General features: G+C 71.8%; 48 protein-coding genes. 28 read left to right on the top strand and 20 right to left on the bottom strand.

What is annotated here, in order from left to right; all coding sequences use genetic code 11:
• Positions 1-36 precede the first annotated feature (36 nt).
• Both ACIQFU_RS23705 and ACIQFU_RS23700 read left to right on the top strand, forming a co-directional pair.
• A complete protein-coding gene (locus tag ACIQFU_RS23705; RefSeq protein ID WP_402554157.1) occupies positions 37-414 on the top strand; it encodes an STAS domain-containing protein in 378 nt (125 codons plus the stop codon).
• Between the two features lie 196 nt (positions 415-610).
• Positions 611-1,177, top strand: coding sequence for an ATP-binding protein (locus ACIQFU_RS23700; RefSeq protein ID WP_402554156.1), 567 nt, complete (start codon positions 611-613; stop codon positions 1,175-1,177).
• Between the two features lie 548 nt (positions 1,178-1,725).
• Here the strand turns inward: ACIQFU_RS23700 and ACIQFU_RS23695 are convergent.
• Positions 1,726-3,222 (bottom strand): MFS transporter, encoded by a 1,497-nt coding sequence (locus ACIQFU_RS23695; protein ID WP_402554155.1) that lies wholly within the window; start codon positions 3,220-3,222, stop codon positions 1,726-1,728.
• Between the two features lie 573 nt (positions 3,223-3,795).
• Between ACIQFU_RS23695 and ACIQFU_RS23690 the strand changes: the two genes are divergently transcribed.
• Positions 3,796-4,473, top strand: coding sequence for a response regulator transcription factor (locus tag ACIQFU_RS23690; RefSeq protein ID WP_019329973.1), 678 nt, complete (start codon positions 3,796-3,798; stop codon positions 4,471-4,473).
• Between the two features lie 48 nt (positions 4,474-4,521).
• Positions 4,522-5,799 (top strand): two-component system sensor histidine kinase DraK, encoded by a 1,278-nt coding sequence (draK, locus tag ACIQFU_RS23685; RefSeq protein WP_402554154.1) that lies wholly within the window; start codon positions 4,522-4,524, stop codon positions 5,797-5,799.
• Between the two features lie 24 nt (positions 5,800-5,823).
• Here the strand turns inward: draK and ACIQFU_RS23680 are convergent, their stop codons facing one another.
• Complete coding sequence (locus ACIQFU_RS23680; RefSeq protein WP_402554153.1) at positions 5,824-6,399, bottom strand: GtrA family protein; 576 nt, start codon at positions 6,397-6,399, stop codon at positions 5,824-5,826.
• 165 nt (positions 6,400-6,564) lie between these two features.
• Here ACIQFU_RS23680 and ACIQFU_RS23675 point away from each other — a divergent pair, with 165 nt between their 5' ends.
• The 4 genes from ACIQFU_RS23675 to ACIQFU_RS23660 all read left to right on the top strand — a co-directional run bounded on the left by ACIQFU_RS23675 (position 6,565) and on the right by ACIQFU_RS23660 (position 10,724).
• Positions 6,565-7,704 carry a 5-(carboxyamino)imidazole ribonucleotide synthase gene (locus ACIQFU_RS23675; RefSeq protein ID WP_402554152.1) on the top strand — a complete coding sequence of 380 codons (1,140 nt, stop codon included), beginning with the start codon at positions 6,565-6,567 and terminating at the stop codon, positions 7,702-7,704.
• Positions 7,701-8,243: a 5-(carboxyamino)imidazole ribonucleotide mutase gene (gene purE, locus ACIQFU_RS23670; protein ID WP_402554151.1), complete on the top strand. Its 543-nt coding sequence runs from the start codon at positions 7,701-7,703 to the stop codon at positions 8,241-8,243. The genes ACIQFU_RS23675 and purE overlap by 4 nt, the downstream gene beginning before the upstream one ends.
• A 28-nt stretch (positions 8,244-8,271) precedes the next feature.
• Entirely contained in the window at positions 8,272-9,450 is a 1,179-nt protein-coding gene (locus tag ACIQFU_RS23665) for a dipeptidase (RefSeq protein ID WP_402554150.1), read from the top strand.
• Between the two features lie 143 nt (positions 9,451-9,593).
• Positions 9,594-10,724, top strand: coding sequence for a dipeptidase (locus tag ACIQFU_RS23660; protein WP_402554149.1), 1,131 nt, complete (start codon positions 9,594-9,596; stop codon positions 10,722-10,724).
• 12 nt (positions 10,725-10,736) lie between these two features.
• Here ACIQFU_RS23660 and ACIQFU_RS23655 read toward each other — a convergent pair whose 3' ends face one another.
• Together ACIQFU_RS23655 and ACIQFU_RS23650 are read right to left on the bottom strand one after the other, a co-directional pair.
• Positions 10,737-11,129: a VOC family protein gene (locus ACIQFU_RS23655; protein WP_402554148.1), complete on the bottom strand. Its 393-nt coding sequence runs from the start codon at positions 11,127-11,129 to the stop codon at positions 10,737-10,739.
• A 32-nt stretch (positions 11,130-11,161) separates the two neighbouring features.
• A complete protein-coding gene (locus ACIQFU_RS23650) occupies positions 11,162-11,521 on the bottom strand; it encodes a VOC family protein (RefSeq protein ID WP_402554147.1) in 360 nt (119 codons plus the stop codon).
• Positions 11,522-11,634: 113 nt separating this feature from the next.
• On the opposite strand from ACIQFU_RS23650, the gene ACIQFU_RS23645 reads away from it, so the two are divergent.
• Positions 11,635-12,141 carry a CGNR zinc finger domain-containing protein gene (locus ACIQFU_RS23645; RefSeq protein ID WP_402554146.1) on the top strand — a complete coding sequence of 169 codons (507 nt, stop codon included), beginning with the start codon at positions 11,635-11,637 and terminating at the stop codon, positions 12,139-12,141.
• Between the two features lie 150 nt (positions 12,142-12,291).
• Here the strand turns inward: ACIQFU_RS23645 and ACIQFU_RS23640 are convergent, their stop codons facing one another.
• Positions 12,292-13,635 (bottom strand): UDP-glucose dehydrogenase family protein, encoded by a 1,344-nt coding sequence (locus ACIQFU_RS23640; RefSeq protein ID WP_402554145.1) that lies wholly within the window; start codon positions 13,633-13,635, stop codon positions 12,292-12,294.
• A 181-nt stretch (positions 13,636-13,816) separates the two neighbouring features.
• Between ACIQFU_RS23640 and ACIQFU_RS23635 the strand changes: the two genes are divergently transcribed.
• The gene (locus ACIQFU_RS23635) at positions 13,817-14,974 is read left to right on the top strand and encodes an acyl-CoA dehydrogenase (RefSeq protein ID WP_402554144.1); all 1,158 of its coding nucleotides are present in this window, start codon (positions 13,817-13,819) and stop codon (positions 14,972-14,974) included.
• Positions 14,975-15,114: 140 nt separating this feature from the next.
• Positions 15,115-16,155 (top strand): vWA domain-containing protein, encoded by a 1,041-nt coding sequence (locus ACIQFU_RS23630; protein ID WP_402554143.1) that lies wholly within the window; start codon positions 15,115-15,117, stop codon positions 16,153-16,155.
• Between the two features lie 57 nt (positions 16,156-16,212).
• On the opposite strand, the gene ACIQFU_RS23625 is transcribed toward ACIQFU_RS23630, so the two are convergent.
• A complete protein-coding gene (locus ACIQFU_RS23625) occupies positions 16,213-16,779 on the bottom strand; it encodes an acyl-CoA thioesterase (protein WP_402554142.1) in 567 nt (188 codons plus the stop codon).
• 119 nt (positions 16,780-16,898) lie between these two features.
• Between ACIQFU_RS23625 and ACIQFU_RS23620 the strand changes: the two genes are divergently transcribed.
• Positions 16,899-18,176, top strand: a complete 1,278-nt coding sequence (locus ACIQFU_RS23620; protein ID WP_402554141.1) for an LCP family protein — start codon at positions 16,899-16,901, stop codon at positions 18,174-18,176.
• 30 nt (positions 18,177-18,206) lie between these two features.
• Here the strand turns inward: ACIQFU_RS23620 and ACIQFU_RS23615 are convergent, their stop codons facing one another.
• Positions 18,207-19,583 carry an LCP family protein gene (locus ACIQFU_RS23615; RefSeq protein ID WP_402554140.1) on the bottom strand — a complete coding sequence of 459 codons (1,377 nt, stop codon included), beginning with the start codon at positions 19,581-19,583 and terminating at the stop codon, positions 18,207-18,209.
• 287 nt (positions 19,584-19,870) lie between these two features.
• Between ACIQFU_RS23615 and ACIQFU_RS23610 the strand changes: the two genes are divergently transcribed.
• Positions 19,871-20,926 (top strand): glycosyltransferase family 2 protein, encoded by a 1,056-nt coding sequence (locus ACIQFU_RS23610; protein ID WP_402554139.1) that lies wholly within the window; start codon positions 19,871-19,873, stop codon positions 20,924-20,926.
• A gap of 6 nt (positions 20,927-20,932) precedes the next feature.
• On the opposite strand, the gene ACIQFU_RS23605 is transcribed toward ACIQFU_RS23610, so the two are convergent.
• The 6 genes from ACIQFU_RS23605 to ACIQFU_RS23580 form a co-directional block, all read right to left on the bottom strand.
• The gene (locus ACIQFU_RS23605) at positions 20,933-22,645 is read right to left on the bottom strand and encodes an LCP family protein (RefSeq protein WP_402554138.1); all 1,713 of its coding nucleotides are present in this window, start codon (positions 22,643-22,645) and stop codon (positions 20,933-20,935) included.
• A gap of 77 nt (positions 22,646-22,722) precedes the next feature.
• On the bottom strand, positions 22,723-24,429 hold the full coding sequence (locus ACIQFU_RS23600; protein ID WP_402554137.1) for an LCP family protein: 1,707 nt from the start codon (positions 24,427-24,429) through the stop codon (positions 22,723-22,725).
• A 215-nt stretch (positions 24,430-24,644) separates the two neighbouring features.
• Complete coding sequence (locus ACIQFU_RS23595) at positions 24,645-26,330, bottom strand: LCP family protein (RefSeq protein ID WP_402554136.1); 1,686 nt, start codon at positions 26,328-26,330, stop codon at positions 24,645-24,647.
• A 208-nt stretch (positions 26,331-26,538) separates the two neighbouring features.
• Positions 26,539-28,242 carry an LCP family protein gene (locus tag ACIQFU_RS23590; RefSeq protein WP_402554135.1) on the bottom strand — a complete coding sequence of 568 codons (1,704 nt, stop codon included), beginning with the start codon at positions 28,240-28,242 and terminating at the stop codon, positions 26,539-26,541.
• 266 nt (positions 28,243-28,508) lie between these two features.
• The gene (locus ACIQFU_RS23585; RefSeq protein WP_402554134.1) at positions 28,509-29,696 is read right to left on the bottom strand and encodes an LCP family protein; all 1,188 of its coding nucleotides are present in this window, start codon (positions 29,694-29,696) and stop codon (positions 28,509-28,511) included.
• Positions 29,697-30,272: 576 nt separating this feature from the next.
• Complete coding sequence (locus ACIQFU_RS23580; RefSeq protein ID WP_402554133.1) at positions 30,273-31,037, bottom strand: TIGR03089 family protein; 765 nt, start codon at positions 31,035-31,037, stop codon at positions 30,273-30,275.
• A 139-nt stretch (positions 31,038-31,176) separates the two neighbouring features.
• Between ACIQFU_RS23580 and ACIQFU_RS23575 the strand changes: the two genes are divergently transcribed.
• On the top strand, positions 31,177-32,460 hold the full coding sequence (locus ACIQFU_RS23575) for an N-acetylmuramoyl-L-alanine amidase (RefSeq protein WP_402554132.1): 1,284 nt from the start codon (positions 31,177-31,179) through the stop codon (positions 32,458-32,460).
• Between the two features lie 104 nt (positions 32,461-32,564).
• Positions 32,565-33,650: a sugar phosphate nucleotidyltransferase gene (locus ACIQFU_RS23570; RefSeq protein WP_402554131.1), complete on the top strand. Its 1,086-nt coding sequence runs from the start codon at positions 32,565-32,567 to the stop codon at positions 33,648-33,650.
• Between the two features lie 170 nt (positions 33,651-33,820).
• Here the strand turns inward: ACIQFU_RS23570 and ACIQFU_RS23565 are convergent, their stop codons facing one another.
• The 4 genes from ACIQFU_RS23565 to ACIQFU_RS23550 form a co-directional block, all read right to left on the bottom strand.
• Positions 33,821-34,801, bottom strand: a complete 981-nt coding sequence (locus tag ACIQFU_RS23565) for a DNA-3-methyladenine glycosylase family protein (protein ID WP_402554130.1) — start codon at positions 34,799-34,801, stop codon at positions 33,821-33,823.
• Positions 34,802-34,871: 70 nt separating this feature from the next.
• Positions 34,872-36,200, bottom strand: coding sequence for a coenzyme F420-0:L-glutamate ligase (locus tag ACIQFU_RS23560; protein WP_402554129.1), 1,329 nt, complete (start codon positions 36,198-36,200; stop codon positions 34,872-34,874).
• On the bottom strand, positions 36,197-37,180 hold the full coding sequence (cofD, locus tag ACIQFU_RS23555) for a 2-phospho-L-lactate transferase (protein ID WP_402554128.1): 984 nt from the start codon (positions 37,178-37,180) through the stop codon (positions 36,197-36,199). The genes ACIQFU_RS23560 and cofD overlap by 4 nt, the downstream gene beginning before the upstream one ends.
• Before the next feature lie 44 nt (positions 37,181-37,224).
• Positions 37,225-37,749: a cysteine dioxygenase gene (locus tag ACIQFU_RS23550; RefSeq protein ID WP_402554127.1), complete on the bottom strand. Its 525-nt coding sequence runs from the start codon at positions 37,747-37,749 to the stop codon at positions 37,225-37,227.
• Between the two features lie 679 nt (positions 37,750-38,428).
• Between ACIQFU_RS23550 and ACIQFU_RS23545 the strand changes: the two genes are divergently transcribed.
• The 3 genes from ACIQFU_RS23545 to ACIQFU_RS23535 all read left to right on the top strand — a co-directional run bounded on the left by ACIQFU_RS23545 (position 38,429) and on the right by ACIQFU_RS23535 (position 44,190).
• The gene (locus ACIQFU_RS23545) at positions 38,429-38,692 is read left to right on the top strand and encodes a WhiB family transcriptional regulator (RefSeq protein WP_003975777.1); all 264 of its coding nucleotides are present in this window, start codon (positions 38,429-38,431) and stop codon (positions 38,690-38,692) included.
• A gap of 201 nt (positions 38,693-38,893) precedes the next feature.
• Entirely contained in the window at positions 38,894-42,697 is a 3,804-nt protein-coding gene (locus ACIQFU_RS23540) for a glycosyltransferase (protein ID WP_402554126.1), read from the top strand.
• On the top strand, positions 42,694-44,190 hold the full coding sequence (locus tag ACIQFU_RS23535) for a DUF5719 family protein (RefSeq protein WP_402554125.1): 1,497 nt from the start codon (positions 42,694-42,696) through the stop codon (positions 44,188-44,190). Before ACIQFU_RS23540 ends, ACIQFU_RS23535 begins: the two co-directional genes overlap by 4 nt.
• A 75-nt stretch (positions 44,191-44,265) precedes the next feature.
• Here ACIQFU_RS23535 and ACIQFU_RS23530 read toward each other — a convergent pair whose 3' ends face one another.
• The gene (locus ACIQFU_RS23530; protein WP_061444376.1) at positions 44,266-44,718 is read right to left on the bottom strand and encodes a metallopeptidase family protein; all 453 of its coding nucleotides are present in this window, start codon (positions 44,716-44,718) and stop codon (positions 44,266-44,268) included.
• 295 nt (positions 44,719-45,013) lie between these two features.
• Between ACIQFU_RS23530 and ACIQFU_RS23525 the strand changes: the two genes are divergently transcribed.
• The 9 genes from ACIQFU_RS23525 to ACIQFU_RS23485 all read left to right on the top strand — a co-directional run bounded on the left by ACIQFU_RS23525 (position 45,014) and on the right by ACIQFU_RS23485 (position 55,115).
• Entirely contained in the window at positions 45,014-45,436 is a 423-nt protein-coding gene (locus tag ACIQFU_RS23525; protein ID WP_102928736.1) for a DUF3499 domain-containing protein, read from the top strand.
• 150 nt (positions 45,437-45,586) lie between these two features.
• Positions 45,587-47,203 carry an L-lactate permease gene (locus ACIQFU_RS23520; RefSeq protein ID WP_402554124.1) on the top strand — a complete coding sequence of 539 codons (1,617 nt, stop codon included), beginning with the start codon at positions 45,587-45,589 and terminating at the stop codon, positions 47,201-47,203.
• Between the two features lie 80 nt (positions 47,204-47,283).
• Positions 47,284-48,648, top strand: a complete 1,365-nt coding sequence (locus ACIQFU_RS23515) for a phosphomannomutase/phosphoglucomutase (RefSeq protein ID WP_402554123.1) — start codon at positions 47,284-47,286, stop codon at positions 48,646-48,648.
• 218 nt (positions 48,649-48,866) lie between these two features.
• Entirely contained in the window at positions 48,867-49,037 is a 171-nt protein-coding gene (locus ACIQFU_RS23510; protein WP_381701676.1) for a Trm112 family protein, read from the top strand.
• A gap of 79 nt (positions 49,038-49,116) precedes the next feature.
• Positions 49,117-50,244, top strand: a complete 1,128-nt coding sequence (locus tag ACIQFU_RS23505) for an SIS domain-containing protein (RefSeq protein WP_402554122.1) — start codon at positions 49,117-49,119, stop codon at positions 50,242-50,244.
• 93 nt (positions 50,245-50,337) lie between these two features.
• On the top strand, positions 50,338-51,489 hold the full coding sequence (gene manA / locus ACIQFU_RS23500) for a mannose-6-phosphate isomerase, class I (RefSeq protein ID WP_402554121.1): 1,152 nt from the start codon (positions 50,338-50,340) through the stop codon (positions 51,487-51,489).
• A gap of 171 nt (positions 51,490-51,660) precedes the next feature.
• On the top strand, positions 51,661-52,641 hold the full coding sequence (locus tag ACIQFU_RS23495; protein ID WP_402554120.1) for a cation diffusion facilitator family transporter: 981 nt from the start codon (positions 51,661-51,663) through the stop codon (positions 52,639-52,641).
• A 281-nt stretch (positions 52,642-52,922) separates the two neighbouring features.
• On the top strand, positions 52,923-54,380 hold the full coding sequence (gene ahcY / locus ACIQFU_RS23490) for an adenosylhomocysteinase (protein WP_402554119.1): 1,458 nt from the start codon (positions 52,923-52,925) through the stop codon (positions 54,378-54,380).
• A gap of 120 nt (positions 54,381-54,500) precedes the next feature.
• On the top strand, positions 54,501-55,115 hold the full coding sequence (locus tag ACIQFU_RS23485) for a hypothetical protein (protein WP_402554118.1): 615 nt from the start codon (positions 54,501-54,503) through the stop codon (positions 55,113-55,115).
• Positions 55,116-55,140: 25 nt separating this feature from the next.
• On the opposite strand, the gene ACIQFU_RS23480 is transcribed toward ACIQFU_RS23485, so the two are convergent.
• The gene (locus ACIQFU_RS23480) at positions 55,141-56,070 is read right to left on the bottom strand and encodes an RDD family protein (RefSeq protein ID WP_402554117.1); all 930 of its coding nucleotides are present in this window, start codon (positions 56,068-56,070) and stop codon (positions 55,141-55,143) included.
• 126 nt (positions 56,071-56,196) lie between these two features.
• Here ACIQFU_RS23480 and ACIQFU_RS23475 point away from each other — a divergent pair, with 126 nt between their 5' ends.
• Positions 56,197-57,204 (top strand): stage II sporulation protein M, encoded by a 1,008-nt coding sequence (locus tag ACIQFU_RS23475; protein WP_402554116.1) that lies wholly within the window; start codon positions 56,197-56,199, stop codon positions 57,202-57,204.
• 200 nt (positions 57,205-57,404) lie between these two features.
• On the opposite strand, the gene ACIQFU_RS23470 is transcribed toward ACIQFU_RS23475, so the two are convergent.
• Positions 57,405-57,671 (bottom strand): hypothetical protein (locus tag ACIQFU_RS23470; RefSeq protein WP_402554115.1); only part of this gene is annotated, 267 nt, incomplete at its 5' end.

The following is a 57,671-nucleotide window of genomic DNA, read 5'->3' as shown; positions in this document are numbered from 1 at the left end:
CAGCAAGCAGTCACGACCTCGGGAGAGAGAAACGGCATGGACCGCGGGACGGTCGGCAGTGCCCAGTCGGGCCGGCTTCTGGTCGAGGTACGGGAAGAGGGCCCCAGTGCCGTCGTGACCCCGGCGGGTGAGCTGGATCACCACACCGCCGATCTGTTGCGCGAGCCGCTGGAGGAGTGCCTCGCCAAGGGATTCAACCGGCTCGTCGTGGACTGCTCACGGCTGGAGTTCTGCGACTCCACGGGGCTCAACGTCCTGCTCGGCGCGCGGTTGAAGGCCGAGGCGGCAGGGGGCGGAGTGCATCTGGTGGCCATGCAGCCGGTGGTGGCCCGCGTGTTCGAGATCACGGGGGCAGAAGCGGTCTTCACCCTCCACGACACGCTCGCGGACGCGCTGTCCGGCGAGTCCGGCTGAGCCGGACCTTGTCCGGCCGGGGGAAGGCGCGTGTGCTTCACGGGGCGGGCGTTTTCGCCCCGCGCCGGGTTTCGTGCCGAATACAGGGGTGTTCGCACGGTCCGGTCGGGCAGGAGAGACCCTGAAACGGCTGTGTACGACACTGCTGACCAAGACTTTGAAATGTGAACTGGTGAATCGGTGAGGTGAAGCGCTGATGAGCACCACCCGGCCCTACTCGCCGGGCGACCGCGGTCCGGAGCCCAGCGGCGCTTCCGGTGCGTCCGCGCCCGCGTCGGTGCCTTCTTCGGGGGCTCCCGAGGCGTCCGGGGCGGCGTCCGCGCCCACGGCCGCCTCCGCTTCGGGGGGTGGCGGTCGGCAGGCCCGCAGACTGAGCTTCGAGGACGCCAGCGGCGTCGTCCCGCTGGCCCGCGACTTCACCCGCGAGGCGCTGTACGCCTGGGGCTGGCTGCCCTCCGCGACCGCGGACCAGCGGGCCGCCGCCGAGGACGTACTGCTCGTGGTCTCCGAGCTGGTCACCAACGCCTGTCTGCACGCCGAGGGGCCGGACGAGTTGCGGATCACCTGCGAGAAGAAGGTGATCCGGCTGGAGGTCTCCGACCGCGGTACGGGGCAGCCGGCGCCGCGGACCCCGCACCGCGCGGGGCGTCCCGGCGGCCACGGGATGTTCATCGTGCAGCGGCTGTGCCTGGACTGGGGCGTCGTAAGGACGCCGGGGGTCGCGGGCAAGCGGGTGTGGGCGGAGCTGGGCGCCCCGGCGTAAGAGGCTGTCGTCCCTGGGTCTGCGCCCCGCGCCACCCCCCCCGCACCTCGAACCAGAGCAGCTTCCCGGCGCCGCGTGGGAGCACGTCGTCGCCCAGTGACCACCCGCCCCACGAGTCGGCGCACGCCTGTCCGAGCCGCAGCCCGCGCCCACCCTCCGCGTCCCCCGGCGGTTCCGCGGACGGAGAGGGCGCGGGTACCGTGCCGTGCTGGAACACATGGAGTCCTGCGCGCTCGACATCACCGCATCGCGCGACTTCATCCAGAACCTCACGCGGGAGATGTGAGAGAGGCCGGCCGGCGCGTCCACCAGTGGCGGAAATCCACCTACGGCGGCGACAGTTCGAACTGCCCGGAGACACCCGCCACCCCGACCACCGTCCTGGTCCGCGGCTCGCCCTGCCCGCCGCCACATGGGCCGGCTTCGTCTCGTACGCGGCGGATGCGCACGGAGGTCCTGTCAGGGGCCAAAGCCTGCTCGAACGCCCGGAGGGCCGCCTCATCCACCGGATGAGGCGGCCCTCCGCAGAAGACAGCTGCCCGCAGGGCTCAGCGGACGTCTCCCATGAGTTCCTTGACGCGCTTGCGGTACATCCAGATCGCGATGCCCGCGACCACCGCGAGAGTCGCCTCCGCGGCGACGATGCCCGTCTTGTTGAGGTCGACGCCGGCGATGGAGAGCAGGCCGGTCGTGGCGTCACCGGCGGTGACGGCCAGGAACCACACGCCCATCATCTGCGAGGCGTACTTCACCGGCGCCATCTTCGTCGTCACCGACAGGCCGACCGGGGAGAGCATCAGCTCACCGCAGGTCTGGACGAAGTAGATCGCCACCAGCCACATGGCAGCCGCCTTGTGGCCGCCCTCCGCGATGCCCAGCGGGGCCAGGAAGAGGAAGAAGGACGCGCCGACCAGGACCAGACCGCCGCAGAACTTGACGACCGTGCTCGGCTCCTTGCCGCGGCGGGCGAGCGCCAGCCACAGCGTGGCGAAGACCGGGGCGAGGGCCATGATGATGACCGGGTTGACCGACTGGTACCAGGAGACCGGGAAGTTCCAGCCGAAGACACTGTTGTTGGCCGAGGAGTCGGCGAACAGTGACAGGGTCGAGCCACCCTGGTCGTAGATCATCCAGAACACGGCCGCGGCGACGAAGAACCAGATGTACGCCGACATCTTGGACTGCTCCGCGCGGTCCAGGGACTTGTCGCGCTTGATGTTGGTCAGCACCAGCACCGGGATGATCACGCCGAGCAGGGTCAGCGGGACCAGGATCCAGTTCAGCGTGTAGTGGCCGGAGAAGCCGACGATCGCGTAGAAGACGACGGCCAGCGCGGCCCAGAACGCGGCCTTGCGCAGCGTCGAGGTCTTCTCCTCGACGGACAGCGGCTTCGGGACCACGCTGGAGTGCGGGGCCAGGTGGCGGCTGCCGATCAGGAACTGGAGCACGCCCAGGCCCATGCCGACCGCGGCGAGCGCGAAGCCGAGGTGCCAGTTGACGCTCTCACCGATGGTGCCGATGGTCAGCGGCGCCGCGAAGGCACCGAGGTTGATGCCCATGTAGAAGACGGTGAAGCCGCCGTCGCGGCGCGGGTCGTCGGGACCGTCGTAGAGCTGGCCGACCATCGTGGAGATGTTGGCCTTCAGCAGACCCGAACCGATGGCGACCAGACCGAGGCCCGCGTAGAACGTGCCGGAGGACGGCAGCGCCAGCGTGAGGTGGCCGAGCATGATGACGCCGCCGGCGATGGCGACGGTCTTGCGGGGCCCCCACACGCGGTCGCCGAACCAGCCGCCCGGCATCGTGAGCAGGTACACCAGCGAGAGGTACACCGAGTAGATCGCGGTCGCGGTGCCGGCGCTGAGGCCGAGGCCACCCGGGGCGACGAGGTACAGCGGGAGCAGAGCCCTCATGCCGTAGTAGGAGAACCTCTCCCACATCTCGGTCATGAAGAGTGTGGCCAGTCCGCGGGGGTGGCCGAAGAAGGTCTTCTCGGAGCCGGGGGTGCCCGGAGTGACCGAGTCCTTCGTCAGGCTGGACGCCATGGTCGATCCTTGCTGGTCGGGACGCGCTCATGAGGCGATGCGCGCCCGGTGGGGGGCGGCCGGCACCGGCGGCCTTCCCCGCCCGTCCCACGCCTGAGGGATCCGCTCCGGATTGCGAAGCGGTGGGCGGCGGCCACCGGGATCCACGCCTCTGCGCGCGTCACTGCACGCGGTGAGGCCCGGCCACAGGTCATTCCTTTCAAGGCCGGCCGTGGGGGCCGGCCCGCACACAAAAGAGACCTTCAGCGTCGAAACTGTCGCCAAAGGTCCTCTGGGTGCTACAGGCGCTGATTCACCATACGGCAGGACACCGTCCGGTATGGAAGGACTTGAGACGCGGATCACAGGTGATTGTGGAACCGCGAACGATCTTTCGAAGGTTTTCTACAGGATGGCACCCCACAGGCGCAGGTTCGGACGCGGGGTCGGCGAAGCGGGTCGCACGGCCGGCGTCCGGCGGCCGCCCGGCTTGTCCGTAAGTAGTCCACAGGCGGTTCACAGGTGGCCCGCGGGCCGGCGGCCCTCGGGTCGATCTTGCCCCGGGCGTTGCTCCGAGCGGTCTACCATCAGCTCATGACCCGTGTACTGCTCGCCGAGGACGACGCGTCCATCTCGGAGCCCCTGGCCCGCGCTCTGCGCAGGGAAGGGTACGAGGTCGAGGTGCGTGAGGACGGACCCACCGCACTCGACGCGGGGCTGCAGGGCGGCATCGACCTGGTCGTGCTGGACCTCGGCCTGCCGGACATGGACGGTCTCGAGGTCGCCCGCCGGCTGCGGTCCGAGGGCCATGCCGTGCCGATCCTGATCCTGACCGCGCGCGCCGACGAGGTGGACACCGTCGTAGGCCTGGACGCGGGCGCCGACGACTACGTCACCAAGCCCTTCCGCCTCGCCGAGCTGCTCGCCCGGGTCCGGGCCCTGCTGCGGCGCGGTGCGGTCGAGCCCCCGCAGCCGCCCGCCACCCACGGCGTGCGCATCGACGTGGAGTCGCACCGGGCCTGGATGGGCGAGGAGGAGCTCCAGCTCACCGCGAAGGAGTTCGACCTGCTGCGGGTGCTCGTGCGCGACGCCGGCCGGGTCGTCACCCGCGACCAGCTGATGCGCGAGGTCTGGGACACCACCTGGTGGTCCTCGACCAAGACCCTCGACATGCACATCTCCTGGCTGCGCAAGAAGCTGGGCGACGACGCGGCAAACCCCCGCTACATCGCCACCGTGCGCGGCGTGGGCTTCCGTTTCGAGAAGAACTGAGCCGAGAAGAACCGAGCGAGCCCCGAGGGGCCTTCCGGGTAAGAGGACATGCGCCGTCGACTGATCCAGTCCACGCTGGCCGTGGTGCTCGTCGTGATCGCCGTCTTCGGCGTCTCCCTCGTCATCGTCGAGGCCCGGACCATCAGCAGCACCGCCCAGGAGCGGGTCGACCTGGAGGCGGTGCGGCTGGCCAGCATCGTCGACAGCCGGCTGATCGGCACCGGCTCCGTCGACGAGACGTTCCTGCGGGAGCAGATCCGCGACGCCCGGTACGCCGTGATCCGCATCCCCGGCGAGCCCGTCGTCGAGGTCGGCAGCAAGCCGTCCGGTGACGTGCTGCAGGGCCGGGCCACCGGCGAGGAGGGCGAGGCGGTCCTCGTCGAGGAACCCAGCTCCTCGGTGACCCGGGAAGTCGGGCGGACCCTGCTGATCATCGGCCTGGTGGCGCTGCTCGCGGTGATCGCCGCCGTGCTGCTGGCGATCCGGCAGGCCAACCGCCTCGCCTCCCCGCTCACCGACCTCGCCGAGACCGCCGAACGCCTCGGCTCCGGCGACCCGCGCCCCCGGCACAAGCGGTACGGCGTCCCCGAGCTGGACCGGGTCGCGGACGTCCTGGACTCCTCCGCCGAGCGGATCGCCCGGATGCTCACCGCCGAGCGCCGTCTGGCCGCCGACGCCTCCCACCAGCTCCGTACGCCGCTGACCGCGCTGTCCATGCGGCTGGAGGAGATCACCCTCACCGACGAACCGGAGACGGTGAAGGAGGAGGCGACGATCGCGCTGTCGCAGGTGGAGCGGCTGACGGACGTCGTGGACCGGCTGCTGACCAACTCCCGCGACCCGCGCAGCGGCTCCGCCGTCACCTTCGAGCTGGACGACGTCATCCAGCAGCAGATCGCCGAGTGGCGCCCCGCCTACCGCAGCGAGGGGCGGGCCATCGTCAGCTCCGGCAAACGCCACCTGACGGCGGTGGGCACGCCGGGCGCCGTGGCGCAGGTGCTGGCGGCGCTGATCGAGAACTCCCTGATGCACGGCGGCGGCACGGTCGCCCTGCGCACCCGGGTGACCGGCAACCAGGCCGTGGTCGAGGTCACCGACGAGGGTCCCGGCGTCCCGGGCGACCTGGGGGCGCGGATCTTCGAGCGGGCGATCAGCGGACGCAACTCCACGGGCATCGGCCTCGCCGTCGCCCGTGACCTGGCCGAGGCGGACGGCGGACGGCTGGAGCTGCTCCAGGGGCGCCCGCCGGTCTTCGGGCTGTTCCTGTCCCGTACGCCGCCGCCGAAGAAGCCCTCGGGGGACGGCGGCGGCCAGACGGTGCGCTGAGAGCGCCGGAGCGGGAGGAGCCGGTCAGCGGTGGCCGGCGGGGGCGCCGTCCGGGTGGGGGAGCGCGGCCGGGTGCTCGTGCTCCAGGAAGGTCTCGGCCCGCGTCGCGGCCGGTTCGCGGGCGGGAATGGCCCGGAAGACCCAGCTGCGGTACGACCAGAAGCGGAACAGCGTGCCGAGTCCGATGCCGAGGAACTTGAAGATGTTGCTCTGCAGCGGGCTGTCCCAGCCGAACCCGTACGTCGCCGTGTAGAGCACGCCGTTCTCGATCACCAGCCCGATCGCGCTGAACAGCAGGAACAGCGTCATCTCACGCGTCCGGCCGCTCTTGTCGCGGTCGCGGTAGGTGAAGTACCGGAAGCCCACGTAGTTGAAGGCGATCGCGACGACCGTGGCGATGATGCTGGCCCGCACCACCTGGAGGTCGGTCGTGTGCCGCACGAAGTTGAAGACGAGGAGGTTGACCAGCACCCCCGCGCCGCCCACGGCGCCGAACTTCACGACCTCGCGCACGAGCCGGTCGATCCGCCGGCGCATCCCGTCGCGCGGCGCGTCGGGCGCGGAGGGAGCCGTCTGAGCACCCGAGGAACCATGTCCCATGGTCGTGCAGGCCCCCGTCCATCGGTTGGCGTCAATCCGTTCATGCTAACCACCCGGACGCGCGATCTTCCTGCGGACGGACCCGCGAGGGCCGGAACGGGCGTCGGGACCGGCGGGAAACGGCCGGTAAACAGGTGGGCTCCGCGCGGCCGATACGCTAGGGGTGTGACGTTCCCGGTAGTCGGCATGGTCGGCGGTGGCCAGCTCGCTCGTATGACACACGAGGCGGGCATCCCGTTGGGCATCAGGTTCAAGCTTCTCAGTGACACTCCCCAGGACTCTGCGGCGCAGGTCGTGAACGAAGTCGTCGTCGGCGACTATCGCGATCTGGACACGCTTCGCGAGTTCGCGCGCGGCTGTGACGTGATCACCTTCGATCACGAACACGTGCCGACCGAGCACCTCAAGGCCCTGGAGGCGGACGGCATCCCCGTGCGCCCCGGCCCCGAGGCGCTCGTGCACGCCCAGGACAAGGGCGTGATGCGCGCGAAGCTCGACGCGATCGGCGTGCCCTGCCCGCGGCACCGGATCGTGAGCGATCCGGCCGACGTGGCCGCCTTCGCGGCGGAGGGCGACGGATTCCCCGTCGTCCTCAAGACGGTCCGCGGCGGGTACGACGGCAAGGGCGTGTGGGTGGTGGACTCCGTGGAGGAGGCCGCCGAGCCCTTCCGCGCGGGAGTGCCCGTGCTGGCGGAGGAGAAGGTCGACTTCGTCCGCGAGCTGGCCGCCAACGTGGTCCGCTCCCCGCACGGCCAGGCGGTCGCCTACCCCGTCGTCGAGTCCCGGCAGGTCGGCGGCGTCTGCGACACGGTGATCGCCCCGGCGCCCGGCCTCGACGAGGCGCTGGCCCTGCGCGCCGAGGAGATGGCGCTCGGCATCGCCAAGGAACTGGGCGTCGTCGGCCACCTCGCCGTCGAGCTGTTCCAGACCCGCGACGGCCGCGTCCTCGTCAACGAACTCGCGATGCGCCCGCACAACTCCGGCCACTGGACGATGGACGGCGCGATCACCTCGCAGTTCGCCAACCACGTCCGCGCGGTCCTCGACCTCCCCCTCGGCGACCCGCGCCCGCGCGCCGAGTGGACCGTGATGGTCAACGTCCTGGGCGGCGACTACCCGGACATGTACTCCGCGTACCTGCACTGCATGGCCCGCGACCCCCAGCTCAAGATCCACATGTACGGCAAGGACGTGAAGCCCGGCCGCAAGGTGGGCCACGTCAACACCTACGGCGACGACCTGGACGACGTGCTGGAGCGCGCCCGTCACGCTGCCGGCTACCTGAGAGGGACGATCACCGAATGAGCCAGGCCAGCCCGGCGAGCCCGGTCGTAGGCATCGTCATGGGGTCGGACTCCGACTGGCCCGTCATGGAGGCCGCCGCCAAGGCCCTCGACGAGTTCGAGATCCCCTACGAGGTCGACGTCGTCTCCGCGCACCGCATGCCGCACGAGATGATCGCGTACGGCGAGCAGGCCGGCGGACGCGGCCTGAAGGCGATCGTCGCCGGGGCCGGGGGAGCCGCCCACCTGCCCGGCATGCTCGCCTCCGTCACCCCGCTGCCGGTGATCGGCGTACCGGTGCCGCTGAAGTACCTGGACGGCATGGACAGCCTCCTGTCCATCGTGCAGATGCCGGCCGGCGTCCCCGTCGCCACCGTCTCCGTCGGCGGCGCCCGCAACGCCGGTCTGCTGGCCGCCCGCATCCTCGCCGCCCACGACGAGGAACTGCTCGGCCGGATGCGCGAGTTCCAGCAGGACCTGAACGACCAGGCCACCGAGAAGGGCAAGCGACTGCGCAACAAGGTCGCGAGCTCGACGGCCGGCTTCGGCTTCGGAAAGTGACCGACGGAAAGTGACGGAAGGGACGCGGATGACATCGCTGGACCAGGCCCGGGAGCTGCTGCGCGAGTTCCCCGTCGTCGACGGGCACAACGACCTGCCCTGGGCGCTGCGCGAGCAGGTCCGCTACGACCTCGACGCCCGTGACATCGCCGCCGACCAGTCCGCCCACCTGCACACCGACCTGGCCCGGCTGCGGGCCGGCGGTGTCGGCGCGCAGTACTGGTCGGTGTACGTCCGCTCCGACCTGCCGGGCGCGGTGACGGCCACGCTGGAGCAGATCGACTGCGTACGGCAGCTGATCGACCGCCACCCCGGCGAGCTGCGGGCCGCGCTGACCGCCGCCGACATGGAGGCGGCCCGCGCCGAGGGCCGTATCGCCTCCCTGATGGGCGCCGAGGGCGGCCACTCCATCGACGACTCGCTGGCGACCCTGCGCGGCCTGTACGCGCTCGGCGTGCGCTACATGACGCTCACCCACAACGACAACGTCGCATGGGCCGACTCAGCGACCGACGAGCCCGGCGTCGGGGGCCTGTCGGCCTTCGGCCGCGAGGTCGTGCGCGAGATGAACCGCGAGGGCATGCTGGTCGACCTCTCGCACGTCGCGGCGACGACGATGCGCGACGCGCTGGACACCTCCACCGCGCCGGTGATCTTCTCGCACTCGTCCTCCCGCGCGGTGTGCGACCACCCGCGCAACATCCCGGACGACGTCCTGGAGCGGCTGCCGGCCAACGGCGGCGTGGCGATGGTGACGTTCGTGCCGAAGTTCGTGCTCCAGGCCGCCGTGGACTGGACGGCCGAGGCCGACGAGAACATGCGCGCGCACGGCTTCCACCACCTCGACTCCAGCCCCGAGGCGATGAAGGTCCACGCCGCCTTCGAGGAGCGCGTCCCGCGCCCCGTCGCCACCGTCTCCACGGTCGCCGACCACCTCGACCACATGCGCGAGGCCGCCGGCGTCGACCACCTCGGCATCGGCGGCGACTACGACGGCACGCCCTTCACCCCGGACGGCCTCGGCGACGTCTCCGGCTACCCCAACCTGATCGCCGAGCTGCTCGACCGCGGCTGGTCCCGGGCCGACCTGTCCAAGCTCACCTGGAAGAACGCGGTCCGCGTCCTCGACGCCGCCGAGGACGTGGCCCGGGGGATCCGGGCGACGCGCGGGCCGTCCAACGCGACCATCGAGCAGCTGGACGGCTGAGCCGTCGAGCAGCGGGGCGGCCCGGCCGCCCCGTGTTCCGAGGGGTGGGGCGCCGGTACCCCCGAACGCCCCACCCACCAGGAAGCCCTTACCGCTCCGTGCGACGGTGGCCGTATCTCACGACGACCGTACGGAGCACCGCCATGGCTGACCTCCAGGACGACCTGCACACCGGTACCGAGGCCGGTGGGCTCGACGACCTGCCCGTGCCGCTCGCCGCGGAGGCCTTTCCGCCGGAGCCCTACGCGCCCGTGTCCGACCCCGACGACGAGCCGCTGACCCGGGCACGCGCCGTGCTGGCCGCCCATCCCGTCGCCGACGGCTGCAACGGGCTGCCCTGGGCACTCAGGCACCTGCCCTGGTACGACCTGGAGCTGGGCGAGAGCGCCGTCGACACCGACGTGCCGCGGCTGCGCGAGGGTCACGTGGGGGCTCTGCTGTGGTCACTGCACCTGCCCGAGTCCGTCGACGGGGACCGCGCGGTCGGCGCCACGCTGGAGCAGCTGGACCTGGTCAAGACGGTCGTGCGGGCCCACCCGGAGGGCCTGCGCCTCGCCTACGACGCGGGGCAGGCCATCGACGCCCGCAACTGCGGCCGGGTCGCCGTGCTGCCCGGTCCGGCGGGCGCCGTCGCGATCGGCGACCGTCTCGGCATCCTGCGCTCCCTGCACGCCCTGGGGCTGCGCGCGCTGACGCTGTCCGGGGTGAGCTGGGCGGGCGAGGCTGGGCTGACCCGGTTCGGCGAGGAGGTCGTCCGCGAGATGAACCGCCTAGGTGTGGTCGTCGACCTCTCCGGTGCCTCGGCCGAGACCGTCCGCCGTACCTTCGCGGTGTCCAAGGCGCCGGCGCTGTGCACCCGCTCCGCCGCCCGCGCGCTGCGCCCGCACCCCGCCAACCTCCCCGACGACCTGCTGGTGGAGCTGGGCGCGTCCGGCGGCCTGTGCATGGTGCCGCTGACCGCCGAGCAGACCGGCCCGACCGTCCGGGACGTCGCCGACCACCTCGACCACGTCCGCACGGTGGCCGGAGCGCGGAGCGTCGGCCTGTCCGGCACCTACGACACCGGCGCCGCCCACCCCCTGGAGCTGGGCGACCCCTCCTGCTACCCGCGGCTCGTCGCCGAACTGCTCCGCCGCGGCTGGGACGAGGCGGACGTGGCCCTGCTGACCTGGGGGAACGTCCAGCGCGTGCTGCGCGCCGCCGCCTTCACCGCGAAGGCGGCCCAGCTGCGCCGCGAGCCGTCCACGGCGACGATCGCCGACCTGGACGGATAGTCCGCGCGAGCGTCACGTGTGCTCGATCCGGCAGAGGCAGAAGGGATGCCCCGCCGGATCGGCGTACACCATGAAGTCCTTCTTCTCCCGGTCCTCCAGATCCAGCGGCCGGGCACCCAGCGCGAGCACCCGCTCGTGCGCCGCGTCCATCTCCGCCCAGGTCGCCCTGCCCTCGAAGTCGAGGTGGAACTGCTGGGCGTTGCGGTCGGAGCGCGGCCACTCGGGCGGGGTCAGGTCCGGTGCCCGCTGGAAGGACAGGCGCGGGCCGCCGGGCACCTGGAGGACCACCCAGTCCGGGTCCGCCTCGTCGGGCGTGCCGCCGCCGACCGCCGCGTAGAAGCGGGCCAGTTCACGGGGCTCGGGACAGTCGACGACGACGGAGCGGAAACGTGCCGCGAGTGTCATGCGGGTACCTCCCGGGAGCTGCGGATCCGCGCTCAGCAGGCGCAGAGGCAGAACGGGTGCCCGGCCGGGTCGGCGTAAACCCGGAAGGTGCGGGTGCGGTCCTTGGCGTCCAGCGGCCTCGCGCCCAGCTCCAGCACCGCCTTCTCGGCCGCGTCCAGGTCCGTGACGGTGAGGTCGAGGTGGAACTGCTGCGAGTCGTCGGGCGCCGGCCACTTCGGCGGTACGAACCCGGGGGCGGCCTGGAACGCCAGCGCCCGTCCGTCCGGCAGCCTCAGGTCGACCCAGTCGTCCTCGCCCTCGACGGTGCCGCCGAGCACGCCGGCGTAGAAGCGGGCGAGTGCGCGGGGCTCGGGACAGTCCAGGACGACGGGGCCCAGTTCGGCGACAGCCATGACTTCCTCCTTGAAGCACGCGGTCTTGAAGTACGCGGTCCGTGTTACCTGCAAGGTGCGGGTAACCGGTAACGGTTACTGCATGCTGCCCCATTGGCGGTAACGTCGCAAGCATGAGTGAGAGATCGCCCGCACCGGGCGGCCTGGACCTGGTCGAGACCCTGGTGAACACGCTGGACCTCGAGACGGGCGCCGACTCGCTGGACACGGAGGAGGGCCGGGCGCGGCTCGCTCTGGCGGAGGACGACGTCCCCGCGGCCCGTGAGCTGCGCGAGTCCCTGCGCGCGGTCCTGCTCGCTCACGCGGGTCACCCGCCGCACCGCACGGTGACCCCGCTGGGCGAGCTGCTGGCCGCCGCCCCGCTGGTCGTGGCCGTCGACCCGGCCGACGGCTCCGCCGCCCTCGCCCCGACCGGAGGGGAGTCCCTGACCGCCCGCGTCGCCGCCGCCGTCGCCGAGGCGCTGGTCGCCGGCACCTGGAGCCGGCTCAAGGCCTGCGAGGCCGCCGACTGCCACTGGGCGTACTACGACCGCAGCCCGGCCGGACGCGGCCGCTGGTGCTCGATGAGCGTGTGCGGGGCCCGCGCCAAGATGCGCCGGTACCGGGCCAAGGAGTCGTGAACGCGGGCCGACGCGGTGTGGACGCGGGCCAAGGACTCGTAAACACCGCCCGCTTCACCGGCCGCCCGGCCGCGCCCTGCGGCACAATGCGACGGACGCCGGTTCGGCCGACTGAGCCTCGGCCGAACCGGCGTCCGTCGCACGTCACCGTCAGGCGGTGGGGCGGCCCATCGCCCGGTACGTCCAGCCGGCCTTCCGCCACAGCGCCGGGTCCAGGGCGTTGCGCCCGTCCAGGATCACCCGGGCCGCCGCCGCCTCGCCCAGCACCTCCGGGTCCAGCTCGCGGAACTCCCGCCACTCGGTGAGATGCAGCACGACGTCCGCGCCCCGCACCGCCTCCAGCGCCGAGTCGGCGTACCCGAGGGTCGGGAAGAGCCGCCGGGCGTTGTCCATGCCCTTGGGGTCGTACACCGTCACCTGGGCGCCCTGGAGGTGGACCTGCCCGGCGACGTTCAGCGCGGGGGAGTCCCGTACGTCGTCCGAGTCGGGCTTGAAGGTGGCGCCCAGCACCGCGATCCGCTTGCCCAGGAACGGGCCGCCGCCCAGCGCCTGCCGGGTCAGCTCCACCATCTGGCCGCGCTGGCGCATGTTGATCGAGTCGATCTCGCGCAGGAAGGTCAGCGCCTGGTCGGCGCCCAGCTCACCGGCGCGCGCCATGAAGGCGCGGATGTCCTTCGGCAGACAGCCGCCGCCGAAGCCGATCCCGGCCCGCAGGAACTTCCGGCCGATCCGGTCGTCGTACCCGATCGCCTCCGCCAGCTTGGCGACGTCGCCGTCGGCAGCCTCGCAGACCTCCGCCATCGCGTTGATGAACGAGATCTTGGTGGCGAGGAAGGAGTTCGCCGAGGTCTTCACCAGCTCGGCGGTCGGGAAGTCCGTGACGACGAACGGCGAGCCCTCCTCGATCGGCGTCGCGTACACCTCGCGCAGCAGCTTCTCGGCCCGCTCGCTGCGCACGCCGACCACGAGCCGGTCGGGGTGCAGCGTGTCCTCGACGGCGAAGCCCTCGCGAAGGAACTCCGGGTTCCAGGCCAGCTCGGCCTCGTGGCCGGCCGGCGCGTGCTCGGCCAGGTAGGCGGCCAGCCGGTCGGCGGAGCCCACCGGCACCGTCGACTTGCCGACGACCAGCGCGGGGCCGGTCAGATGCGGTGCCAGCGAGGCCAGCGCGGAGTCGACGTACGACATGTCGCAGGCGTACTCGCCGTGCTTCTGCGGGGTGTTCACGCACAGGAAGTGCACGTCGCCGAAGGCCGCGACCTCGGCGAAGTCGGTGGTGAAGCGCAGTCGCCCGCTGGCACCCTCGATCCCGGCGACGTGCTTGCGCAGCAGCTCCTGAAGACCCGGCTCGTACATCGGGACCTCGCCCCGCTGGAGCGTCTCGATCTTCTCGGGCAGCACGTCGAGACCCAGCACCTCGAAACCGAGCTCGGCCATGGCCGCCGCGTGGGTCGCGCCGAGATAACCGGTACCGATCACGGTGATCTTCAGGGCCATGGGTGCTCCAGAGGTGTACGGCATGGGTGCGCGCCCGAGCATATCGGGGACGCGGGAAAAGCCTTTCGGTCGGCTGTCGTCAAGCTCACCTATCCACGGACGCGGACGGGGCTCTAAAATTTGGGTTACTTAACGGTAGTTAGCGTGCCCAGCATCACAGCGTTTTGGAGCGTGAGACACCTTGGCCGGATCGGCTGACTTCGACCTGTACCGCCCGTCGGAGGAGCACGACATGCTCCGCGACGCCGTCCGCTCGCTGGCCGAGGCGAAGATCGCGCCGTACGCCGCGGCGGTGGACGAGGAGGCCCGCTTCCCGCAGGAGGCACTGGACGCCCTCACCGCGAACGACCTGCACGCGGTGCACGTCCCCGAGGAGTACGGCGGCGCGGGCGCCGACGCGCTCGCCACGGTGATCGTCATCGAGGAGGTCGCCCGCGCCTGCGCCAGCTCCTCCCTCATCCCGGCGGTCAACAAGCTCGGCTCGCTGCCGGTGATCCTCTCCGGCTCCGAGGAGCTGAAGAAGAAGTACATGACCCCGCTCGCCAAGGGCGACGGCATGTTCTCCTACTGCCTCTCCGAGCCCGACGCGGGCTCGGACGCGGCCGGCATGAAGACCAAGGCCGTCCGCGACGGCGACTTCTGGGTGCTCAACGGCGTCAAGCGCTGGATCACCAACGCCGGCGTCAGCGAGTACTACACGGTGATGGCCGTCACCGACCCCACCAAGCGCTCCAAGGGCATCTCGGCCTTCGTCGTCGAGAAGTCCGACGAGGGCGTCTCCTTCGGCGCCCCGGAGAAGAAGCTCGGCATCAAGGGCTCCCCGACCCGCGAGGTCTACCTCGACAACGTCCGCATCCCCGCCGACCGCATGATCGGCGCGGAGGGCACCGGCTTCGCCACCGCGATGAAGACGCTGGACCACACCCGCATCACCATCGCCGCCCAGGCCCTCGGCATCGCCCAGGGCGCCCTCGACTACGCCAAGGGCTACGTCCAGGAGCGCAAGCAGTTCGGCAAGCCGATCGCCGACTTCCAGGGCATCCAGTTCATGCTCGCCGACATGGCCATGAAGATCGAGGCCGCCCGCCAGCTCACCTACACCGCCGCCGCCAAGTCGGAGCGGGGTGACAGCGACCTGACCTTCCAGGGCGCCGCCGCCAAGTGCTTCGCCTCCGACGTGGCCATGGAGGTCACCACGGACGCCGTCCAGCTGCTCGGTGGCTACGGCTACACCCGTGACTACCCGGTGGAGCGCATGATGCGCGACGCCAAGATCACGCAGATCTACGAGGGCACCAACCAGGTCCAGCGCATCGTGATGGCGCGCAACCTGCCGTAGCGGTCGGTGTTTTCGAGCGAGGGGCGTCCGCCGGCCGGGCGCCCCTCGCTCGTCGTGACCGGTTGTCAGTGGTGGGTGAGACGGTGGATCCATCGAGTCGGGAAGCCGCCGAGCGGCAATCGGTAAGAGGGGGAGCCGCCATGTCCGGACGCCAGAACTACATCAACCACGTCGCTCTCGTGCTGGACGCCAGTTCGTCCATGTCCCGCCTGAGCCACAAGGTGGTCGAGGTCGCCGACCAGCAGATCGCCTACCTGGCCCGCCGCTCGCAGGAGCTGGACCAGGAGACCCGCGTCACCGTGTACGTCTTCGCCGACCGGGTGCAGTGCGTCATCTACGACAAGGACGTGCTGCGGATGCCGTCCCTGAAGCAGATGTACCGCGTCGGCGGCATGACGGCGCTGCTGGCGGCCACGCTCAAGTCGCAGCACGAGCTGGCACAGACGGCCCAGCTGTACGGAGACCACAGCTTCCTGACCTTCGTCCTCACCGACGGCCAGGAGAACGTCAGCCACCGCTGTCCGGACGCCCCCACCAGGGACCCGCGCGCCCTGGTCCAGGCCGTGTCCTCGATGATCGAGACGCAGGAGGACAACTGGACGCTGGCCGTCCTCGTGCCCGACCAGATGGGCAAGCGCGAGGCCATGCAGTACGGCTTCCCGAAGGACAACATCGCCATCTGGGACGCCACGAGCACCCAGGGCCTGGAGGAGGCCGGACAGGTCATCCAGGAGGCCACCGAGAAGTTCATGGTGGGCCGCACCAAGGGCATCCGCGGCTCGCGGGCCGTGTTCTCCACGGGCGCGGACGCGGTCAACAAGGACACCATCAAGGCGGCCGGCCTCGCCCCGGTCGAGTCGTCGAAGTACCGGCTCATCGACGTGACCCGCGACGTGGCGATCCGGGAGTGGGTCGTCGAGTGCGGGCACACCTACCGCACCGGCGGCGCGTTCTACCAGCTGAGCAAGTCGGAGAAGGTCCAGCCGAAGAAGCGGATATCGGTGCTGGAGAAGAAGACGGACCGGGTGTACACGGGGCCCGAGGCCCGCGCCCTGCTCGGCCTGCCGGACGTGGAGGTCCGCATCAAGCCGGACCACAACGACGACTTCACGATCTTCGTGCAGAGCACGAGCGTGAACCGGAAGCTGGTCCCGAACACCCGCCTCCTGCTCATGCTCTGACGCGCTGCCGTCCCCACCTCCACCGGCCCCGGCGTCCCCTGACGCCCCGGTCGGAGGTCAGTCCTCGTAGCCCTCCGCCACCCGCCGCTCCCGCAGCTCCATGATCGCCCGGCGGCGGGCCAGGCGGTGGGTGCGGCGGATCTGGGCCTCCTGGTAGCGGCGCTTGTCCTTCTCCGTCTCGGGCAGGACCGGAGGCACCGTGCGGGGCTTGCCGTCCGCGTCGACGGCGGCGAAGACCAGGTAGGCCGAGCCGACCTGGGTGGCCGGGGTGGACTCGTTCCAGCGCTCGGCCATGACCCGCACGCCCACCTCCATGGAACTGCGGCCGGTCCAGTTGACCTGGGCCTTCACATGGACGAGGTCGCCGACCCGGACCGGTTCGAGGAACGCCATCTCGTCCATGGACGCGGTGACCGCGGGCCCGCCGGAGTGCCGTCCGGCCACGGCGCCCGCCGCGTCGTCGACGAGCTTCATGATCACACCGCCGTGCACCGTGCCCAGAAGGTTGGTGTCGCTGTGCGTCATGATGTGGCTGAGGGTGGTGCGGGAGGCCGAGGTCGGCTTGCCCGGGATCTCCGGGGGCGCCTGCTGCGCGGCCGAGGCCTGTTCTGCCTGGTCTGTCATGCCCTCCACCTTATGCCGGGGTCACATCGGCGTGGTTTTGTGTCGGGTTCGCAACAGCACTGCCCTGATTTTCCGACATACCTTGTAACGCCCGCAGGGCGGCCCGGCACACTGGGCGCATGAATGATTGGCCCGAGGGATGGTCCGGTGACAACCGCGGCAGCGGATACGGACGCGGCAGCGCGAGTGCACGGCCCGAGAGCGCGCGCGTGATGCGTCAGGTCCGCCGCGGCGCGGCGCCGTCCGGCCCGGGCCCGTCGGCCCCGCCGTACGGCGCCGGGGTACCCCAGCAGCCGTCGTACACCGACGGCCAGGGGTACGGCGGCGACGGCTACGACGGCGGCTACAACACCGGCCAGGTCTACGGCGGCAGCGGCGGCGGCCGGGGCCCCGGCCGCCAGGTCCGGGACCGGCCAGCGCCGAACTGGCGCCGCCGGATCAAGTGGACCGCGATCACGGTGGTGACCGTGCTGGTCGTCACCACCGTCGGCACCTACTTCTGGGCCGACTCCAAGCTCAACCGCGACGTCGACCTGTCCAAGGTCATCGAGCGTCCCGGGGCCGGCGAGGGCACGAACTACCTGATCGTCGGGTCCGACAGCCGCGAGGGCATGTCCAAGGACGAGATGAAGGACCTGCACACCGGCTACGCCGAGGGCAAGCGCACCGACTCCATGATGATCCTGCACACCGGGGACAACGGGTCGACGCTGATCTCCCTGCCCCGCGACTCGGACGTGGAGATCCCGAGCTTCGTCGGCTCCGAGTCCGGCAAGAAGTACCCGGGCACGGGCCGGCACACCAAGCTGAACGCCGCGTACGCCGAGGACGGCCCCGAGCTGCTGGTGCGCACCGTCGAGCACAACACCGGACTGCGCCTGGACCACTACGTGGAGATCGGCTTCGGCGGCTTCGCGAACATCGTGGACGCGGTCGGCGGCGTCGAGATCGACATCCCGCAGGACATCAAGGACAAGAAGTCCGGCGCCGACCTCAAGAAGGGCAAGCAGACCCTGAACGGCGAGGAGGCCCTCGCCTTCGTCCGCACCCGGTACGCCCTGGCCGGATCCGACCTGGACCGCACCAAGAACCAGCAGAAGTTCCTGTCCGCGCTGGCGAGCCAGGTGGCCACCCCGTCGACCGTCCTCAACCCGTTCAAGCTGTACCCGACCATGGGCGCCGGCCTGGACTCCCTCATCGTCGACAAGGACATGGGCCTGTTCGACCTGGCGAGCATGTTCTGGGCGATGAAGAGCGTCAGCGGCGGCGACGGCACCTCGATGAACATGCCGATCTCCGGCAGCGTCGGCTCCAACCTCAAGTGGGACGACGCCAAGGTGAAGAAGCTCGTCCAGGAGCTGAAGAACGACGAGAAGGTCACCGTCTCGGGCAACTGAGCCGGGGCGCGCCGGGAGCGCCGGCGCGCCTCACTCCTTGCCGCAGACCACCTCGTCGCCCCGCACCACGGTGCCCGACTCCTGCGGCGGGTCGGCCGGCCGCACCTTCGCCACCTTCTTGAAATCGCCGCCCGCGATCACCTTCAGCGTCGCCCCCTGCCCCTTGACGGGCTTCAGCTCGCTGCCGGGCAGCGCGGCGGCCAGCGACTTCGCCGACTGGTCCCAGCGGGGGTCGTAGGCGACGACGGTCCGCCCGACGGCCCGGTCGGTGGCGTTCCGCGGCGCCTTGGTGGTGCGGAACCCGGTCGCCGCCAACGCGTCGTCCACCCGCTTGCCGAGCCCGGCCGTGCGGGTGCCGTTCTCCACCTGGACGCGGATCTGCTTCGGGTCCACCGGGACCCGCACCGGCGCCGGTCCCTTCGGCTCCGGTTTCGGCGCGGTCAGCGGCTCGTCCTCGCGCAGGGCGTCGAAGATCCTCTTCGACTTCACCGGGTCCCACTTCAGGGTCGACCCGACGCCCTTGACGGCGTAGCCCATCTGCCCGATCGGCACGGTGGTGAACTCGGAGGACGACGGCGAGAAGTTCCGCATCGCCCGCCCGAGCGTCAGCAGCTCGTCGGTGCCGAAGCCCTGGTCGGCGCGGACCGAGCCCAGCACAGCCCGGGTGACGTCACGGAACTTCAGCGGGTTCAGCAGGATTCCCGAGGAGGTCGCCCGGTCGATCAGGGCTGCCAGGAACCGCTGCTGGCGCTTCATCCGGCTCAGGTCCGAGGCGCCGTCGAGGTGGCGGGAGCGCACGTACTGCAGCGCCTGCCCGCCCATCAGAGTGTGGGTGCCCGGGGCGAGGTCGAGTCCGGTGTAGCTGTCCTTGAGCGGCTGGACGGTGCAGATCTCCACCCCGCCGAGCACGTCCACGGTCTTCATGAAGCTGGTGAAGTCGACCTCCAGATAGTGGTCGATCTTCACGCGGGTCATGTTCTCGACCGTGCGGATGGTCAGCTGCGGGCCGCCCTCGGCGTAGGCGGCGTTCAGCTTGAGCGGGTGGCCCTCGTGGTGCTCGCCCGTGGTGCGGTCGGTGTGGCCGGGCGTCTCGGCGTACGAGTCGCGCGGCAGACTGACCACACTCGCACGGTCCCGGTCCTCCGAGATGTGCACGATCATGATCGTGTCGGTGCAGTGGCAGGGAGCGCCGCCCAGCCTGTACTTGCGCCTCTCCTCCTTGCTGATCCGGTCCCGGCCGTCGGTGCCGACCATCAGGACGTTCATGCCGTCGCCCGCCCTGGGACGGTTCTTCATGTCCTTGAACGCGTCGACCCGGGAGAGGTCCGAGTCCAGACCGGCGAGCACCGCGTGCCCGATCCCCGCGGAGCCGAGCACCACGACGGACAGCGCGGTCACCGCCCGCATGGCCCAGCGCGGCCTCTTCCGCCGCACGGGGGGCCTCGGCGGACGCCGGGACGGCCGGGGGCCGCCGCGCCGCGACGGAGGCGCGCCCCGGTCGGTCGAGGCCGGGACCCGGGACGAGCGGGGCGGCGTGGGCAAGGGGACACCTCCGCGGGGACGGGCCCCTGGGCGTGGAGCATGAGGCCGTACGTGGGATTCGTGAGCACCGTAGGCCCATACGATCTGCTGCCCGGCGCTGTGACCCCCGCGGCGCGCACCCGTGTCCCCCGTTCGCGGTAACGTGAGCACCGATGAACGCCAAGTCCGACGTGCGGCTGCCCGCCGTTTCCGTGATCATGCCCGTCCTCAACGAGGAGCGGCACCTGCGCGGCGCCGTCCGCGCCATCCTCGCCCAGGAGTACGCGGGCGAGATGGAGATCGTGATCGCCGTCGGTCCCTCCGCGGACCGTACGGAAGAGATCGCCGCCGAACTCGTGGCCGAGGATCCGCGCGTGCACACCGTGCCGAATCCCACCGGCCGTACGCCCGCCGCGCTGAACGCCGCGATCAAGGCCTCCCGCCATCCGGTCGTCGTCCGCGTCGACGGCCACGGCATGCTGTCGCCTAACTACATCTCCACGGCCGTACGGCTCCTGGAGGAGACCGGCGCGCAGAACGTGGGCGGCATCATGCACGCCGAGGGCGAGAACGCCTGGGAGGACGCCGTCGCCGCCGCGATGACGTCGAAGATCGGCGTGGGCAACGCGGCCTTCCACACGGGGGGCCGGGCGGCGCCCGCCGAGACCGTCTACCTCGGCGTGTTCCGCCGCGAGGCGCTGGAGCGGCAGGGCGGGTACAACGAGGAGTTCGTCCGCGCCCAGGACTGGGAGCTGAACTTCCGCATCCGCGAGGCCGGCGGTCTGATCTGGTTCTCGCCCGAGCTGAAGGTGTCCTACCGCCCCCGGCCGTCCGTGCGGGCGCTGGCCAAGCAGTACAAGGACTACGGCCGCTGGCGGCACGTCGTCGCCCGCTACCACTCGGGCTCCATCAACCTGCGCTACCTCGCCCCGCCGACGGCCGTGTGCGCCATCGCGGCCGGTGTCGTGGTGGGCGCGGCGCTGACCCCGTGGGCCTTCGTCGTGCCCGGCGGCTACCTCGCGGCGATCGTCGCCGGCTCGCTGCCCGAGGGCAGGGGGCTCGGCCTGAAGGCGCGGGCGCAGATACCGGTGGCGCTGGCGACCATGCACATGTCGTGGGGCTGGGGCTTCCTGACCAGCCCGAAGTCGCTGGCCAGGAAGGTCATCGCCTCGCGGCGCCCGGCGGTCCGGCCGGACTCGGACGCCACGGACGCCGCCGGGGCGCGCTGACGTCCGTCAGGACCAGGTGAACGCCGGGTTCACGTGCATGCAGGCGCTGTCGTCGGCGCCGTTGAGGGCCTGGGCCGACTCCGGGGTCCGGTCGTCGCTTCCGGGCGCCTCGTACGCCGTGCCCTCGCGCCAGTCGGCGCCCACGACGAGCGTGACGCCGGAGACGTCCGTCGAGCGCTTCACCGAACTCGCCGGGACGCCCAGGGACTTGGCGACGCGCCGTGCGTCGCCCTCCAGGTCGGCGCTCGGGTAGCGGATCACCGTACGCTCCTCGCTCGGCAGCACCGAGGGGTCCGCGACGGCCTTGGTGAAGCCCCGCTCCACCAGGAGCCCGGCGACCGTGTTCGCGCGTCCGGGAGCGGTGCCGAGCTCGTCCGTGCGGGTGCCGTTGCGGACCTGGACCGCCAGCTCGTCGTCGGGTGCGGCCGGGTCGGCCGGGGGCTCCGGCTCGGCGTCGGGCTTCTTCCCCGCGTCCTTGCCGTCGAGCGCGATGTCCTCGCGCACCAGCCGGAACAACTGCTCGGCGTCCTCGGTCGGCTCCACGCGGGCGCCCACGTACCGGTTGGGCATCGTGGTCATGGTGATGCGCTCGGGCTTCACCGTGCGCAGCTCGCTGCTGAGGTCGTACAGCTTCTTGACGGAGTCCAGGCCCGGGTCGACGGTGAGCGCCGCGGTGGCCTCCTCGGCGAGCCTGCGCAGCTTGTTCGGGCTGCTCAGGGTGGCACTCTCACGCAGCACCCGCACCATCGAGTTCAGGTACATGTGCTGGGCCTTGGCGCGCGCCAGGTCGCTGCCGTCCTCGAAGCCGTACCGGGTGCGCAGCCACTGCAGGGCCTGCTCACCCCTGACCGGGTGCGTGCCCTTCGCCAGTCTCAGACCGGAGCCGTGGCCCGAGCCGTCGCGGGAGTGGATGTTGGCGTCCACACAGACCGGGACGCCGCCGACGGCGTCCGCCATCGAGACCACGCCCGCGAAGTCGACCATCACGAAGTGGTCGATGTGTATGCCGGTCAGCTCCTGCCAGGTGGCCACCGCGCAGCCCGGACCGCCGTGGCCGAGGCTCTGGTTGGTCATCACCCGGCCCTCGCTCGCCGGGTGGACCTCACCGTTGTCCGGGTCGGTGCACTTGGGTATCTCCAGCAGGGTGTCGCGCGGCATGCTGACCACCGACATGTTGCTGCGGTCGGCCGACAGGTGCACCAGCATCTGCACGTCCGCCAGCGGCGTCGAGCCGAACGTCTCCCGGGCGCCGCCCAGTTGCTGGTTCTCCTCGCTGTCCCGGGCGTCCGAGCCGATGACGAGGATGTTCAGCGGGGTCTGCCCGGCCGCGTTCGGCGTCGGAGCAGCGACCTTGTTGTCCCCCAGGTTCAGGGCGTCCTGCTTGATGTTGTCGTTGAGGTGCTCGTAGTAGAGGTAACCGGCCCCGGCCGTGCCGGCCAGCACCACGGCGAGCAGCACCGCGGTCCAGCGCAGGGCGCGGCGGCGCCGGCGCGGACGGGGGTCCGCGGGCGCCCCGCCGTCGATCCCCGTGCCGTTCCCTTCGTCGTTCCCCGCGCCGTCCTCGGCGTCGTTACCGGGTTCGCCGTCGGTGTCGTTACCGGGTTCGCCCTCGGTGTCGTCGACACCGTTGTCGCCGTCCCCGCGGACGGCCTCCGCACGCTCGGAGGCGTCTGCCGCGCCCTCGCGCGTGTCCTCCCCCTGCACACTGCTCCGCGTCATGTCCGCGTCCCTCCCCACCCCCGCGCCGTCGCGCGGGCCCGTCGCCGCCCTGTGAGACGTACGACAGGCCCGTCAGGTCAACTGGCGCACAACTTCTGGTCGGCCGTGGACGCGTTGTCCAGGTCCGGCTTCTCGATGGATGCGGCGTCGAGCTTCACTCCGGCGCCCTTGAAGTCCTTGCCGAGGGTGAGGGTCATGGTGGGCAGGCCCTGGGAGTTGGTGACGCTCTTGCCGGGTTTCATGGCGGCGCCGGACAGGCCGAGGATCTCGGCGAGGGCGCGGGCCTGGTCGGCCTGGTCGGGGGCGTACTCCAGGGTGGTCTTGGCGACGTCCGCGGGTGCGTTGCCCGCGTTCTCGGACTTCGCGACGCCGGCCCGGGTCTGGAGGTAGTTCAGCTCCTGCTGGGCGCTGCCGGTGGCGGCGCCGCCGTTGAGGACCCGGACGCGGATCTCGGAGGGCTCGGACTTCGCGCCCTCCAGACGCGCGGCGACGGCGGCGTCCTCCTTCTTCCGCTTGTCCTTCTTCTTCTGCTCGACCTCGGTGAAGGAGACGTCGTTCTTGATCATCTCGAACACCTGCGGGGCCTTCGCCTCGTTCACGACCACCGTCGCCTTGACCTTCTCGGCCGGGTTGTCGAGCACCGGCACGGTGGCGAACGTGATGTTCTTCGGCGGCACCTTCTTCAGCTCCAGGGCGACGTCCTTGAGCGTGCCCACGTTGCCGATGGCACTGTCCACGGTGAGGGCCTTGGTCGCGGCCTCGGCGAGCTTCACCAGCTTGGTGGGGCTGGTGAGGGTGTCGCCGGAGGCCATCTTGCGCATGAGCGAGCCCAGGAACTGCTGCTGCACCTTGATGCGGTCCAGGTCTCCCTCGTTGCCGAAGGCGTGCCGGGTGCGGACGAAGGCGAGGGCCTGCTCGCCCTCGACGGTGGACTCGCCGGCGGGCAGCTGGAGATGGGACTTCGGGTCGTCCACGGCGTGGTCCACGCACACGTCGACGCCACCGACCGCCGAGGTCAGCGTCTTGACCGCGTTGAAGTCGGCCATCATGAAGTGGTCCGGCTTGATGCCGGTCGTCTCCGTGACCGTCCGCATCGTGCAGCCCGCGTCCCGGCCGAGGTCGCCCAGGCTCTGGTTGAAGCGGACGCCGGAGGACCCGGGGACGACCTTCGTCGTCTTGTCCTCCTGCACCGTCTCGCAGTCGGGGATGTCGACGATCAGGTCGCGGGGGATGCTGAGCGCGGTGGCGTTGGAGCGGTCCTTGGCGACGTGCAGCAGGATGTTGGTGTCCGCGTGCCCCGCGCTGCCCTTGTCGCCGTAGCCCTCGTTGCCCTCGCCGGTGCGCTTGTCGGTGCCGATGATGAGGATGTTGAAGGCCTCGTCCTTGCTGAAGCTGCTGCTTCCGGCGTTGCCGACGTCCGTCGTCGAGACGTTGCCCTCAAGGTGCTTGAGGTAGATGTAGCCGCCCGCGCCGGCCACGAGGACGACGAAGGCCATGGTGCCGCCGGTCCACAGCAGCACCCTCTTGCCCCTGGACTTCTTCTTCTCCGGCCGCCGTCCGCGCCGGCCGGGCACCGGCTCCTCGGGCGCCGGGCGGCGCCGCCGCTGGGGCGGCACCTCGCGGCCCGGGGCGGCCGTGCGGCGCCCCTCCGTGCGGGGTTCGGGGACGGACGACTGCGGTGCGGAAGGGGACAGTCGCAGTTCGTATTCACCGGTGCGCGGATTCAGTACCCACTGGTCTGCGGGATCCACGTCGTCTGCCCGCCCACGTCCTTGCGCGTCCACGGTCTCCCAATCCTCCGTCGGGGGCCACGCGGCACCTTCCTGCGAAGGCGCACGGTAAAGAATCAACAAGTGCACGACGCCAGGGCGGACCTCGCGGCGGGGGGCACTGGAGCCATTGGAGCGCTCACACTATCCGCCCGGTTCGGCGTCGAACGACACTGGTGTCACGATCGTCACCCCTACAACAGGGCATTCCCTCCTATTTTCGTGAACTCCTACCATCGGTAGGGCTTGTAGACGTCCATGCACTTGCCGGTGTCCGAGCCGTTGATGGCGTCGCTGTTCGTCGGAAGGTCCCCTGCCTCGGGTGTCTCCTGCTTCGGGTAGGACGAACCGTCGCGCCAGTCAGCTCCCACGACGAGAGTGATCCCGGACACGTCCGTGGACTTGCGCACCGCGTTCGCGGGGATCCCCAGCGTCTCGGCGACGCGCCGCGCGTCGCCCGCCAACTCCTCGCCCGGGTAACGGACGACGGTCCGCTCCTCGGACAGCGCCGCCGAAGTGTCCTTCGTGGCCTTCACGAAGCCCTTCTCCACCAGCGTCTCGGCGACCGCGCCGGCCCGGCCGGTGACCGGACCGAGGGTGGCCGACCGGGTGGCGTTCTGGACGAGGACGCCGATCTCGGCGTCGGCGGCGGGCTCGTCGGAGGTCTGGCCGGCGTCGCCGTCTCCGGTGGCGTCCTTGCCGGAGTCCTTCTTGCTCTTCTTGCCCTTCCCGCCCTTGTCGTCGAAGGACACGTCGTCGCGGAGCATCGCCCACATCTTGTCGGCGTCGGGTGCCGGGAGCAGGTGGTTCTTGTCCTCGGGGTCCTCGACGGTGGGGATCGTCGTCATGGTGATGCGGTCCGTGGGCACCGTCTTGAGCTGCGTGCCGAGGTCGTACAGCTTCTTGACGGTGCCGATCTCCTCGGAGACCGTCAGCGACTTCGTGGCGGACTCGGCCAGGCCCATCAGCCGGCCGGCGTCCGTGAAGACGTTCTGGCTCTTGAGCGTGCGGATCATCGAGTTCATGTACATGTGCTGGGCCCGCGCCCGCAGCGGGTCGCTGCCCCAGGCGTGCCGGGTGCGCAGCCACTGGAGCGCCTCCTCACCCTTGACCTTGTGCGGGCCGGCCGTCATCTTCAGGCCCGAGCCGCCGGGCACGCCGGGCAGCGGGCGGTCCCACACGTTCTGGTTCACGCAGACCTCGACGCCGCCGACGGCGTCCGCCATGGAGACGACGCCCGCGAAGTCGATCGTCATCCAGTGGTCGATGTAGACCCCGGTGAGGTTCTCCCAGGTGGCCAGGGTGCAGCCGGCGCCGCCGCGGGCCAGCGACCCGTTGATGATGGCGTTGGTCGCCGGGAACTTCTCCCCGGAGTCGGGGTCCTTGCAGGCGGGGATGTCGACCCGGGTGTCCCGGGGGATGCTCACCACTGCGGCGCTCTTGCGGTCCGCGGCCAGGTGGATCAGCATCTGCACGTCGGCCAGCGGCGGGTTGTCGCGGTGGTTCTTGCCGCCGCCCAGCGCGACGTTGGCGTCGGAGGCCCGGCTGTCGGAGCCGAGCAGCAGGATGTTCAGGGGCGTCTGGCCGGCCGCGTTCGGTTCGGTCCTGTGCGCCTTGGAGTCGCCGCTGCTGCGCTCGCCCTTGTCGATGTTGCCGTTCAGGTGCTGGTAGTAGAGGTATCCGGCGCCGGCCGTGCCGAGTATCAGCACCGCGAGGGTGGTCGCGGACCACCTCAACGCCCGGTGCCGGCGCCCGGAGCGACGTCCGGAGCGTCTGCCGTTCCGGCCTCCGTGGCCCTGCGGCCCGTCCGGTCCCGAGGAGCCCTCGCCCCGGCCGCCGCGACCGGTCCGCCGGCCGCGGGCGTGCCGGACGGTGTCCGGTCGCGTTCCCTCCCCGCGCACACTGCTCTGCGTCATGTCCCTCTCCCACCCTCGGGCCCGCGAACGTGCTCGTGCACGCGACCTGTTCGCACAGTTGGACGTACGAAGCCCCTCGTTGGCTGTACGGCGACCGGCGGATTGTTCACCGGGGACCGATCGGCCGGCGGACCGCTCGGCCGATCGACCGGCGGACCGGACGACCGATGGACTGTCGTACTGTCAGACGCACGTAGGACCCCTCAGGTCACTTCGCGCACTCCACCTTGTCCGCCGTGGACTTCTGGAGGTCCTTCGGCGCCTCCCCGGATGCGGCGTCGAGCTTGACTCCTGCGCCCTTGAAGTCCTTGCCGAGGGTGAGGGTCATGGTGGGCAGGCCCTGGGAGTTGGTGACGCTCTTGCCGGGTTTCATGGCGGCGCCGGACAGGCCGAGGATCTCGGCGAGGGCGCGGGCCTGGTCGGCCTGGTCGGGGGCGTACTCCAGGGTGGTCTCGGCGATGTCCGCGGGTGCGTTGCCCGCGTTCTCGGACTTGGTGACGCCCGCCTGGTTCTGGAGGTAGGTCAGCTCGCGCCCCGCGCTGCCGGACGAGGCACCGCCGTTGAGGACGCGGACGCGGATCTCGGAGGGCTCGGACTTCGCGCCCTCCAGACGCGCCGCCACCGCGGCGTCCTCCTTCTTCCGCTTCTCCTTCTCCTTCTTCTTCACCTCGGTGAAGGAGACGTCGTTCTTGACCATGTCGAAGACCTGCTGGGCGGGCTCCTCCTTGAGGACCACGGTCACCGGTGTCTTCTCGGCCGGGTTGTCCTTCACCGGCACCGTGGCGAAGGTCAGGTTCTCGGTGTTGAGCTTGCCCAGTTCCAGACCGAGGTCCTTGAGCTTGCCGATGTCGTCCAGCTTGGCGTCGACGGTCAGCGCCTTGGTGCCCGCCTCGGCCAGCTTCACCATCTTCGTCGGGCTGGTGAGCGTGTCGTTGGACTTCAGCTTGCGCATCAGCGAGCTGAGGAACTGCTGCTGGAGCTCGATACGGCTCAGGTCGCCGCCGAAACCGACGGAGTGCCGGGTGCGGACGAAGGCGAGCGCGTCCTCGCCCTCGATCGTGTGCTTGCCCGCCGGCAGGTTCAGGTGCGAGTCGGGGTCGTCGATGTCCTTCGCCAGGCAGACCTCGACGCCGCCGACCGCCGAGGACAGGGTCTTGACCGCGTTGAAGTCGGCCACCATGAAGTTGTCGGGCTTGACCCCGGTCAGCTCGGTGACGGTCCGCATGGTGCAGCTGGGCGTGCGGTCGCTCTGACCCAGGCTCTGGTTGAAGCGGACGCCGGTGGAGCCCTGGATGACCTTGGTGCTCCCGTCCTCCTGCGTGGTCGGGCAGTCGGGGATGTCGACGATCAGGTCGCGGGGGATGCTGAGGGCGGTCGCGTTGGAGCGGTCCTTGGACACGTGCAGCAGGAGCGTGGTGTCGGCGTGGCCCGCGCTGCCCTTGTCGCCGTAGCCGTCGTTGCCGGAGCCGGTGCGCTTGTCGGTGCCGATCAGCAGGATGTTGATCGCCTGGTCCTTCTGGAACCCGCCGGTGCTCGCGCCGTCGTCGGGGAGGGACTCGATGTTGTCGTTGAGGTGCTCCAGGTAGAGATACCCCGCGGTGCCGACGGCGAGGACGACGAACGCCATCGTGCCGCCGGTCCACAGCAGTATCTTCTTGCCCTTCTTCCCCTTCTTCTTCGCCGGCCGCCGGCGGTCGCGCCGTCCCGGCGGCGGCTCCTCGGGCGCGGCACGGCGTCTGCGGGGCGCGGGGACCTCACGGCCCGGTGTCGGCGTGGCCCCGCGGGGACCCGGGACCGGCGACTGCGGTGCGGAAGAAGGCAGTCGCAGTTCGTAGTCGCCGGTGTCCGGATTGAGTACCCACTGGTCTGCGGGGTCGATGTCCTCCGCCTGCCCACGCCCTTGCGCGTCCACGGTCGTCCGAATCCTCCGTCGGGGCCACGCGGCGCCCTCCCCTCCGGGCGCCCGGTCTCGCTCACGTCAGTTCAGTGCGTGGCCAGGGCAGAGCTCCGCGGCCGGGCACACCGGATCGCTCACATTAACCGCCCCGCCTGGCGTGCGGCGACGGCAGTGACGCATTCCACGAACCTTACAACTGGGCAATCCGGCGCATTTCTTGGACAATTGTCCGTTCGTGCATGTCGCCTTGCACTCGGAGTTGCCCCTTCTTGGAATGCGCTTTACTCGCAGATGTCCTCGTCGGCGGTGTTCCCGCTGAACGTCGGCGCCGGGGACTCGGTGGCGCCCGTTTCACCGGAATTCCCGGTACCGCCGGTCGAATCCCGCCGGGCAGCCTTGATCGTCACGGGCTCGTCCGTCCGCAGGCGGGTGAACAGCTTCTCGGCGTCGGGCTGCACGAGCTGGTCGCGATTGGCGTCGCCCGCGTACGACTCCCGCGGGACGGTCAGGAATTGCACGCGTTCCGTGGGAATCCCGCGCAGCCCGCGCACAAGGTCGTACAAACCGCGCAGATTCGCCAGATTCGGATCCGTCGTGAGTGACGACGTGGCCGCGTCGAGAACGGGGTACAGCTTCACCGGATTCAGCAGTACGCCATTGCTCTGCACCTTGTTCACGAGCGCCCCCAGAAAGCGCTGCTGCCGGTCCATCCGGTCGGTGTCGCTGCCGTCGCCGAGCGACTTCCGGGCGCGGACGTATCCGAGCGCCTGCTCCCCGTCGAGGGTCACCCTGCCCGCGGGCAGTTTCAGCTTGGCGTCCTTGTCGTCGACCGGCTTGCGCAGGCACACCTCGACGCCGTCGAGGGCGTCGACCATCTCCTTGAAGCCCTCGAAGTCGACGACCACGTGGTGGTCGATCCGGATGCCGGTCAGCTTCTCCACCGTGCGGATCGAGCACGCCGAACCGCCCGTCGCGAAGGCGTAGTTGAACTGCGTGAACACCGGCTGGGTGAGTGATCCGTCGGGGCGGTGGCAGGCGGGGATCTTCACCATGAGGTCGCGGGGGAGGGAGACGGCGGTGGCGCTGTCCCGGCCCGCCGCCAGGTGCAGCAGGATCGTGGTGTCCGACCGCTCGGTCCCGGAGTCCCGGCCGTAGCGGGAGTTGCCGTCGCCCGACCGCGAGTCCGACCCGATCAGGAGCACGTTCTGCGCGCCGCGCACCAGTGAGGTGGGCCGCTCCTTCTCGTACCGGGCGAGTTCGGTGGCCGCCGCCTCGTCCGAGGTGATGTTGCCGTTCAGCTTGGCGTACACCGCCCACCCGACGGCCGAGGCACCCCCGGCCAGCACGACGACCGCGATCCCGGCGATCCCGAGCCGCCGCCTGCGCCGCCGCCACTTCAGCCCACGGCCGCTCGCGGACGCCCCGTGCGCCGGCTCCCCGGAGGCCGCCGTACCCGCGTCATCGCCCACGCCTGCCTCCGTCCACACCCGCGCGCTGGTACGACCATGCCCCGACGAACCCCCAAACACAGCACGCACCTAGCCCAAACGGGTCACACCCCCACCACTGAGCTGCGGCCTCCCCCTCACCCGCCCCCCACCCGCTGAGCTGCGGGCATTCGTGCCGCCTGGGACCGTCGGGCTGCGGTCGTTTCCCTCGCCGGTTGAGCTGCGGGCGTTCCTCCCCGTCCGCTGAGCTGCGGGCGTTCCTCCCCGTCCGCTGAGCTGCGGGCATCCCCCTCACCACCCGCCGCTGAGCTGCGGGCATCCCCCTCACCACCCGCCGCTGAGCTGCGGGCATCCCCCTCGCCCGCCCGCTGAGCTGCGGGCATTCGTGCCGCCTGGGGCGGCACGGGTGGGCGCAGGCGGCGCCCCGTCGGCGCCGGGTCAGCGCCCCACCTCACGCCGAGGCCGACGCCGAGCACGGGTCGGCGCCGGGCCACGCGCCCCACCCCGCGCCGAGACCGACACCGGGCGCAGGCCGGGCACCGGTCACCGACACACCGGCGTCACCTCAACCCCGGCCCACCAACACCCCGCAGAACCTCACCGCGCCGTCGCCGAAACCCGCTCCGCCTCGATCCGCTGATCCACCACACCCGCCCCCGCCAGCTCCAGATGCCGGCACAACACCACCGACCCCCCACTCGCCAGCGGCCCGTACAACCCCGCGCTCAACCCCTCCCACGTGTCGTACGGCAACCCCGACAGAATCCGCGCCCCCGGCCCCGTGAGCCCCAGCCCCGACGCCTCCGCCCGAGCCCGCTCCACGACCTCCGCCCCGCTGAACTCCCGCCCGGCCACGATCAGCGCCGCCGCCTCCGGATCCACCGGCGCGTACGGCACGAACCGGTCCCCCTGCCCCGGCACCTCCACCGCGTAATCGGCGAAGCCCACCGGCGGCGCCGGCGCGAACCGCCCCCCGAGCGGTCGCAGCGCCAGCGCGATCCGCGGCCCGGAGCACGCCCGCGCCGCCTCCAGCGACTCCGGCTCCGGCCCGCTCACCACCACGTCCGCCGCCCCCGGATCGCCCGCCACGTCCGCGACGACGCCCACCGACGCGCACGCCAGCAGCCACACCGCCGTCTGCCAGTGCGCGGGCAGCAGCAGCGCCACCCGGTCGCCGGGTTCTACGGACAGTTCGTCCTGGAGGAGGTTGGCGGTCTTGGCCACCCAATTGGCGAAGGTGGCCACGGACAGTTCGACGCGTTCGCCCGTGGCGTCGTCGTAGAAGGTCACCAGGGGGCGTCCCGGGTCCGCGGCGAGCGCGGAACTCAGCAGGTCGGCAGGGGTGCGGTCGGTCGCGTTCACCCGCGCAAGCGTACGCGGGCCCGGCACCGCGCACGCAGCGGCCGACGGACCGCACCACCACCGGATCGGACGAGAAGACCCTACGGCCCGTCAGATCCCAAATAGACATATTTGTCTGACGATGTACAAAATCAGGGGCATGCGTGGATTCCTAGCTTCCTCGACCGGTGTCACGTGCGCGGCGGCCCTGGCCCTCCCGCTCGCCCCGCCCGCGGCAGCGACCACCTCCTCGGCGCCACCCGCGACGAGCCCGGCCGCACGGCCCGTGACGAGTCCGACCGCACGGCCCGAGGCGTACGCCCCCGGCGGCACCCAGTCGCTGCCCCTCACCTCCCTCGCCCGCGACCGGGCACCCGGCGCGGCCGAACAGGGCCTGTCCCGCCGCGACGTACGGCACTTCTCGCTCGTCGGCGTCGTCTGGGACGACCCCGCCACCGAACTCCACGGCCGCGTCGAGGTCCGTACCCGGGCCACCGCGACCGGCACCTGGTCGGGATGGCGGGAGCTGGAGACCCACAACGCCGACCACGCCGCCGACCCGGGCACCCCCGAGAGCACTTCGGGCCGCGTACGCGGCGCCACCGCACCCCTGTGGGTGGGCGAGTCCGACGGCGTGGAGGTGCGGGTACGGGCGGAAACCGTCCCCGCCGCCGGGGAGCCGCGCACCGCCCCGGCCGGCGCTCGGCTCCCCGGCGGCCTGCGCCTCGAACTCGTCGACCCCGGCGAGGCCGCCCCGCCGCCGACGAACCGCGCGCGGACCGAGGCCACCGAACCCGCCGTACTCCCCGCGCTTCCCGCACGGCAGAAGGCCAAGCCGCACGCCGGCCCTCGCCCGCGCATCACCACACGCCGTGGCTGGGGCGCCGACGAGAAGCTGCGCGAGAAGGGCTTCGTGTACACCAAGAAGGTCAAGGCGGCCTTCGTGCACCACTCGGACACCGGCAACAACTACCGCTGCTCACAGGCGCCGTCGGTCATCCGCAGTATCTACCGCTACCACGTCAACAGCATGGGCTGGCGCGACCTCGGCTACAACTTCCTCGTCGACAAGTGCGGAAACGTCTACGAGGGCCGGGCCGGCGGCGTGTCCAAGCCGGTACTGGGCGCCCACACCCTGGGGTTCAACTCCAACAGCATGGGCATCGCCGTGCTCGGCACGTACAGCTCGAAGAAGCCGTCGTCGGCCGCCCTGAAGTCGATCGCCCGGCTCACCGCGTGGAAGGTCGGGCTCTACGGCATGAATCCGCGCGGGAAGACATACCTGAAGTCCGGGGGTGGCAATCTCTACCCGAAGGGCAAGAAGGTACGACTGAACGTCATCTCCGGTCACCGCGACGGCTTCGCCACGAACTGCCCCGGCAAGAAGCTCTACGCCAAGCTCGGCGCGACCCGGGCGAAGGCGGCGACGTACCAGGGCCGCTGAGGGCACACCACCGCACGGTCGTCGAAGGCACCACGGAACGGTCTGCATACACTGGCCCGCCGAAAGACAGTTCGGCCGGTCCCGGCAGGAAGCAGAGACGACAGGTGACAGAAGCGATCCTCCTGGTCGGCGGCAAGGGCACGCGGCTTCGCCCGCTCACGGTGAACACGCCCAAGCCCATGGTCCGGGCGGCCGGAGTGCCGTTCCTCACGCATCAGCTGGCGCGGGCCAAGGCGGCCGGCGTCGAGCACATCGTGCTCGCGACGAGCTACCTGGCCGAGGTCTTCGAGCCGTACTTCGGTGACGGCTCGGCGCTGGGCCTGCACCTCGAGTACGTCACGGAGGAGGAGCCGCTCGGCACGGGCGGCGCGATCCGCAACGTGGCGTCCCGGCTGCACTCGGGCCTCGACGACCCGGTCCTCATCTTCAACGGCGACATCCTGACCGGCCTGGACATCGGCGCACTCGTCCGCACCCACGAGACGACGGGCGCCGACATCTCCCTGCACCTGACCAAGGTCACCGATCCCAGGGCGTACGGCCTGGTCCCCACGGACGGCGCGGGCCGGGTGCTCGCCTTCCTGGAGAAGCCGCAGACCCCCGAGGAGATCGTCACCGACCAGATCAACGCGGGGGCGTACGTCTTCCGCCGCTCGGTCATCGACACGATCCCGGCGGGGCGCCCCGTCTCGGTCGAACGCGAGACCTTCCCCGAGCTCCTCGCCACCGGCGCGCACCTCCAGGGCATGGTCGACTCCACCTACTGGCTGGACCTGGGCACCCCGGCGGCCTTCGTCCGCGGTTCGGCGGACCTGGTCCTGGGCCGCGCCCCGTCCCCGGCGATACCGGGCCGCTGCGGCGACCGCCTCGTCCTGCCCACGGCGCGGGTCGCGGCCGACGCCAAGCTGGCCGGTGGCACCGTGGTCGGCGAGGGCGCCTTCGTGGCGGAGGGGGCGCGCGTCTTCGGCAGCACGATCCTGCCGGGCGCCGTCATCGAGCCGGGTGCCGTCATCACCGACTCCCTCATCGGCACCGGCGCCCGCGTCGGCACCCGCTCGGTCCTCGCCGACACGGTCATCGGTGACGGCGCGGTCATCGGCGCCGACAACGAACTCCGCTCCGGCGCCCGAATCTGGTGCGACGCCCGCATCCCCGCAGCAGCCCTCCGCTTCTCCCCGGACGCCTCATAACCGCGCAGCCGCACAGCTGCGGGCAGTCGTGCCGCCGGGGCGGCACGGGTGGGCGGTGGGGGTACCTCCCAGGCCGTTCAGGCACTGGGGGAGGCACCCCGCAACGCCGGGCCACGCACCCCACCCCGCGGCCGACACCCACGCCGGGTGCCGACCGAACCCCGGACCACCTACAGCCGCTCAATCCCCCGCGGAGCCATCCGCGGCGCCCGCCGCCCCGGCACCCGCCCACTCAACAACACCAACCGAGCCGCCCGATGCCGCTGCCCCGCATACGGCTCCAGCAGCCGCAGCATCTCCGCGTCATCCGCATACCGGTCCCCGCCCAGCGCGAACCCCACGATCCCCGGCAGATGCAGATCCCCCACCGTCACCGCGTCCGGCGCCCCATGACTGCGCTGCACGGTCTCCGCCGACGTCCACGGCCCGACCCCCGGCAGAACCTCCAGCCGCTCCTGCGCCGCCACCGGCTCCATCCCCGCCGCCTCCTCCAGCCGCGCAGCGACCCGCACGGCCCGCAGGACCGTAGACGCCCGTTTGTCGTCCACCCCGGCCAGATGCCACTCCCAGGACGGGATCAGCGCCCACGTCCGCGCCGCCGGCATCACACACATCCGTCCGGGCGCGGGCCCCGGCGCCGGCTCCCCGAACTTCCGCACGAGCAGTCGCCACGCCTGGTACGCCTCCAGCGTCGTGACCTTCTGTTCCAGGATCGAGGGGATCAACGACTCCAGCACCAGCCCGGTCCGCACCAGCCGCAGCCCCGGACGCCGATGCGCCGTGAACGCCAGCAGTCGGTGCCGCGCCACGAACGCGGACGGGTCGTCCCCGGCGCCCAGCATCCGCGGCAGCTGCTCCAGCAGCCACTCGGCCCCCGGCCCCCAGGCCTCGCCCCGCACCTCGCCGCCGCGCGCGGTGACCCGCAGCGTGCCCGGCCCGGCGGGCGTCCGGCTGGCCCGCCACACCGACCCGTCCGGCATCGTCCGGAACGTCGGATCGCCCGGCCCGCGCCGCAGCGGCCCGAGCACCAGTCCCAGGTCCAGCGGCCCGTCCGGCACCCACACCCGGACCCGCCCCGGCGCGGGCGCCTGCCGGGGTATCCCGCCGCGCACGGTGGCGCGAGGGGGCCGGGGAGCGAAACGTCCTGCCACGGGTGAGATCCTTGGGCGAAGTGGGAAGAGCGGGAAGAAGCGGGAGTGAGCCCCTACGAGGGTAGAGGCGTCACCGCACCTCGATGAACGCCCCCGCGTCCCGCTCCGGCCGCGCCTTCGGCTCCTCGGCGGGATGCCCCACCGCCACCGCCCCCATCGGATCCCAGTCGTCCGGCAGCCCCAGCACCTCGCGTACGACGTCCCGGCAGAACATCGTCGAGGACACCCACGCGGAGCCCAGCCGCTCCCCGGCGAGCGCGACGAGCAGGTTCTGCACGCCCGCGCCGGTGGCGACCACGAACATCTCCCGCTCGGCCCCGTCGCGGCGAGCGTCCCCGTAGGTGTGCGAGCCGTCCATGACCAGGCAGGGGACGACGAGGTAGGGCGCGTTGCGCAGGACGTCGCCGCGCCGTACGCGCTTGGCGACGGACTCCTCGCTCTTGCCGTCGCGCCGCAGGTCCGCGATCCAGGCGTCCCGCATCGCGTCCAGCAGCCGGGTGCGGGAGTCCTCGGACTCCAGGAGCACGAACCGCCACGGCGTCGTGTGGTGCGGCGCCGGCGCGGTCACGGCCGCGGCCACCGCCCGGCGCACGGCACCGGGGTCGACCGGCTCGTCCGTGAAGGCCCGTACCGTACGGCGCTGGGCGACCGCCTGCCGTACCGCCTCCGAGGTGCCGAGGCGGAACATGTCGTCGCGCGCGCCGCGCACCATCGCCCGCGCGCCCTCGCCCTCGGCGACGACCACCTGCGGCAGCCCGCGCACGACGGCGACGGGCAGGCCCGCGGCCTTGCCCTTGACCAGGTCACCGGCGGCGGCCAGTTCGTCGGCGGTGGCGACGACGGTGGAGCCGAGCGGATTGCCGTGCGTGTCCGTGCCGCCGCGCAGGTCGTCGAGGACGCGGACGCCCGCGGCGCCGATCGCCACGTCGGTGAGACCGGCCCGCCAGGGGCGCCCGAACGTGTCGGTGACGACCACCCCGACGTTCACGCCGAGCGTGTCGCGCAGCCCCTCGCGGATGCCGCGCGCCGAGGCGTCGGGGTCCTCGGGCAGCAGCAGTACGGTCCCGGACGGGGTGTTGGAGGCGTCGACTCCGGCCGCGGCCATGACCAGGCCCTGGCGGTTCTCCACGATGCGCAGCGGACCCCGCCGGGCCACCACCCGTACCGTCTCCGCGTCGATCGCGGCCTCGCGGTCGGCGGCCTCGACGATCCGGCCCTCCGCCTTGGACACGATCTTGGACGTGACGAGCAGCACGTCCCCGTCGGCCAGCGCCGGCCCGGCGGCCGCGATCAGCTTGGCCAGATCGTCCCCGGGCCGCACCTCGGGCAGTCCGGGCAGGGCCCACACCCGGTAGCCGTCCCCGCGGCCGGACTCGTCGTCGCGCGTCGGCCCGCTCACGCCTCCCGCACCTCCTCGGCCAGCGTCAGCGCCTCACGGGCCATCTGCGCCGTCGCGTCGAGGTCGGTCATCATCAGCGGTACGGCGCGGCAGAGGATCCCGGCGGCCTTCACGCGGGTGACGGCGTCCGCGTCGACGGTGTCGACCAGCCAGCCGTCGAGCAGTCCCGAGCCGTAGTGCTCGGCGACGGCGGCGGCCGTGGACTCCACGCCGACCGCGGCGAGCACCTTGTCGGCCATCCCGCGCACGGGCACGTCGCCGACGATGGGGGACAGGCCCACGACCGGCACCCCGGCGTCGGCGATCGCCTCCCGGATGCCGGGCACGGCGAGGATCGTGCCGACCGAGACGACCGGGTTCGAGGGCGGGAAGAGGATGACGTCCGCCTCCGCGATGGCCTCCAGGACACCGGGCGCGGGCTTGGCCTGCTCGGCGCCGACCGGCACGACCGCCTCGGCGGGGACGGAGGCGCGCAGGCGCACCCAGTACTCCTGGAAGTGGACCGCCTTGCGCTCGCCGGGCCCCGCGGCGGAGCCGCTGTCGGGCAACGTGACCGCCACGTGCGTCTCCACACGGTCGTCGGTCATCGGGATGAGCCGTACGCCGGGCTTCCAGCGGTCGCACAGTGCCTCGGTCACCGCGCTGAGCGGAAAGCCCGCGGTGATCATCTGGGTCCGCACGATGTGTGTGGCGAAGTCGCGGTCGCCGAGGCCGAACCATTCGGGCCCCACGCCGTAGGCCGCGAGCTCCTCCTTGAGATGGAAGGTCTCGTCGGCCCGCCCCCAGCCCTGCTCCTCGTTGATGCCGCCACCGAGCGTGTACATCACCGTGTCGAGGTCCGGGCAGACCTTCAGCCCGAAGAGGTGGATGTCGTCCCCGGTGTTGCCGATGACCGTGATGTCCGCGTCCGGCGCGGCCTGCTTCAGACCACGCAGGAACCGGGCACCGCCGATGCCGCCTGCCAGAACCACAATGCGCATGGGCCCAGTCTTGCAGGCGGGTACGACAGTGCGTCAGCCAGTCGTCACCGTGCCGGCGCGACGTCGGCGTCGGCGCCGGTGTCCCGCCCGGCTGCGGCCGAGCACTGCGGGGAGTGCATCGGCATCTCGGTCAGGCCCGGGTAGTAGACGTGCAGGCTGACCGCCGGCTCCAGCGCGTCGTTGACCACCTCGTGCACGTGGCCCGGCGCGAACACGCGCTGCGTACCGGCCTCCAACGCGCGCGTGCCGCGTTCCGTGCGCTCGGTGAGGGTGCCCTCCAGCACCGTCCACACGCCGGAGGAAGGACCGTGGTCGTGGCGTCCGCTGCCCTGTCCCGGCACCCACGACAGCAGCCAGACCTCGTACCCGGGGCCGGTGCGCAGCCGGTGGTACCAGCGTGTCGTCGCGTCGTAGCGGACGAGGTGCTCCCACTCGGAGCGGTCGGCGGCGACGGCGCGGACCAGGCCGGCGAACTCGGCGACGGTGGCCGGGTGCTCGCGCGGAGGCTGCAGGAGGTGGGGGACTTCGAGGATGTCGCCGGCGATCTGGAGGTCGCTGTCGCTGTTCATGGGGTGCGTGGTTCCTCGGCGGAAGAGTGCGGCGGAGCGGGGCGAGTGACGAAGAACGCCCTGGTGGGGCGGGAACGGAGCAGTCGAGTCGCGTGGACTCGGGGACAGCCGGAGCGCGGTCGGCTCAACAGCTGGAACAGCTACAGCGAGCGCGGGCAGCACCGTGGGACCCGGCGGTGCGGGTCGAGGTGAGCGCCAAGTTCGCGAGCATGCCCACAAGGACAGCGGTTCACACCAGCACTGTCAACTCGATGCCCGTTATGTGGGACATGTTTCACCTCATCCGGTTGATCGTCCTGCCGAAAGGTTTGCTCAGACGGGTTCCGGGACACATGGCGCACAAGCCGGGCGCACAACCCCCCGTTGCGATCCCGTGACCCGAATGTGATCTGGTTCGCTTCGGCGCGTGTATCGGAACGGGATCGATCGCCGGGGCGTCCTTCCTGGTGCAGGTGTTGAACGGGACGGACCTCCCGGAGGGTCTCATCGCTATGTCAAGGTTTATGGCGATTTGAACACTTACTGCATTGCCTTGGTTCCGCAGAGTGAATAAGGAGCCCAATAGCAGATCTCGGCTTGACTCGCCCGGAGCAGCACACTTGTAATTTCACTCGTGTCGTTCAGCCGGAATCGATAACGGCTGGATCACGGGGACGCGAAAGACAGACGAGGGGCGCACATGACCGAGCTGGTGCAGCAACTGCTGGTCGACGACGCGGACGAGGAGCTCGGCTGGCAGGAGCGCGCACTGTGCGCCCAGACCGACCCCGAGTCCTTCTTCCCCGAGAAGGGCGGCTCCACCCGCGAGGCCAAGAAGGTCTGCCTCGCCTGTGAGGTCCGCTCCGAATGCCTCGAGTACGCCCTTGCCAACGACGAGCGCTTCGGCATCTGGGGCGGCCTGTCCGAGAGAGAACGCCGCCGTCTGAAGAAGGCCGCGGTCTGAGCGCCGCGGTCCGAGGCGGCGGCGGAAACGGCCCGAGCAGCGGTCCCAGCAGCGGGAACGGCCCGTCGCCGGTGGGTTGTCCACAGGCGGCGGGCCGCCCCTGTGTCCAGCCGATAGTGTGGGCGCTCGTCCGAGACGCCCCGCCATCGCCAACAGGCACGGGCGTCCACCGCAGTCCACCGAACCGGGGCCCGTACCTCGATGTCCGTGCAGAGTCACACGGCAGCCCAGCAAGACCTCGCTGCCACACCTGAGTTCCCGCGTCACGTGGTGACCGCGGTCCTCGTCGCCCACGACGGAGCCCGCTGGCTGCCCGACGCGCTCGCCGGGCTGCTCGGCCAGGAGCGTCCCGTCCAGTACGCCGTGGCCGCCGACACCGGCAGCGCCGACGACTCCTCCCGGCTGGTCGCCGACGCCCTCGGCGACGACCGCGTGCTCCACCTCGCCCGGCGCACCGGCTTCGGCCAGGCCGTCGAGGAGGCCACCCGCACCGCCCCTCTCCTCACCCCCGAGGACCTGCCGTACCTGAGGCGGCCCAGCGGCTGGGACCCCGTCACGCGCACCTGGCGCGACGACGCCTACGACATGCCGGAGCTGCCCCACGGGGAGCCCGTCCAGTGGCTGTGGCTGCTGCACGACGACTGCGCCCCCGAACCCGACGCCCTCGCCCAGCTGCTGCGCGTCGTGGACACCGAGTACGAGCTCGGCCGGGACGACGTCGCCGTGGTCGGCCCCAAGCTCCGCGGCTGGTACGACCGCCGCCAGCTGCTCGAGGTCGGCGTCTCCATCGCCAACTCCGGCCGCCGCTGGACCGGCCTGGACCGCCGCGAGCAGGACCAGGGCCAGCACGACCACGTCCGCACCGTGCTGTCGGTGTCCACCGCGGGCATGCTGATCCGGCGCGACGTCTTCGAGCGGCTCGGCGGGTTCGACCGCCGGCTGCCCCTGATGCGCGACGACGTCGACCTGTGCTGGCGCGCGCACGCCGAGGGACTGCGCGTCCTCGTCGCCCCGGAGGCGGTCGTCCGCCACGCCGAGGCGGCCTCGCGCGAACGCCGCGCCGTCGACTGCGCGGGCCGCACCACGGCCTCACCGCACAAGGTGGACAAGGCCGGCGCCGTCCACACCCTCCTCGTCAACGTCCGCACCGCCGCCCTGCCCTGGGTCCTGCTGCGCGTCGTCCTGGGCACCCTGCTGCGCACCCTCGCCTACCTCGTGGGCAAGGTCCCCGGCCAGGCCCTCGACGAGATCCGGGGCCTGCTGAGCGTCCTGCTGCGACCCGAACGCATCATCGCCGGACGGCGCGAACGCGGCCGCCCGCAGGTCGAGAAGGACGAACTGCGGCCCCTGTTCCCGCCTCCCGGAGCGACCATCCGCGCCACCGTCGAGCAGGTCGCGGGCGACCTCTTCGGCGGTTCCGACGCCGAGGCCGCCGCGGGTGCCGGACGGCACGGCGGGGCCATCGAGTCGGGACCCGGCGGCGACGACGCCGACTTCCTGGAGATCGAGCAGTTCGCCCGTCTCAAGCGCATCGCCCGCAAGCCCGGTCCGGTGCTCTTCCTGGTGCTGCTGCTCGTCTCCCTGGCCGCCTGCCGCGCGCTTCTCGGCGGCGGCGCCCTGGCGGGCGGCGCGCTGCTGCCCGCACCGGCCGGCGCCGGCGAGCTGTGGTCGCGGTACGTGGACGCCTGGCACACGGTCGGCACCGGCGGCACCGCCTCCGCTCCGCCCTACCTCGCGATCCTCGCCACGTTCGCCTCCGTCCTGCTCGGCTCCACCGGACTGGCCGTCACCCTGCTGCTGGTCTGCTCGGTTCCCCTGGCGGGCGCCACCGCGTACTTCGCCTCCCGCCCGCTGGTCCCCTCCCGGCTGCTGCGCGCCTGGGCCGCCGTCGCCTACGCCTTCCTGCCCGCGGCCACCGGCGCCCTCGCCGGTGGCCGCATCGGCACCGCCGTCCTCGCCGTACTGCTGCCGCTCATCGCGCGCGCGGGCGTCGCGGCGGCCGGCCTGGCGGGCTCCTCCGGCGCCCGCGGCAGCTGGCGCGCCACCTGGGCGTACGCCCTGCTGCTGACCGTCGCCACCGCCTTCACCCCCGTGGTGTGGCCCGTCGCGCTGGTCCTGGGCATCGGGGTCCTCGCCCTGCGCCGCGGCGAGATCGCGGCGTACGGGCCGCGCTTCCTCGCCCAGCTCGGCACCCCGCTGCTGCTGCTCGCCCCCTGGTCGCTGTCGCTGCTGCCGTTCGGCTTCTTCGACGAAGCAGGCCTCGACTACGGCCCGTCGGCCGCCTCGGCGCTCGACCTGCTCGGCGCCAGCCCCGGCGGACCCGGCACGGTCGGCGGGCTGTTCCTCGTCGGCATCGTGCTGGCCGCGCTCGCGGCGCTGCTGCGCTCCGAGCGGCAGACGGCCGTCCGGACGGCCTGGGCCGTCGCCCTGGTCGCCCTCGTCTTCTCGGTCCTGTCCAACCGCTCCGCCTGGGCCGGACCGGCGACCCTCGTCTACGGCATCGCCCTCCTGTCCGCCGCGGCCCTCGGCGCCGACGGGGCGCGCTTCCGCGTGGCCGAGCAGAGCTTCGGCTGGCGCCAGCCCGTCGCGGCCCTGATCGCCCTCGCCTCGGCCCTCGGCCCGCTGATCGCCGCCGCCGGCTGGATGATCGGCGGCGCCGACGGCCCCGTGGCGCGACGCGACCCCGTGCAGGTGCCCGCCTTCGTCGCCGAGGAGAGCCACACCCGCGACCAGGCCCGCACCCTCGTCCTCGACAGCGACTCCGCCGCGCACGTGGGCTACATGCTGGTCCGCGGCTCCGGCGCCCGCCTCGGCGACGGCGAACTGGCCTCCGGCGACGGCGGCAACAGCACCCTCGACAGGGTCGTCGCCAACCTCGTGGCCGGCTCCGGCGCCGACCAGGCCGACCAGCTCGGCGGGTTCGCCGTGCGCTACGTGCTCGTGCACAAGGGCGCGCCCCGCGAGGTCACCCGTGTCCTGGACGCCACACCCGGACTGAGCAGGCTCAGCCAGCAGGACGGCAGCGGACTGTGGCGGGTGGACCAGGAGGTCGCGCGCGCGACCGTCGTGACGGGCGAGAAGTCCGGTGCCGGGAAGCCCGGTGCCGGTGAGCCCGAGCCGGTGGCGGCCGGGCCCGTCGAGATCCACACCGACATCAAGGCGGGCCCCGACGGCCGGGTGCTGCGCCTCGCCGACACCGCCGCCGAGGGCTGGACGGCGACGCTGGACGGCAGGCCGCTCACCCGCACCACGGTCGACGGCTGGGCCCAGGGCTTCGAACTCCCCGCCTCCGGCGGCCGGCTGGACGTCACCTACGACGCCCCGTTCACGCACACGGTCTGGCTGTGGGTCCAGGGGCTCCTCGGCCTCGTCCTCGTCGTCCTCGCCCTGCCCGGCAGGCGCCGCGACGTCGACGACGACCTGCCCGACGAGCAACTCGTCCCCGCCCAGGCCGCCGACGGCGAGGGACGCCGGGCACGGCGACTGCGCGCCCAGGCCGAGGCGGAGGCGGCGGAAGCCGGAGCCGGGGCAGGCGTGGAGCCGGGCCCCGAGGCGGCGGACGACGCGGCCGAGGCACCCGGCGTTCCGGAGCCGCCCGCGGCGCCCCCCGTGCCGGTTCCGCAGCAGCAGTCGTACGACACGTGGGACACGACGGGGTACACCGGCGCCGAGTACGGGTCCTACGACGGCACCTACGGCGGCGAGCAGTACCAGGACGCCCGGCAGTACGACCCGGGTGCCTACGGGCAGCAGGCCTACCAGGCGGACCCGTACCAGCAGGACGCCTACCAGGGCGGTCACGGCGGCCAGGCCGCGCAGTACGGGACGGGCGGCCAGTACGACCCGTACGCGTACGGCGATCCGACACAGGCTCAGGACCCCGGGTACGACCCGGCGTTCGACCAGGCGTACGGCCAGGGCGGCTACGACACGCCGTACGACCCCTCCCAGCCCCAGCAGCCCCACGGCACGGGCAGTGAGCGTCCCGACGGGAGCCAGCAGTGAAGCGCACGACCCTGTCCCTGATCGCCTGCGCGACCGCGCTCGCCGCCGTCACCGGGTTCGCCGCGGTGTCCGCCCCGGACGACTCCGGCCCGGACACCGCGGCGCCCGCCGCCCGGCTGCCCGTGGAGCGCACCGGCCTGCTGTGCCCGGCGCCCAGCACCTCCGACCTCGCCGAGACCGCGTACACGTCCTTCACGCCCGTCACGAAGGGCGCCGACGAGAAGGGCAGCGCCGCGCTCGTGACGGCGGAGCCGGCCGTTGCCACCGACGACGGCAAGGACGACAAGGACGAGAAGAAGGAGAAGCCGGTCGTCCAGCCCAAGGCGCCCGGCGCACCGGTCGCCGGGAAGACCACCGGCGCCGACACGCCCGCGCTGATCGGCACCGCCGAGGGGAACAGCGCGCCGGGCTGGACGGTCCAGCAGACCACGGAGGTCGCCGCCGGGACGGGCCGGGGACTGCAGGGCGTCAACTGCACCGCACCGGACACGGAGTTCTGGTTCCCGGGCGCCAGCACCGCGACCGGCCGCACCGACTACGTGCACCTGACCAACCCCGACGACTCGGCGGCCGTCGTCGACATCGAGCTGTACGGCAAGGACGGAGCCCTGAAGTCCACGGTGGGGGAGGGCGTCACGGTGCCGCCGCACGCCAGTGAGTCCCTGCTGCTGTCCACGCTCAGCGACGTGAAGCAGACCGACCTGACCGTGCACGTCGGCGTGCGCAGCGGGCGGCTCGGTGCCGCGGTGCAGGCCCTGGACGACAAGACCGGCGGAGACTGGCTGACCGCGGCCGCGGACCCGGCGAGCGAGCTCGTCCTGCCGGGCATCCCGAAGGACGCCACCACCGTGCGCCTGGTGCTGTTCACGCCCGGCGGCACCGACGCCGACCTGAAGGTGCGGCTCGCCTCGCCGTCCGGGCTGATCACACCCGCCGGTCATGAGACGGTGCACGTCAAGGCCGGTATGACGACCGGCGTCGACCTCGGCGAGGTCACGCGCGGCGAGGCGGGTTCGCTGGTGCTGACGCCGACGGACCGGTCCGTGCCGGTGGTGGCCGCGGTCCGGGTCGTGCGGGGCAAGGGCGACGAGCAGGAGTCCGCGTTCATCCCGGCCTCCGACCCCGTCGGCGCCCGCGCCACGGCCGCGGACAACCGTGCCAAGAGCACCACCCTGGCCCTGTCCGCGCCCGGCGCCGCCGCGCAGGTCAAGGTCACGGCCTCGGCGGGTACCGAGGGCGGCACACCGGCGACCAAGACGTACACGCTCAAGGCCGGCACGACCCAGAACGTCGACGCACCGGTGCCGGCGGGCCTCAAGGGCTCCTACGCGCTGACCGTCGAGACCGTGTCGGGCGGCCCGGTCCACGCGTCGCGCACCCTGACCGGTTCGGACGACGACGTGGCGTCCTTCACCGTCCAGACCCTCGCCGACGACCGGGGCACGGTCTCGGTGCCGAACGCGGACGAGGACCTGTCGGTACTGCAGAAGTAGCGGCGCCGAGGGCGCGTGCGCGGTGGCCGCAACGGGACTCACCGCGCACGGCGCCCGCGGCTCCGCCGCCGGCGCTCAGTCCTCCCCGTACCGCGGGTCCACCGTCTCCGGTGTCAGCCCCAGCAGCTCCGCGACCTGCTCGACGACGACCTCGTGCACCAGCAGCGCCCGCTCGTCGCGCCCCTTGGTCCGGATCTCCACCGGCCGCCGGTAGACGACCACCCGCCCCCGCCGCCCGTCCCGCGACGGGACCGTGCCCCCGAGCGGTACGGCCTCGTCGTTCCACGCCTCCCCGGCCGCGGCCGGGCGGGGCACGTCGAGGACGAGGAAGTCGATGTCGGCGAGTTGCGGCCACCGCCGCTCCAGGCGCTCCACGGAGTCCTGCACCAGGTCGGCGAACACCTCGCCACGGCTCGCGGCGAGCGGCACCTGCGGGGGTGCCACCGGGCCGCGCATGCCCCGACCGTGGCGATCACGACGGCGGGGTCCTGGGCGGCCGGCATCACGGGGCGTCACGGGGTTGTCCATCACTGGTGAAGGGTAGTCCCCGCCGGGGCGGCGCGCCCGACCCGCACGCGCACGACGGGCGACGTGGCGGCGGCCCTCTCGATCTGTCGCCGGATGACCATTCCAGCCAAGGTTGGGCTCGATTTCGTATCTCTCCATGACCACGGAACTCAAGGCAAATGTCATCGTTTGTATCGGGTCGTGACCGCTTCCGGAGCCGCGCAGAGGCCTCGCGATCGGCGTCCACGCAGGTCGAACGGGGGTGTGCGGGAGGAGCCGTAGCACGTTTCACGCCACGACACGGGGGTGTGACCCGGTGGAGAGTCGTCGCGGCCCGCTCAAGAGTGCGGTACCGTCCAACATCGTGAGCCCTGTACGTCGCTGTTCGCGCACCGCCTGCGGCCGTCCCGCCGTCGCGACGCTGACGTACGTCTACGCCGACTCGACCGCGGTCCTCGGCCCGCTCGCCACCTACGCCGAACCCCACTGCTACGACCTGTGCGCCGAGCACTCCGAGCGCCTCACCGCCCCGCGCGGCTGGGAAGTCGTCCGTCTGCTCGACGGATCGGCCCCGGCCCGCCCCAGCGGCGACGACCTGGAGGCGCTCGCCAACGCGGTGCGCGAGGCGGCCCGGCCCCAGGAGCGGGCGGCCGAGGCAGGCGGCGGCGCCCGGACGGCCGACCCGATGGAGGTCGCGCGCCGCGGCCACCTGCGCGTGCTGCGTTCGCCGGACAACTGAGCCCCCGCGCCCGACGGGTCGGCGGCTTTCCCTCGTAGTGTTCTCGGTCACATCCGTTGCTGCACACCCATTGACGTTCCCTTGTCGCGGACACGACCATTCCGGAAGTCCGAGAAAACGCTTTCGCATGGCGGAATCCGGGAGGCGTCCGTGTACGTGCAGGAACTGGAACCCGTCGCCGGTTCGCTCGGCCTGTCCGCCCTGGTGGCGGCCCTGCCGCTGGTGATCGTCCTCGTCCTGCTGGGCGGCCTCCGCATGAAGGCGCACCTGGCGGGTCTCATCGGCCTCCTGGCCGCCGTACTGGTCGCCTGGCTGGCGTACGGCATGCCGCTGGACCAGACGGCCTCCAGCGCCGTCCAGGGAGCGGTTTTCGGCCTCTTCCCCATCCTGTGGATCGTCGTGAACGCCCTGTGGGTCTACCGGATGACCGTCCGCACCCGGCACTTCGACATCCTGCGCCGCTCCTTCGGACGGCTCTCCGACGACCCCCGCATCCAGGCCCTCGTCGTCGCCTTCTGCTTCGGCGCCCTCCTGGAGGCCCTCGCCGGGTTCGGGGCGCCCGTCGCGATCTGCTCGGTCATGCTCGTCGCCCTCGGCTTCGACCCCGTGCGCGCCGCCGTCGTCTCGCTGGTCGCCAACACCGCGCCGGTCGCCTTCGGCGCGATGGGCACCCCCGTGGTGACACTGGCCCAGGTCACCGGGCTGCCCCTGGACGACGTCGCCTCCGTGGTCGGCCGCCAGACACCCCTGCTCGCCCTCGTCGTACCGCTGCTCCTGGTCGCCCTGGTCGACGGGCGACGAGGACTGCGTGAAACCTGGATCCCCGCGCTGGCCTGCGGAGTCGCCTTCGCCGTCGCCCAGTTCGCCGCCTCCAACTACGTCTCCGCCCAGCTCGCCGACATCGCCGCCGCCCTGATCGGAGCCGGCGCCCTGGTCGCCGTACCGCACTCCCGCAGGCCCGCCGCCGAGCCCGTACGGGCGTCCGTACTGACCGGCGTACGCAGCGAGGAGCTGGACGAGCAGGACGCCCCGCGGGAGGTCGCGCGGGCGTACGCGCCCTACGCGCTGATCGTCGCCGTCTTCTCCGTGGCCCAGATCCCGGCGGTCAAGGACTGGCTCGCGAAGGCCACCCAGAACTACGACTGGCCCTTCCTCGACGTGGCCGACCCCGGGGGCAACCCGGTCGGCGGCAACGTCTTCTCCTGGCCGATCGTCTCCACCGGCGGCACGCTCGTCCTGTTCGCCGGGCTGGCCACGGCCGTCGTCCTCGGCGTGCACGCGCGCGTGGCGGTCAGGGAGTGGCTCGCGACCGTCCACGAACTGCGGTTCGCGATCCTCACCGTCACCTCGGTCCTCGCCCTCGCCTACGTCATGAACCTCTCCGGACAGGCCGCCACCATCGGCCATTTCGTCGCCGCGGCCGGCGCCGGGCTCGCCTTCCTCTCACCCGTCCTCGGCTGGTTCGGCGTCGCCGTCTCCGGCTCCGACACCTCCGCCAACGCGCTCTTCGGCGCCCTCCAGGTGACCGCCGCGCGGGAGTCCGGCCTCTCGCCCGAACTGCTGGCCGCCGCCAACAGCTCCGGCGGCGTCCTCGGCAAGATGATCTCCCCGCAGAACCTCACCATCGCCTGCGCCGCCGTCGGACTCGCGGGCCGCGAGGGCGACCTGCTGCGCAAGGTACTGCCCTGGAGCCTCGGCCTGTTGCTGGTCATGTGCCTGATCGTGGTCGGCCAGTCCACGGTGGTCCTGGGCTGGATGCTGCCCTGACCTCCGGGAACCTTCCGGTCGGCCCGTCGGTCCCTACGGGTAGTTTGTGGGCTCCGACAGGACTTTCAGGAAGGTTGGCCGTGGCTGCTGATCTGTCGCAGATTGTGAAGGCGTACGACGTGCGCGGTGTCGTCCCGGACCAGTGGGACGAGTCGCTGGCCGAGCTGTTCGGCGCGGCCTTCGTCGAGCTGACCGGCGCGGACGCCGTCGTGGTCGGCCACGACATGCGGCCCTCGTCCCCGGGCCTGTCCGGCGCCTTCGCGCGCGGAGCGGCGGCCCGCGGCGCCGACGTCATCGAGATCGGCCTGTGCTCCACCGACCAGCTGTACTACGCCTCCGGCGCGTTCGACCTGCCCGGCGCCATGTTCACGGCCTCGCACAACCCCGCCCGGTACAACGGCATCAAGCTGTGCCGCGCGGGCGCCGCCCCGGTCGGCCAGGACACCGGCCTCGCCGAGATCCGCGCCCAGGTGGAGCGCTGGAGCGGGGCGGGCGCCCCGGAGCCGTCCGCCCGCCCCGGCACCGTCACCCGGCGCGACACGCTCGCCGACTACGCGGCCCACCTGCGCTCCCTGGTCGACCTGACCGCCATCCGCCCCCTCAAGGTCGTCGTCGACGCGGGCAACGGCATGGGCGGCCACACCGTCCCCTCGGTCTTCGACGGCCTGCCCCTCGACCTCGTGCCGATGTACTTCGAACTGGACGGCACCTTCCCCAACCACGAGGCCAACCCGCTCGACCCGGCCAACCTCGTCGACCTGCAGGCGCGCGTCCGCGAGGAGGGCGCCGACCTCGGTCTCGCCTTCGACGGCGACGCCGACCGCTGCTTCGTCGTCGACCAGAACGGCGACCCCGTCTCCCCGTCCGCCGTGACCGCCCTGGTGGCCGCCCGCGAGCTGGCCCGCAACGGCGGCAAGGGCACGGTCATCCACAACCTGATCACTTCCTGGTCCGTGCCGGAGGTCGTGCGCGAGAACGGCGGCACACCGGAACGCACGCGCGTGGGCCACTCCTTCATCAAGGCCGAGATGGCCAGGACCGGCGCCATCTTCGGCGGCGAGCACTCCGCGCACTACTACTTCCGCGACTTCTGGAACGCCGACACCGGCATGCTGGCCGCCCTCCACGTCCTCGCCGCCCTCGGCGAGCAGGACGGCCCGCTGTCCGCCCTGGTCGCCGCGTACGACCGCTACGCCGGCTCCGGCGAGATCAACTCCACCGTCGCCGACCAGCAGGCCCGCCTCGCCGCGATCCGGGCCGCGTACGAGGGCCGCGACGACGTCACCGTGGACGACCTGGACGGCCTCACCGTCCAGGCTCCCGACTGGTGGTTCAACGTCCGCCCGTCCAACACGGAACCCTTGCTCCGCCTGAACGCGGAGGCCCGCGACGAGGCGACGATGACAAAGGTACGCGACGAGGCCCTGTCGATCATCCGCGCCTAACCACCGCCCCCGTAGCTGCGGGCAGTCGTGCCGCTGGGGCGGCACGGGTGGGCGCAGCGGCACCCGGCCAGCGCCGGCCCGCGCAACCCGCCGCCCGCCCCAGCCGGGCCCGCACCGGTGCCGGGCGTCGCCCCGCGCACCCCGACACAGGCTCCATCACCGGCGGTACCCTGACCAGCACATCCACACAAGCCCCACCGCCCCCGAAGGGAACCCCCATGCCGCTCGAAGCCGGCCTCCTGGAGATCCTCGCCTGCCCCGCCTGCCACGCCCCCCTCAAGGAGCAGGACGCGGAGCTGATCTGCACCGGCCAGGACTGCGGCCTGGCGTACCCGGTGCGCGACGACATCCCCGTCCTCCTCGTCGACGAGGCCCGCCGCCCCGAATAACCGCCGCCCAGGCGACCGGCCACCCGGCGACGACCCCGCGCAACCAGACGAACGCCCCGGCGATCGGAGACCTGCCGCCATGCTCGACGAAACGCTCCTCGACGCCCCGGAGCGCCTCACCGAGGCCGACCGCCGCGGCCTGCTCCGCGGCGCCGCAGAGGCCGGTGCCCGCGTGCGCACCGCCGCCCGGCACGCCGCCGAGGCCGGCGTCGGCAACCTCAAGCCGGACGGCCGCCCCCGCGCCGTACTGATCGCAGGCCCCGGCGCCGCCGCCACCCACGCCGCGGACCTCCTCGGCACCCTCGCCGGTGCCGGCAGCCCCGTCACCCGCCTCGCCCCCACCGGTGTCGCCCCCGCCGCGGGCGCCCTGCGCTGGGAACTGCCCGGCTGGGCCGGCTCCGTGGACCTCCTGCTGATCGCCACCCCCGACGGCGCCGAACCCGGCCTGTCCCTGCTCGCCGAACAGGCCTACCGCCGGGGCTGCACGGTCGTCGCCGTCGCCCCCGCCCGCTCCCCGCTCAGCGAGTCGGTGAGCGCCTCGCGCGGCCTGTTCATCCCGATGGCGACCGCCCCGTACGACCACGACGAACCCCTCGCCGGTGCCGCCCCCGGCGTCCTGTGGGCGCTGCTCACCCCGCTCCTCGCGCTGCTGGGCCGCACCGGGCTGCTCGAGGCGCCGCCCGAGGCCATCGACAAGGTCGCCGACCGCCTCGACCGCGTCGCCGAACGCTGCGGGCCCGCGATCGTCACCTACAGCAACCCTGCCAAGACCCTCGCGGCCGAACTGGCCGAATCCCTCCCCGTCGTGTGGACCGAGGGCACCTCCGCCGGACCCGCGGGACGCCGCTTCGCCGCCGCGCTCGCCGAACTGTCCGGCACCCCCGCCGTCGTCGCCGACCTGCCCGAGGCCCTCGCCGCGCACAGCGCCCTGCTCGCGGGCCGCCTCGCCGCCGGCGCCGACCCCGACGACTTCTTCCGCGACCGCGTCGAGGAACCGGCCGCCCTGCACGCGCGCGTGGTGCTCCTGCGCGACCGGCCCACCGGCGGCCTGACCGCCGCCCCCAACGCCCGTGAGCTGGCCCTCGGCCACGACACGCCGATCAGCGAGCTGGAGCCCGAAGAGGGCGGCGAACTGGAAACCCTCGCCGAACTGATCGCCATCACGGATTTCGCCGCCGTTTACCTGGCACTCGCCTCGGGAGCCTGACCCCGTACGCACCATCTCCCCGTACAGCGTTCCTGTACGACGTCCCCGGACGACTCCCCCGTACCACCGCGCACGCACCGGCAGAGAGAGCCCATGGACCGCCTCGACAACACCGTCCGCCCCTACGCCTGGGGTTCCACCACCGCGATCCCGACCCTGCTGGGGACCGAGCCGACCGGCGAACCGCAGGCGGAGATGTGGATGGGCGCCCACCCCGGCGCCCCCTCCCGCACCGGCCGGGGCACCCTCGCCGAGGTCGTGGACGCCGACCCCGAGAAGGAACTGGGCGCCGCCTCCGTCGCCAAGTTCGGCCCCCGGCTGCCCTTCCTCCTCAAACTCCTCGCCGCCGGCGCCCCGCTCTCCCTCCAGGTCCACCCCGACCTCGCACAGGCCCGGCAGGGCTACGAGGACGAGGAACGCCGCGGCGTGCCCCTGGACGCCCCGCACCGCAACTACAAGGACGCCAACCACAAGCCCGAACTGGTCTGCGCCCTCACCGAGTTCGACGGCCTGTGCGGCTTCCGCGCCCCGGCCGGGACGGCCGACCTGTTCGACGGCCTCGGCGTCGCCTCCCTCAAGCCGTACGTCGACCTGCTGCGCGCCCATCCCGAGGAGGCCGCCCTGCGCGAGGTGCTCACCGCGATCCTCAGCGCCGACCCCGAGGAGATGTCCCACACGGTCGCCGAGGCCGCGGCCGCCTGCGAACGCCTCGGCGGCGCCTACCGGCCGTACGCCGACATCGCCCACCACTACCCGGGCGACCCCGGCGTCCTCGCCGCCATGCTCCTCAACCACGTCCGGCTCCAGCCGGGCGAGGCCCTCTACCTCGGCGCCGGCATCCCGCACGCCTATCTCAACGGCCTCGGCGTCGAGATCATGGCCAACTCCGACAACGTCCTGCGCTGCGGCCTCACCCCCAAGCACGTCGACGTCCCCGAACTCCTGCGCATCGTCCGCTTCGACGCGGGCGACGCCGGCATCCTGCGCCCGGAGGCGTCCCCCGACGGCGAAGAGGTCTACGACACCCCGACCGACGAGTTCCGCCTGTCCCGCTACGTCCTGCCCGAGGGATCCGGCGCCCACGACCTCACCCTGCCCACCCCGCAGATCCTGCTCTGCACGGCGGGCACGGTCCGGGCGGGCGAACACGAACTGGCCCCCGGCCGTTCCGTCTTCGTCCCGGCACACGAAAAGGCCGAAGTGACCGGAACCGGCACCCTCTTCCGGGCCACCGTGCGCGTCTGACCCGTGCCCGACGGCGCATCCGGCACGTCGGGTCCCGCGCGGGCTGCAACAATGGCGCACTGCAAAGGCGGGGCAAAGCCGGTCACCCACCGGCCGCGCCCCACCGGCGCACGGACGCAGAAGCAGACGAGATCAGACGAAGCAGACGCAGGCGAAGGGACAACGCGACACATGAGCGCGTCAGGCGGTACCAGGGCGATCGTGGCGGCACTCCTCGCCAACCTCTCGATCGCGGTGGCGAAGTTCGTGGCGTTCCTCTTCAGCGGATCGTCGTCGATGCTCGCCGAGTCCGTGCACTCCGTCGCCGACTCGGGCAACCAGGGCCTGCTGCTCCTCGGTGGCAAGCGGGCCCAGCGCGAGGCCACCCCGCAACACCCCTTCGGCTTCGGCCGCGAGCGCTACGTCTACGCCTTCCTCGTCTCCATCGTGCTCTTCTCCGTCGGCGGAATGTTCGCCCTCTACGAGGGCTACGAGAAGATCAAGCACCCGCACGAACTGGAGCACTGGTACTGGCCGGTGGGCGTTCTGGTCTTCGCGATCATCGCCGAGGGCTTCTCCTTCCGGACCGCCATCAAGGAGTCCAACCCCCTGCGCGGCAAGAAGTCCTGGAAGGAGTTCATCCGCCACGCCAAGGCCCCGGAGCTGCCGGTCGTCCTCCTTGAGGACTTCGGCGCCCTCGTCGGCCTGGTCCTCGCCCTCGGCGGCGTCGGTCTCGCCCTGCTCACCGGCGACGGCGTCTGGGACGGCATCGGCACCCTGTGCATCGGCATCCTGCTCATCCTGATCGCGCTCGTCCTCGCCGTCGAGACCAAGTCCCTGCTGCTCGGCGAGGCCGCCGGCGCCGAGGTGGTCCAGCAGATCGAGGCCGCGGCCGTCGCCGGTGACACCGTCACCGGCATCATCCACATGCGCACCCTCCACCTCGGCCCCGAGGAACTGCTCGTCGCCGCCAAGATCGCCGTCCGCCACGACGGCACGGCCACGGAGATCGCCTCCGCGATCGACGCCGCCGAATCCCGGATCCGCGAGGCGGTCCCGATCGCCCGCGTCATCTACCTGGAACCGGACATCTACAGCGAGTCCGAGGCCGCCAAAGGCCCTGACCCCGAGGCGACCCCCGGCGGCCCCACCGCACCGCCCGCCGACCACTGACCGCCCGGCAGGCGCCCGTCATCACCCTGCGTGAACGTCCGGAAGTGTTCGGAGGCGGACTGGGGACGGCGAGCGCCAGCGGTGTAGCTTGGGACGGAGCCAGACGTCGCTGCTGATGGCGGTCGGGCGGTCCAGGACGGACCGGCCGAGGGAGAGAGGGCCTCCGACGGACTGCGCTGCGCGTACGCGGGCATGCCTGTGTCCTCTTCGGGGCACCCCTGTGTCCGCCGCCGCGCAGGTCAGCCGTACCCACCTCGACCCAACCCGAGGAGCAGCCCGTAATGACGACTGTCGACAACCGACAGGACTTCAAGGTCGCCGATCTCTCCCTGGCCGCGTTCGGCCGCAAGGAGATCACCCTCGCCGAGCACGAGATGCCCGGCCTCATGGCGATCCGCAAGGAGTACGCCGAGGCCCAGCCGCTCGCCGGCGCCCGCGTCACCGGCTCCCTGCACATGACCGTGCAGACCGCCGTGCTCATCGAGACCCTGGTCGCCCTGGGCGCCGAGGTCCGCTGGGCCTCCTGCAACATCTTCTCCACCCAGGACCACGCGGCCGCCGCCATCGCGGTCGGCCCCGACGGCACCCCGGACAACCCGCAGGGCGTCCCGGTCTTCGCCTGGAAGGGCGAGACCCTCGAGGAGTACTGGTGGTGCACGGAGCAGGCGCTGACCTGGCCGAACACCCCCACCGGCGGCCCGAACATGATCCTGGACGACGGCGGTGACGCCACCCTCCTCGTTCACAAGGGCGTCGAGTACGAGAAGGACGGCAAGGTCCCCTCGGTCGACACCGCCGAGTCCGACGAGCACCGCGTCATCCTCGAACTCCTCACCCGCACGGTCGGCGAGAGCCCGCAGAAGTGGACCCAGCTGGCGTCCGAGATCCGCGGCGTGACCGAGGAGACCACGACCGGCGTCCACCGCCTGTACGAGATGCACCGCGACGGCACCCTCCTGTTCCCGGCGATCAACGTCAACGACGCGGTCACCAAGTCGAAGTTCGACAACAAGTACGGCTGTCGCCACTCCCTGATCGACGGCATCAACCGCGCCACCGACGTCCTGATCGGCGGCAAGACCGCCGTCGTCTGCGGCTACGGCGACGTGGGCAAGGGCTGCGCGGAGTCCCTGCGCGGCCAGGGCGCCCGGGTGATCATCACCGAGATCGACCCGATCTGCGCGCTGCAGGCCGCGATGGACGGCTACCAGGTCACGACGCTGGACGAGGTCGTCGACAAGGCCGACATCTTCGTCACCACGACCGGCAACAAGGACATCATCATGGCCTCGGACATGGCCAAGATGAAGCACCAGGCCATCGTCGGCAACATCGGCCACTTCGACAACGAGATCGACATGGCCGGCCTCGCCAAGACCCCCGGCATCGTCAAGGACGAGGTCAAGCCGCAGGTCCACACCTGGACCTACCCCGACGGCAAGGTGCTCATCGTCCTCTCCGAGGGCCGCCTGCTGAACCTGGGCAACGCCACCGGTCACCCGTCGTTCGTGATGTCCAACTCCTTCGCGGACCAGACCCTGGCCCAGATCGAGCTGTTCACCAAGCCCGACGAGTACCCGACCGACGTCTACGTGCTGCCCAAGCACCTGGACGAGAGGGTCGCCCGGCTCCACCTCGACTCGCTCGGAGTCAAGCTGACCACGCTCCGCCCGGAGCAGGCCGACTACATCGGCGTCAAGGTCGAGGGCCCGTACAAGGCGGACCACTACCGCTACTGAGCCCGCCAGCTCCCACGGCTCCCAGCCTCCGAGACAGGCCCCCGCACCCCCGTGCCGGGGGCCTGTCCCGTTCGACGCCTCAGTGGCCGGACCAGCAGCCCGTCACCACCCAGGACACCCATGCCACGCGGCCGATATTCGCTCCACGATCCGCACGACCACACCCCCCTCGCAGAAGAACACTTCCAATGCGCCCCCGGCCCGTCCGGCTGGCGCTACGTCTCACAGCTGACCGCGCCCAGCGGGGACCACCGCGGCTCCGTCGACCTCACCCTCGACGAACTCGGCCGTCCCATCCGTCTCGAACTCCACGCCGCCGACTGGCAGGTACGCGGCGCCGCCCTCGACGGTGTCACCTGGGTCCGAACCGACCCGACCGGAACCCACGCCACCGAAGGCAATGTGCGCGCCCACGCCTTCACCGGCACCTCCCCGGCCTTCCTCGTCGCCGTCACCCGTCTCCTGCGCCTCACCCCCTCTGGACCGGCTACCCGCCTACGCCTCGTCGCCCTTACCGACCCGGTCCTCGCCCCCCGCACCGTGGACCAGTCCTGGGCCTTGCTCAACAGAGAAGCACACGCCACTGACAACGGCCCCCTCACCGTGGACGAATACCAGGTCACAGCCCTGGACACGGGCGAGCAGCACTCCGTGCACATCGCCGGAGACGTCGTACTGGCGGCCCCCGGCGTCGAGCTGGAGGACCTGGAGACACCACCGTCCGTGTTCCCGTGAAGGGGCGTCGAGTCGTCGGCCGCGCCTACGCGGGCGGCACGAACCCGGTACCGGGGCGGCCGCCCGGCGGCACGTCCCGCGGCACCTCGGGGCGGTCGGCGGAGGCCGGGGCGGGCGGCGGGCCGGCGGGGGCCGCCGGTGGGGGAGCCGACGCAGGAGCCGCCGGCACCTCCGGCACCGCGGGGGCGGCGCCACCACCCGCCGGAGTGCCCCCGAACGCCCGCCGGGCCTCCCGCGCCTGCCGTTCCTGCAGCACCGCCGCCAGATACGCGGGCGGCGGAACCTCCCGCGGCACCGGCGCACCCGTCCGGGCCGCGACATCGGCGGCGAGCCGCTCGGCCATGGCCCATCCGACGCGCGGATCGAGCTGCCCCGCCCGCGTCAGATACTGCCGGACGGCGAGCCACAGGTCGTCGGGCACCGCGGACAGGTCGAGCCCCGAGAACCGCCCGGTCAGCCACGGCGGAGGCGGCGGCATGAAGCCCGCCGACGAGAACGGCACCCTCTCCCGCACGACAAGCGTGCCCGCGAACACGTCACCGAGCCGACGCCCCCGCGCCGACACCAGCGAGGCGATACAGGCGATCACCCCGAACGTCATGAGGATCTCGATCACCCCGATCAAGCCCCGCACCAGCGAGTGCCGGAACCGGATCGGCCCGCCGTCGTCCCGCACCACCCGCAGCCCGCACGCCACCTTCCCGAGCGACCGCCCGTGGCTGAGCGTCTCCACTGCGATCGGCCCGCCCACCAGTACGAGAACGAAGGTCGCGATCGTCAGGGCCGTCTGCGCCGCCCCGTCCAAGGACGAGGTGGACGCCACCAGCGCGATGGTCACCGCCACGTAAAGGGCGACGGCGACGGTCAGATCGAGCAGGACTGCCAGCGCCCTGCTGGGCAGCCTCGCGGGACGCAGCTCCAGCGCCACCGCCTCGCCCGTCACCAGCTCACTCACGCCCGCCGCCCTTCCCCTGACTGCCCCCGTCCCCGCCAGTCTGCCAAGCTGAGGACGCACCGCGCCGCAGTACGACAAGCTGATCCACGACGAGCCGCCGACGATAGCCGAGGAGCAGGCACCCCGATGGACCTCGACGTCTTCGTCTCCGCCCACCGTGCCGAGTGGGACCGTCTCGACGCGCTGCTCCGGCGCCGACGGCGACTGACCGGTGCCGAGACCGACGAACTCGTCGCCCTCTACCAGCGCACGGCCACCCACCTCTCCCTGATCCGGTCCAGCGCACCGGATCCCCAGCTGACCGGACGGCTCAGCCAACTGGTGGCACGCGCGCGCAGTGTCGTGACAGGCACGCGGCGCGCCTCCTGGCGCGACGTCACACGGTTCCTGACCCAGCAGTTCCCGGCGGCCGTCTACCGGGCCCGCCACTGGTGGGTCCCCACCGCCCTCCTGTCGACCGCGGTCGCCGCCCTCCTGGGCTGGTGGATCGGCACCCACCCGGAGGTGCAGTCCAGCATCGCGGCACCGGGCGAACTGCGTGAGCTCACCCGCCCGGGCGGCCAGTACGAGACGTACTACTCGAGCAGTCCGGCAGCCTCGTTCGCGGCACAGGTGTGGACGAACAACGCCTGGGCCGCCGCGCTCTGCCTCATCCTGGGCGTCTTCCTTGGGCTGCCCGTCATCTGGATCCTCTTCCAGAACATGCTCAACCTCGGTGTCGGCTTCGGCCTGATGTCGTCGGCCGGCCGCCTCGACACCTTCCTCGGTCTGGTCCTGCCCCACGGTCTGCTCGAACTGACAGCGGTGTTCGTCGCCGCGGGTACCGGTCTGCGGTTGGGCTGGACCCTCGTCGACCCGGGGCCCCGCACCCGACGCAACGCCCTCGCGGAAGAGGGCCGGGCCGCCATCGGCATGGCGGTCGGCCTGGCACTCGTCCTCTTCGTGTCCGGCGCCGTCGAAGGCTTCGTCACCCCGTCCGGCCTGCCCACCTGGGCCCGCATCGCCATCGGAGTCGTCGCCGAGCTGGCCTTCCTCGCCTACGTCTACGTCCTCGGCGGCCGTGCCGTACGCGCCGGCGACACGGGCGACGTCGAGGCGGCCGAACGAAGCGCCACCGTGCCGACGGCGGCCTGATGTGCATCCACCCCGGGCGAGCTGCTACTGTCCTCTTCGTTCCCGCAAGAGCCGTTGACACGGAGCGAGCGGGGAGGTAGATTCGAACAGTTGCCTGCAGATGGGTTCATCCCAGAGGGCAACGGTGAACATCTACCAGCTTCCACGAATCAATGAATTCGACGAAGCACTCTCCCGATGAATCGGAAACGAACAGCCGGTCAGACCGGCCCGAAACTTCTGATAAAGTCGGAACCGCCGAAAGGGAAACGCGAAAGCGTGAACCTGGAAAGCACCGAGGAAATCGGATCGGGAAGATCTGGTAGAGTCGGAAACGCAAGACAGCAAGACCGAAGGGAAGCGCCCGGAGGAAAGCCCGAGAGGGTGAGTACAAAGGAAGCGTCCGTTCCTTGAGAACTCAACAGCGTGCCAAAAGTCAACGCCAGATATGTTGATACCCCGACCTGATCGGATCTCTGATCGGGTTG

It is taken from the genome of Streptomyces sp. NPDC093065, assembly GCF_044754585.1.
In the GTDB taxonomy this organism is placed as follows: Bacteria; Actinomycetota; Actinomycetes; order Streptomycetales; family Streptomycetaceae; genus Streptomyces.
Note: the sequence above shows the minus strand (reverse complement) of the source record. Positions and strands in the feature narration are given on the sequence as shown.

Coding starts and splice junctions, on each gene's coding strand:
- ACIQFU_RS23630 (WP_402554143.1), top strand. CDS start 15,115: ATGTCCGGACGCCAGAACTACATCAACCACGTCGCTCTCGTGCTGGAC.
- ACIQFU_RS23545 (WP_003975777.1), top strand. CDS start 38,429: ATGACCGAGCTGGTGCAGCAACTGCTGGTCGACGACGCGGACGAGGAG.
- ACIQFU_RS23505 (WP_402554122.1), top strand. CDS start 49,117: ATGCTCGACGAAACGCTCCTCGACGCCCCGGAGCGCCTCACCGAGGCC.
- ahcY (WP_402554119.1), top strand. CDS start 52,923: ATGACGACTGTCGACAACCGACAGGACTTCAAGGTCGCCGATCTCTCC.
- ACIQFU_RS23485 (WP_402554118.1), top strand. CDS start 54,501: ATGCCACGCGGCCGATATTCGCTCCACGATCCGCACGACCACACCCCC.
- ACIQFU_RS23650 (WP_402554147.1), bottom strand. CDS start 11,521: ATGGCTGTCGCCGAACTGGGCCCCGTCGTCCTGGACTGTCCCGAGCCC.
- ACIQFU_RS23510 (WP_381701676.1), top strand. CDS start 48,867: ATGCCGCTCGAAGCCGGCCTCCTGGAGATCCTCGCCTGCCCCGCCTGC.
- ACIQFU_RS23540 (WP_402554126.1), top strand. CDS start 38,894: ATGTCCGTGCAGAGTCACACGGCAGCCCAGCAAGACCTCGCTGCCACA.
- ACIQFU_RS23610 (WP_402554139.1), top strand. CDS start 19,871: ATGAACGCCAAGTCCGACGTGCGGCTGCCCGCCGTTTCCGTGATCATG.
- ACIQFU_RS23595 (WP_402554136.1), bottom strand. CDS start 26,330: ATGACGCAGAGCAGTGTGCGCGGGGAGGGAACGCGACCGGACACCGTC.
- ACIQFU_RS23695 (WP_402554155.1), bottom strand. CDS start 3,222: ATGGCGTCCAGCCTGACGAAGGACTCGGTCACTCCGGGCACCCCCGGC.
- ACIQFU_RS23605 (WP_402554138.1), bottom strand. CDS start 22,645: ATGACGCGGAGCAGTGTGCAGGGGGAGGACACGCGCGAGGGCGCGGCA.
- ACIQFU_RS23550 (WP_402554127.1), bottom strand. CDS start 37,749: ATGAACAGCGACAGCGACCTCCAGATCGCCGGCGACATCCTCGAAGTC.
- ACIQFU_RS23655 (WP_402554148.1), bottom strand. CDS start 11,129: ATGACACTCGCGGCACGTTTCCGCTCCGTCGTCGTCGACTGTCCCGAG.
- ACIQFU_RS23640 (WP_402554145.1), bottom strand. CDS start 13,635: ATGGCCCTGAAGATCACCGTGATCGGTACCGGTTATCTCGGCGCGACC.
- ACIQFU_RS23665 (WP_402554150.1), top strand. CDS start 8,272: ATGACATCGCTGGACCAGGCCCGGGAGCTGCTGCGCGAGTTCCCCGTC.
- ACIQFU_RS23690 (WP_019329973.1), top strand. CDS start 3,796: ATGACCCGTGTACTGCTCGCCGAGGACGACGCGTCCATCTCGGAGCCC.
- manA (WP_402554121.1), top strand. CDS start 50,338: ATGGACCGCCTCGACAACACCGTCCGCCCCTACGCCTGGGGTTCCACC.
- ACIQFU_RS23495 (WP_402554120.1), top strand. CDS start 51,661: ATGAGCGCGTCAGGCGGTACCAGGGCGATCGTGGCGGCACTCCTCGCC.
- ACIQFU_RS23620 (WP_402554141.1), top strand. CDS start 16,899: ATGAATGATTGGCCCGAGGGATGGTCCGGTGACAACCGCGGCAGCGGA.
- ACIQFU_RS23680 (WP_402554153.1), bottom strand. CDS start 6,399: ATGGGACATGGTTCCTCGGGTGCTCAGACGGCTCCCTCCGCGCCCGAC.
- cofD (WP_402554128.1), bottom strand. CDS start 37,180: ATGCGCATTGTGGTTCTGGCAGGCGGCATCGGCGGTGCCCGGTTCCTG.
- ACIQFU_RS23530 (WP_061444376.1), bottom strand. CDS start 44,718: ATGGACAACCCCGTGACGCCCCGTGATGCCGGCCGCCCAGGACCCCGC.
- ACIQFU_RS23625 (WP_402554142.1), bottom strand. CDS start 16,779: ATGACAGACCAGGCAGAACAGGCCTCGGCCGCGCAGCAGGCGCCCCCG.
- ACIQFU_RS23575 (WP_402554132.1), top strand. CDS start 31,177: ATGCGTGGATTCCTAGCTTCCTCGACCGGTGTCACGTGCGCGGCGGCC.
- ACIQFU_RS23660 (WP_402554149.1), top strand. CDS start 9,594: ATGGCTGACCTCCAGGACGACCTGCACACCGGTACCGAGGCCGGTGGG.
- ACIQFU_RS23700 (WP_402554156.1), top strand. CDS start 611: ATGAGCACCACCCGGCCCTACTCGCCGGGCGACCGCGGTCCGGAGCCC.
- draK (WP_402554154.1), top strand. CDS start 4,522: ATGCGCCGTCGACTGATCCAGTCCACGCTGGCCGTGGTGCTCGTCGTG.
- ACIQFU_RS23705 (WP_402554157.1), top strand. CDS start 37: ATGGACCGCGGGACGGTCGGCAGTGCCCAGTCGGGCCGGCTTCTGGTC.
- purE (WP_402554151.1), top strand. CDS start 7,701: ATGAGCCAGGCCAGCCCGGCGAGCCCGGTCGTAGGCATCGTCATGGGG.
- ACIQFU_RS23645 (WP_402554146.1), top strand. CDS start 11,635: ATGAGTGAGAGATCGCCCGCACCGGGCGGCCTGGACCTGGTCGAGACC.
- ACIQFU_RS23475 (WP_402554116.1), top strand. CDS start 56,197: ATGGACCTCGACGTCTTCGTCTCCGCCCACCGTGCCGAGTGGGACCGT.
- ACIQFU_RS23615 (WP_402554140.1), bottom strand. CDS start 19,583: ATGCGGGCGGTGACCGCGCTGTCCGTCGTGGTGCTCGGCTCCGCGGGG.